At 71.0% G+C, this 57,671-nt stretch carries 46 protein-coding genes, 4 tRNA genes and 1 riboswitch (1 of these 51 cut by a window edge); of the genes, 19 read left to right on the forward strand and 31 right to left on the reverse strand.

Going from position 1 to position 57,671, the window contains the following annotated elements:
- Positions 1-116 precede the first annotated feature (116 nt).
- Positions 117-188, reverse strand: a tRNA-Val gene (locus tag ACZ63J_RS08975).
- 389 nt (positions 189-577) lie between these two features.
- Here ACZ63J_RS08975 and ACZ63J_RS08980 point away from each other — a divergent pair.
- The 4 genes from ACZ63J_RS08980 to ACZ63J_RS08995 all read left to right on the forward strand — a co-directional run bounded on the left by ACZ63J_RS08980 (position 578) and on the right by ACZ63J_RS08995 (position 1,359).
- A complete protein-coding gene (locus ACZ63J_RS08980; RefSeq protein ID WP_033293569.1) occupies positions 578-1,003 on the forward strand; it encodes an SsgA family sporulation/cell division regulator in 426 nt (141 codons plus the stop codon).
- 112 nt (positions 1,004-1,115) lie between these two features.
- Positions 1,116-1,188: transfer RNA gene (locus ACZ63J_RS08985), tRNA-Gly, on the forward strand.
- A gap of 24 nt (positions 1,189-1,212) precedes the next feature.
- Positions 1,213-1,283, forward strand: a tRNA-Cys gene (locus ACZ63J_RS08990).
- A gap of 1 nt (position 1,284) precedes the next feature.
- A tRNA-Val gene (locus tag ACZ63J_RS08995) sits at positions 1,285-1,359 on the forward strand.
- 56 nt (positions 1,360-1,415) lie between these two features.
- Here ACZ63J_RS08995 and ACZ63J_RS09000 read toward each other — a convergent pair.
- The 4 genes from ACZ63J_RS09000 to mhpA form a co-directional block, all read right to left on the reverse strand.
- Positions 1,416-1,538 (reverse strand): hypothetical protein, encoded by a 123-nt coding sequence (locus ACZ63J_RS09000; protein ID WP_465398719.1) that lies wholly within the window; start codon positions 1,536-1,538, stop codon positions 1,416-1,418.
- Positions 1,539-2,244: 706 nt separating this feature from the next.
- Entirely contained in the window at positions 2,245-3,279 is a 1,035-nt protein-coding gene (locus tag ACZ63J_RS09005) for a VOC family protein (RefSeq protein WP_465398720.1), read from the reverse strand.
- The gene (locus ACZ63J_RS09010) at positions 3,276-4,136 is read right to left on the reverse strand and encodes an alpha/beta fold hydrolase (RefSeq protein ID WP_465398721.1); all 861 of its coding nucleotides are present in this window, start codon (positions 4,134-4,136) and stop codon (positions 3,276-3,278) included. Before ACZ63J_RS09010 ends, ACZ63J_RS09005 begins: the two co-directional genes overlap by 4 nt.
- 5 nt (positions 4,137-4,141) lie before the next feature.
- Positions 4,142-5,725 carry a bifunctional 3-(3-hydroxy-phenyl)propionate/3-hydroxycinnamic acid hydroxylase MhpA gene (gene mhpA / locus ACZ63J_RS09015; RefSeq protein WP_465398722.1) on the reverse strand — a complete coding sequence of 528 codons (1,584 nt, stop codon included), beginning with the start codon at positions 5,723-5,725 and terminating at the stop codon, positions 4,142-4,144.
- A gap of 108 nt (positions 5,726-5,833) precedes the next feature.
- Between mhpA and ACZ63J_RS09020 the strand changes: the two genes are divergently transcribed.
- Positions 5,834-6,487 (forward strand): TetR/AcrR family transcriptional regulator, encoded by a 654-nt coding sequence (locus ACZ63J_RS09020; RefSeq protein WP_465398723.1) that lies wholly within the window; start codon positions 5,834-5,836, stop codon positions 6,485-6,487.
- Here ACZ63J_RS09020 and ACZ63J_RS09025 read toward each other — a convergent pair.
- The 3 genes from ACZ63J_RS09025 to ACZ63J_RS09035 are packed head-to-tail and all read right to left on the reverse strand — an operon-like array spanning position 6,477 to position 12,157.
- Complete coding sequence (locus ACZ63J_RS09025; RefSeq protein WP_465398724.1) at positions 6,477-7,448, reverse strand: amidohydrolase family protein; 972 nt, start codon at positions 7,446-7,448, stop codon at positions 6,477-6,479. The genes ACZ63J_RS09020 and ACZ63J_RS09025 overlap by 11 nt on opposite strands.
- Positions 7,449-7,478: 30 nt before the next feature.
- On the reverse strand, positions 7,479-9,446 hold the full coding sequence (locus tag ACZ63J_RS09030; protein ID WP_465398725.1) for a YhgE/Pip family protein: 1,968 nt from the start codon (positions 9,444-9,446) through the stop codon (positions 7,479-7,481).
- Positions 9,446-12,157, reverse strand: coding sequence for an MMPL family transporter (locus ACZ63J_RS09035; protein ID WP_465398726.1), 2,712 nt, complete (start codon positions 12,155-12,157; stop codon positions 9,446-9,448). The genes ACZ63J_RS09030 and ACZ63J_RS09035 overlap by 1 nt, the downstream gene beginning before the upstream one ends.
- 109 nt (positions 12,158-12,266) lie before the next feature.
- On the opposite strand from ACZ63J_RS09035, the gene ACZ63J_RS09040 reads away from it, so the two are divergent.
- Both ACZ63J_RS09040 and ACZ63J_RS09045 read left to right on the forward strand, forming a co-directional pair.
- Entirely contained in the window at positions 12,267-12,926 is a 660-nt protein-coding gene (locus ACZ63J_RS09040; RefSeq protein WP_465398727.1) for a TetR/AcrR family transcriptional regulator, read from the forward strand.
- A 212-nt stretch (positions 12,927-13,138) separates the two neighbouring features.
- Entirely contained in the window at positions 13,139-13,972 is an 834-nt protein-coding gene (locus tag ACZ63J_RS09045) for an SCO6745 family protein (RefSeq protein ID WP_465398728.1), read from the forward strand.
- 133 nt (positions 13,973-14,105) lie between these two features.
- Here ACZ63J_RS09045 and ACZ63J_RS09050 read toward each other — a convergent pair whose 3' ends face one another.
- The gene (locus ACZ63J_RS09050; protein ID WP_465398729.1) at positions 14,106-15,272 is read right to left on the reverse strand and encodes an alpha/beta hydrolase fold domain-containing protein; all 1,167 of its coding nucleotides are present in this window, start codon (positions 15,270-15,272) and stop codon (positions 14,106-14,108) included.
- 158 nt (positions 15,273-15,430) lie between these two features.
- On the opposite strand from ACZ63J_RS09050, the gene ACZ63J_RS09055 reads away from it, so the two are divergent.
- From ACZ63J_RS09055 to ACZ63J_RS09090, 8 genes are all read left to right on the forward strand, one after another.
- A complete protein-coding gene (locus ACZ63J_RS09055) occupies positions 15,431-16,318 on the forward strand; it encodes a dihydrofolate reductase family protein (protein ID WP_465398730.1) in 888 nt (295 codons plus the stop codon).
- 189 nt (positions 16,319-16,507) lie between these two features.
- The gene (locus tag ACZ63J_RS09060; RefSeq protein WP_465398731.1) at positions 16,508-16,933 is read left to right on the forward strand and encodes a MarR family winged helix-turn-helix transcriptional regulator; all 426 of its coding nucleotides are present in this window, start codon (positions 16,508-16,510) and stop codon (positions 16,931-16,933) included.
- A 96-nt stretch (positions 16,934-17,029) separates the two neighbouring features.
- Positions 17,030-17,914: an NmrA/HSCARG family protein gene (locus tag ACZ63J_RS09065; RefSeq protein ID WP_465398732.1), complete on the forward strand. Its 885-nt coding sequence runs from the start codon at positions 17,030-17,032 to the stop codon at positions 17,912-17,914.
- Complete coding sequence (locus ACZ63J_RS09070) at positions 17,915-18,310, forward strand: hypothetical protein (RefSeq protein WP_465398733.1); 396 nt, start codon at positions 17,915-17,917, stop codon at positions 18,308-18,310.
- A 39-nt stretch (positions 18,311-18,349) separates the two neighbouring features.
- Positions 18,350-19,171, forward strand: coding sequence for an aldo/keto reductase (locus tag ACZ63J_RS09075; protein ID WP_465398734.1), 822 nt, complete (start codon positions 18,350-18,352; stop codon positions 19,169-19,171).
- Positions 19,172-19,245: 74 nt separating this feature from the next.
- Positions 19,246-20,022, forward strand: coding sequence for a class I SAM-dependent DNA methyltransferase (locus ACZ63J_RS09080; RefSeq protein ID WP_465398735.1), 777 nt, complete (start codon positions 19,246-19,248; stop codon positions 20,020-20,022).
- A 312-nt stretch (positions 20,023-20,334) separates the two neighbouring features.
- Positions 20,335-21,090 carry a class I SAM-dependent methyltransferase gene (locus ACZ63J_RS09085; RefSeq protein WP_465398736.1) on the forward strand — a complete coding sequence of 252 codons (756 nt, stop codon included), beginning with the start codon at positions 20,335-20,337 and terminating at the stop codon, positions 21,088-21,090.
- Between the two features lie 245 nt (positions 21,091-21,335).
- Entirely contained in the window at positions 21,336-22,226 is an 891-nt protein-coding gene (locus ACZ63J_RS09090; RefSeq protein WP_465398737.1) for a YncE family protein, read from the forward strand.
- 4 nt (positions 22,227-22,230) lie between these two features.
- Here ACZ63J_RS09090 and ACZ63J_RS09095 read toward each other — a convergent pair whose 3' ends face one another.
- The 4 genes from ACZ63J_RS09095 to ACZ63J_RS09110 form a co-directional block, all read right to left on the reverse strand.
- On the reverse strand, positions 22,231-22,722 hold the full coding sequence (locus ACZ63J_RS09095) for an SRPBCC family protein (protein ID WP_465398738.1): 492 nt from the start codon (positions 22,720-22,722) through the stop codon (positions 22,231-22,233).
- Positions 22,719-23,369, reverse strand: a complete 651-nt coding sequence (locus ACZ63J_RS09100) for an SRPBCC family protein (protein ID WP_465398739.1) — start codon at positions 23,367-23,369, stop codon at positions 22,719-22,721. Before ACZ63J_RS09100 ends, ACZ63J_RS09095 begins: the two co-directional genes overlap by 4 nt.
- A gap of 1 nt (position 23,370) precedes the next feature.
- Complete coding sequence (locus tag ACZ63J_RS09105) at positions 23,371-23,724, reverse strand: ArsR/SmtB family transcription factor (protein WP_465398740.1); 354 nt, start codon at positions 23,722-23,724, stop codon at positions 23,371-23,373.
- 89 nt (positions 23,725-23,813) lie between these two features.
- Positions 23,814-24,605: a hypothetical protein gene (locus ACZ63J_RS09110; protein ID WP_465398741.1), complete on the reverse strand. Its 792-nt coding sequence runs from the start codon at positions 24,603-24,605 to the stop codon at positions 23,814-23,816.
- Between the two features lie 225 nt (positions 24,606-24,830).
- Between ACZ63J_RS09110 and ACZ63J_RS09115 the strand changes: the two genes are divergently transcribed.
- Entirely contained in the window at positions 24,831-26,342 is a 1,512-nt protein-coding gene (locus ACZ63J_RS09115) for an FAD-dependent oxidoreductase (RefSeq protein ID WP_465398742.1), read from the forward strand.
- A gap of 12 nt (positions 26,343-26,354) precedes the next feature.
- Here the strand turns inward: ACZ63J_RS09115 and ACZ63J_RS09120 are convergent, their stop codons facing one another.
- A complete protein-coding gene (locus ACZ63J_RS09120) occupies positions 26,355-27,476 on the reverse strand; it encodes an FAD-dependent oxidoreductase (RefSeq protein ID WP_465398743.1) in 1,122 nt (373 codons plus the stop codon).
- 96 nt (positions 27,477-27,572) lie between these two features.
- On the opposite strand from ACZ63J_RS09120, the gene ACZ63J_RS09125 reads away from it, so the two are divergent.
- A complete protein-coding gene (locus tag ACZ63J_RS09125) occupies positions 27,573-28,280 on the forward strand; it encodes a TetR/AcrR family transcriptional regulator (RefSeq protein ID WP_465398744.1) in 708 nt (235 codons plus the stop codon).
- 135 nt (positions 28,281-28,415) lie between these two features.
- Positions 28,416-29,024 (forward strand): helix-turn-helix transcriptional regulator, encoded by a 609-nt coding sequence (locus tag ACZ63J_RS09130; protein ID WP_465336987.1) that lies wholly within the window; start codon positions 28,416-28,418, stop codon positions 29,022-29,024.
- Between the two features lie 8 nt (positions 29,025-29,032).
- Here the strand turns inward: ACZ63J_RS09130 and ACZ63J_RS09135 are convergent, their stop codons facing one another.
- The 16 genes from ACZ63J_RS09135 to ACZ63J_RS09210 form a co-directional block, all read right to left on the reverse strand.
- The gene (locus tag ACZ63J_RS09135; RefSeq protein WP_465312548.1) at positions 29,033-29,473 is read right to left on the reverse strand and encodes a hypothetical protein; all 441 of its coding nucleotides are present in this window, start codon (positions 29,471-29,473) and stop codon (positions 29,033-29,035) included.
- Between the two features lie 40 nt (positions 29,474-29,513).
- A complete protein-coding gene (locus ACZ63J_RS09140) occupies positions 29,514-30,071 on the reverse strand; it encodes a hypothetical protein (protein WP_465398745.1) in 558 nt (185 codons plus the stop codon).
- Between the two features lie 22 nt (positions 30,072-30,093).
- The gene (locus ACZ63J_RS09145; RefSeq protein ID WP_465398747.1) at positions 30,094-36,669 is read right to left on the reverse strand and encodes an RHS repeat-associated core domain-containing protein; all 6,576 of its coding nucleotides are present in this window, start codon (positions 36,667-36,669) and stop codon (positions 30,094-30,096) included.
- 214 nt (positions 36,670-36,883) lie between these two features.
- The gene (locus ACZ63J_RS09150; protein WP_465398748.1) at positions 36,884-38,818 is read right to left on the reverse strand and encodes a molybdopterin biosynthesis protein; all 1,935 of its coding nucleotides are present in this window, start codon (positions 38,816-38,818) and stop codon (positions 36,884-36,886) included.
- Between the two features lie 112 nt (positions 38,819-38,930).
- Positions 38,931-40,151: a molybdopterin molybdotransferase MoeA gene (locus ACZ63J_RS09155; RefSeq protein WP_465398749.1), complete on the reverse strand. Its 1,221-nt coding sequence runs from the start codon at positions 40,149-40,151 to the stop codon at positions 38,931-38,933.
- Positions 40,148-41,836 (reverse strand): NAD(P)H-dependent oxidoreductase subunit E, encoded by a 1,689-nt coding sequence (locus ACZ63J_RS09160; protein ID WP_465398750.1) that lies wholly within the window; start codon positions 41,834-41,836, stop codon positions 40,148-40,150. The genes ACZ63J_RS09155 and ACZ63J_RS09160 overlap by 4 nt, the downstream gene beginning before the upstream one ends.
- Positions 41,833-44,736 carry a formate dehydrogenase subunit alpha gene (gene fdhF / locus ACZ63J_RS09165; RefSeq protein WP_465398751.1) on the reverse strand — a complete coding sequence of 968 codons (2,904 nt, stop codon included), beginning with the start codon at positions 44,734-44,736 and terminating at the stop codon, positions 41,833-41,835. Before fdhF ends, ACZ63J_RS09160 begins: the two co-directional genes overlap by 4 nt.
- A gap of 30 nt (positions 44,737-44,766) precedes the next feature.
- On the reverse strand, positions 44,767-46,572 hold the full coding sequence (locus ACZ63J_RS09170) for an aldehyde ferredoxin oxidoreductase family protein (protein ID WP_465398752.1): 1,806 nt from the start codon (positions 46,570-46,572) through the stop codon (positions 44,767-44,769).
- Between the two features lie 33 nt (positions 46,573-46,605).
- Positions 46,606-47,454, reverse strand: coding sequence for a molybdenum cofactor guanylyltransferase (gene mobA / locus ACZ63J_RS09175; protein ID WP_465398753.1), 849 nt, complete (start codon positions 47,452-47,454; stop codon positions 46,606-46,608).
- 168 nt (positions 47,455-47,622) lie between these two features.
- Positions 47,623-48,657 (reverse strand): peptidase, encoded by a 1,035-nt coding sequence (locus ACZ63J_RS09180; RefSeq protein ID WP_465398754.1) that lies wholly within the window; start codon positions 48,655-48,657, stop codon positions 47,623-47,625.
- Positions 48,654-49,511, reverse strand: coding sequence for an ECF transporter S component family protein (locus ACZ63J_RS09185; protein ID WP_465398755.1), 858 nt, complete (start codon positions 49,509-49,511; stop codon positions 48,654-48,656). The genes ACZ63J_RS09180 and ACZ63J_RS09185 overlap by 4 nt, the downstream gene beginning before the upstream one ends.
- Positions 49,508-51,100 (reverse strand): ABC transporter ATP-binding protein, encoded by a 1,593-nt coding sequence (locus ACZ63J_RS09190; RefSeq protein WP_465398756.1) that lies wholly within the window; start codon positions 51,098-51,100, stop codon positions 49,508-49,510. The genes ACZ63J_RS09185 and ACZ63J_RS09190 overlap by 4 nt, the downstream gene beginning before the upstream one ends.
- Complete coding sequence (locus tag ACZ63J_RS09195; protein WP_465398757.1) at positions 51,097-52,224, reverse strand: energy-coupling factor transporter transmembrane component T; 1,128 nt, start codon at positions 52,222-52,224, stop codon at positions 51,097-51,099. Before ACZ63J_RS09195 ends, ACZ63J_RS09190 begins: the two co-directional genes overlap by 4 nt.
- Positions 52,224-53,171: an ABC transporter substrate-binding protein gene (locus ACZ63J_RS09200; RefSeq protein ID WP_465398758.1), complete on the reverse strand. Its 948-nt coding sequence runs from the start codon at positions 53,169-53,171 to the stop codon at positions 52,224-52,226. The genes ACZ63J_RS09195 and ACZ63J_RS09200 overlap by 1 nt, the downstream gene beginning before the upstream one ends.
- A complete protein-coding gene (locus ACZ63J_RS09205; RefSeq protein ID WP_465398759.1) occupies positions 53,168-54,013 on the reverse strand; it encodes a hypothetical protein in 846 nt (281 codons plus the stop codon). Before ACZ63J_RS09205 ends, ACZ63J_RS09200 begins: the two co-directional genes overlap by 4 nt.
- A 4-nt stretch (positions 54,014-54,017) precedes the next feature.
- A complete protein-coding gene (locus ACZ63J_RS09210) occupies positions 54,018-56,474 on the reverse strand; it encodes a hypothetical protein (RefSeq protein WP_465398760.1) in 2,457 nt (818 codons plus the stop codon).
- 56 nt (positions 56,475-56,530) lie between these two features.
- Positions 56,531-56,675, reverse strand: a riboswitch (adenosylcobalamin (AdoCbl) riboswitch).
- Positions 56,676-56,844: 169 nt separating this feature from the next.
- Here ACZ63J_RS09210 and ACZ63J_RS09215 point away from each other — a divergent pair.
- On the forward strand, positions 56,845-57,159 hold the full coding sequence (locus ACZ63J_RS09215) for a hypothetical protein (protein ID WP_465398761.1): 315 nt from the start codon (positions 56,845-56,847) through the stop codon (positions 57,157-57,159).
- A gap of 165 nt (positions 57,160-57,324) precedes the next feature.
- On the opposite strand, the gene ACZ63J_RS09220 is transcribed toward ACZ63J_RS09215, so the two are convergent.
- Positions 57,325-57,671, reverse strand: the 3' end of a protein-coding gene (locus tag ACZ63J_RS09220; RefSeq protein WP_465398762.1) for a bifunctional YncE family protein/alkaline phosphatase family protein. It continues 2,410 nt past the right edge of the window; 347 of the gene's 2,757 nt are visible here — the last part of the coding sequence; its start codon lies off the right edge, out of view; its stop codon occupies positions 57,325-57,327.

Here is a 57,671-nt window from a genome sequence, read left to right on the forward strand (position 1 = left end):
TGCGGCTTTCCTGCCCCCCCACCGCTCTGGGGGTCCCCCCCCCCCCCCCCCCCCAGGACACAACGAGAAGAGCCCTGCTTGCGCATTCCGCAAGCAGGGCTCTTCCGCGATTCGGGTGGGCGATACTGGGATCGAACCAGTGACCTCTTCGGTGTGAACGAAGCGCTCTCCCCCTGAGCTAATCGCCCGCTCGGGTGTTCGGGTAACTGTAGCGCACTACTTCAGGACGCCTGCAAACGGGTGGTCCTCGCCGACCACACTCCGCTTACCGGCGAGTACGGAACGAACAACCCCGAGCTAGCCGGGGTTGTGGCGGCCGGGGGCCGCCCGACACCACGTTCGACATCCGTGCGACGGTGCTATCGCCCGGCGACTAAACCGCGCAGTATGGAGGCGTGGGTCCCGCGGGGCACGCCGGTCTGCTGCGCGCCGCGGGTGATCACGGGGTGACAGACGGGGGCCATGAGTCCGTACGGGTGATCTGTGGCGCATCCGCGACGGATCGGGCCTCCCGATGCGTCCCAGTGGTGACGCCCTCGGCCGGGCCGGGCCGGGAAGGGAGACGAAGGGTAGGACGATGCGCAACGATCACGTGACGCTCCGCTCGACGGCGGTCTTCGACCTGCTGGCGCCGCGGACTCCCGCGGTTCCGGTGAAGGTGGAGCTGCGCTACGACACACGCGACCCGTACGCGGTCGTCGCCGCCTTCCGCACCGGCCGCGCCGGCTGGGTCGAGTGGGTGTACGCGCGTGACCTCCTCGCAGACGGCCTCCTGGCCGACGCGGGTGACGGGGACGTCCGCATCCGCCCTTCGGTCGAGGACCCCGAGTCCGTGCTGATCGAGCTGAACTCGCCCTCCGGGCACGCCATGTTCGAGGCGTCGGCCCAGGAGCTCGCCGACTTCCTCGACCGCACGTACGACGTGGTCCTCCCGGGCAACGAGCACCTGTGGGTCGACGTCGACGACGCGCTCACCCACCTCATCCCGCACGATCTGGCCTGATGACGAGCCCGCAACGGCTGAGTGACACCCCGGTGTCGAAGCCGTTTTCGGGGTCCGATATGGTTTTCCCACACCACGGCGACGGGGGTTCCAACACCCGGAGCTGCGGAGTGCGGATGTAGCGCAGCTGGTAGCGCATCACCTTGCCAAGGTGAGGGTCGCGGGTTCGAATCCCGTCATCCGCTCGATAGGCTCTCGAGGCCTGGCACGGTGGAGTGGCCGAGAGGCGAGGCAACGGCCTGCAAAGCCGTGTACACGGGTTCGAATCCCGTCTCCACCTCGCGCGATTAGCTCAGCGGGAGAGCGCTTCCCTGACACGGAAGAGGTCACTGGTTCAATCCCAGTATCGCGCACCACCTGAAACTGCAGGTCAGAAGCCCTGTCCCTCCCCGGAGGGGCAGGGCTTCAGTCGTCAGATGGCCCTGGTCCGGTGGGACCGCAGGTGCGGGAACCACGACACCAGCTTCGCCCGCTCCCCCGGACAAAGCGTCGCCAGCGACCGTTCCTCCAGGACGTCCAGGATCTGGTTCGCCATCGCCGGCGTCACGTCGTGGACCAGGGCGATGCCCCTTCACCTTCTGGCCCAGCCGCGCCCGCCGTGCAATCTCCCGGATGCCGTCTTCGGTCAGCCACGTGGCGTGGGTGCGCCTGCCCTCGTGGAACGTGAAGATCGGCGGACGCCGCTCCCCGCGCCGGCGAGTCCCTGCAGGAGTTTCGTCCGCCCCTTCTTCGGCCGGGAGTTCCCGCGCCGTGTCGGCGGACGCTGACGGCCATCCGAGTGATGATCACCACCCTCCCGGCCTCCTTTGTAGACTTTCCCGCCAACTTCTTTCAGCGGCGTCCGGAGTCGTACCCCGTGCCGCTGCTGCCCGACGAGTTCACCCCATCGGCCGCCGGTGTAGACATCCACAGTGCGGAGTACCAGGACACCGACGACTCGGGCGTAGTCCTCGTGCGACTCCGAGAGCCACCGCTCGATCTCCACGTAACCGTTGAAGCCGCCGAGACACCGCATCGAGCCACTCTTCAGCGAAGTCCTCGAACTTCTGTTGCTCCGCCCGCCTCACGCGGCGTGGAAATCCTGGGCAACGTCCTCAACGGACAACCGCCGCCGCGGCCGCTTCACCGGCGCCACACGGTCTCGACGACATCGGCACGGGCGAGCCAATAGTGCGACGCATCGTTCGACCGGAACCAGGCCAGAGCCCTTCGGTGATCACCGGGCAAGCCGTGGGCTTCGTTTACCAGCCTTCCGATGGACCGCCGCTGAGGGCGGGAACGGTATTCTCGCGACGGGCCAACGACCGCGCGGCGTTCTTGAATTGGGCGAGTTTTCCGACGACGGTCTCCCCCACCGGCGTGTGCCCCCAGATGCTGATTCCCCGGTACGTGGTGGGTTCCCAGGTCGCTTCGGACTCGGGTCCGATGACGATCGGGTTCCAGCCGACCTCGAGTTCGAAGCCGGACGGGGTGACGCAGTAGTAGGAGAGCTCTCGGTCGTTGGTGTGCTGGCCGACCGACCACGCCATCCGGAAGCCGAGCCGCTTGACCCGGTGGAAGGAATCCAGCATGTCTTCGAGCGTGCCGGCCTGGATGTTGATGTGCTGGCACTTCGTGCGGATCGGGTCGATCTTCAGCCCGCGCAGGTTCGCGATGGCGATCGAGTGATGCCGCTCGTTGACCCGCAGGAACCGGATCTTCATCATCAGGCCGCTGACGTTCTCGTCGATGTAGTCGGTCAGCCGCGAGTCGAAGACCGTGTTGTAGTAGCCGCGCAGCGACTCCGGCTCGCGGGACGTGATCGCGACGTGGCCCATGCCTTTTTCTCCGGTCACCCAGCCGGAGTTCACCATGGCCAGTGGCTCCGGCGTCGTGAGCGGCGCGGTGAAGATCTCCTGGACGATGCCCTTCGGGCCCGGAAACCGCCACAGCCGCTCGACGCCGCGGCGGGCCGCCTCGTCGTCGGAGCCCTCGCGGACCGGCACACCGCGATCGACGACCCGGCGGATGATCCGGTCGAAGGTTTCGTGGTCGTCGATCTGCCAGCCCAGCGCCATCAGGTCTTCGGCCGGACCGCGTCCGATGAGGAACCGGCACTGCCGGTCGTCCAGCCGGAACCGCAGGGTGTCGCGGTCGAGTTCGTCGACGTGCAGGCCGATCGCGTCCTTGCCGAAACGGCGCCAGTCGGTCAGCCGCAGCGACTCCACGACGACGTAACCGAGATGCACCGAACCGAAGACCGATTCGTCGCCGTTCGGTCGGAGGAATCCGTTCATGAAGTCGCTCCGAGAAAGCGCCGGGCGAGTTCGTTGAACAGGTCGGCGCGTTCCCATTGCACCCAATGGCCGGTGTTCGCGACGAGGTAGAGGTCGCAGTCCGGCATCGCGTCGACGAGCAGCTGCCCACCACCGGGCCGGTTGACCTGGTCCGCTGCACCCCAGACCACCAGCGTCGGGTGCGTGACCTTCGCGAGCCGCGAGTCGCGGGTCAGGTCCATCCGCCACAGCGTGCGCACGGCCCGCGGCCCGGACGGCCTGCGCAGCGGCGGACTCGCCACCACCTCGGGGTCGATGCTGGCCTGGTAGCGCAGCTCGATCAGCTCGTCCGGCACGGATGCGCCGTCGTGCACCAGGTAGTCGCGGATGAAGCGCTCGAGCTTGTCCCGGCTCGGACCGGCGCCACCGTAGTACGCGAGCAGTGCGTTCAACCCCTTCGTGGGCAGCGCCCGGGTGGTGCCGATGCCCCCGGGACCCATCAGGATCAGCCGGTCCACCTTCTCCGGCCGGTCCATCGCCAGGCGCAGCGCGGCCGCGCCGCCGTAGGAGTTTCCGACCAGGTGCGCGTGATCCACTCCCACGGCGTCGAGCAGCCCGCCGACCGCCCTCGCCAGGGAGCCGAACGGGTCGCGCTGGTCGATGTGCTTGCCCGAACGTCCGTAGCCGGGCAGATCCGGGACGAGGACGCGATGGGTTTCCGCGAGGACGTCGATGTTGCGGGCGTAGTTGGACATCCCGGTCGCGCCGGGCCCGCCGCCGTGCAGCAGGACCACCGGCGGGCCGTCACCGGCTTCGGTGAAGAAGATGTTTTGGCCGCGGACGCGGACCGACCTTTCGCGCAGCGTTGCGGAACTCATGACGGTTACCTCCGGACGGGCTGGCGGTCAGCGGATGTCGACGTGGCGCAAAGTCCCGTCGGCGGTGAAGACAGCGGTTCCCCCAGGGCGGCCGCCGCGTAGACGACGCAGTCGGGTCGAAGGACGAGCGCGGACGCACGGTGCCGGCGCAGCCAATCGGCAAGTACGTCTCCGTCGTCGACGACGGCTCCGTCCCGGGCGCGTGAGCCCGGGGACAGGATCTCGATCACGGTCGCCCCGGCGCGCGTCCAGGCCGAGGTGTCCGGCGCGGGCCCGTGGTGCACCACGACCCAGCCCGCGCCCAGCACGTCGTCGAGCCGCGCCCGGGCTCCGGCCCCATCCCTGACCCAGGGTTGCGGGATCTTGCGACCCCGCGCCCGGGTCCGGCCATCGGCGAGAAACCCTTGTGCATAGTGCACGTCCGGGATCCACGCCGACTTCTGCAGGCCGCCGCTGAGCGGTCCGATCGACTTCACCCCGCGGAACACCGCGTTGCGGATCGTCGTCAGCAGCGGTCGCCGCTCGGTGATGATGCGCCCGACCGCCACGGCCCGCCGGGTCATCCCTCGGACGTGCGGCTGGCGTTCGGTTTCGTAGGAGTCCAGAACCGACTCGGGCAACCGGCCCGACACCACGCCCGCGAGCTTCCAGCACAGGTTGCCCGCGTCCCGGACGCCGGCCGCCATTCCCTGGCCGATCCAGGGCGGCATCACGTGCGCGGCGTCACCGGCGAGGAAGATCCGACCGGCCCGCCATCGTGAGGCGAAGCGGACATGGTGGCGGTAGACGACTGCGCGGAGGATCTTGACCTGGCGTTCGGTGATGCCCTGCCTGCCGAGCAGCCGCCAGACCGCGGCGTCGGTGACCAGTTCCTGCTCGTCTTCCCCCGGCAGGACCGGGAATTCCCAGCGGTGGTGGCCCAGCGGGGTCGGGCAGTCCACCGCGGGACGGCTCGGGTCGCAGTGGAACCGCAGGCGGTCATGGGCCGGCCACTCGGACCGGACCTCCGTGTCGATCACGACCCAGCGATCCTCGTAGGTACGGCCGTCGAAGCCGATGCCCAGCTGCCCGCGCACCGGGCTCGAACCGCCGTCGGCCGCGATGACGTAGGAGGCGCGGACCCGGGTGAGGGTGTCCTCGCCCAGGCGGGCGAGCAGCAGCTCGACGCCGCCGGCGTCCTGCTGGACCCGCAGGCATTCGTGTTCCAGCAGGACCTCGACGTTCGGGTAGCGCGTGACGCCGTCGCGCAGGGTCTGCTCGAGTGCGGGCTGGTAGATGAACAGCTGCGGCGGGTGGCCGTGGCCACGCGGCTGCGGGGAGGCACTGATGAAGGATTCGCCGTCGGCGTCGACGAAATCGACCGCCTTGTCGGCGAGCATGTCGGCTTTGAGCTGCTCGGCCAAGCCGGCCTGCTGCCAGATCCGCAGGACCTCTTCGTCGGTCGAGATGGCTCGCGCCCGGCTGTAGATCGAGGCGTCGCGCTCGATGACGACCACCGACAGCCCGCTCGCTCCGAGCAGGTTCGCGGCGGTGACCCCGGTCGGGCCGTAGCCGATCACGGCGACGTCGTAGCACTGACGATCCGTCACGTCGACAGCCTCCTTGCTGTAGCGATCACTACGGTAACTCCTGTAATGGTCGCTACAGTAAGCTGGCGTGCAGACGCCGTCAAGACTCGACCGAAACCGGAGATGACCATGACCGACGACCGCGGCACACGCCGCCGGCGGGCGAACGGCGAAGAGTCCCGCCGCAAGATCCTCGACGCCACCGTCGAAGTCGCAGGCGAACGTGGCTACGAGGGAACGAGCATCGCGCTGGTCAGCAAGAAATGCGGACTGCCGGCGAGCTCGATCTACTGGCACTTCAAGGACAAGGACGAGCTGATCGCCGCGGTCATCGAGCGCAGCTTCGGCAGCTGGCTCTCCGCCTTGTCCCTCCCGGGCGAAGAGCACGGCCAGCCCGTCGAGCGGGTCACCGAAATGGCCCGCCAGGTCGCCAAATCACTGGTGGAGACGCCCGAGTTCCTCCGGCTGGGTCTCATGCTCACCCTCGAGCGGCGCCCGGAAGAACCCAGTGCCCGCACCATGTTCCTCCAGGTGCGCGACACCGCCGCCCAGCGGATCACGGCCGTGATCGGTGACTTCCTCCCCGATCTCGACGACGGCTCGGTCCGGTTGCTGACCACCTACGCCATGGCCGGCGCCGACGGGCTGTTCATCGCCAAGGAAATCGGCGGCGACAGCGTGGACCTGCTGCGCCTGTTCGAACTGCACGCCCACGTCCTGTTCGCCGCGGCGGCGCACCTGTCCGCCGGCGCGCCACCGCCCCCAGGCCTGCTCAGCTCTTGAGCCGGGGAAAGAGGCTCTCGGCGTTGCCACGATCGATCGCGGCGCGCAGGTTGCCGTCGAGCGGGTACTGCTCGTAGGTCTTGTTCATGAACCCCACCGCGACCGCCGGGGCGAAGGGGAAGTCGCTGCCGTAGGTGATGTGGTCCGGGTCGGCCACCTCCAGCAGGCTCGGCAGGGCCGAGGGCGACGCCGAAAGCGCGATGTCGTAGTAGAACTGGCGCAGCACGGCGAGCTGCTTGGGCACCTGGCGCTTCTGGTCGAGCAGCGTCCACGCCTGCTGCGCCTTGTTCTTGGTGTTCATCATCGTGAGCAGGATGCGGTAGGAGATGTAGGGCACGAACCCACCGGCGTGGGCGAGGATGAACTTGATCCCCGGGTACTTCGCCATCGAGCCGGACAGGATCAGGCTGATCGCCGTGCGGGTGGTGTCGAGCAGGAAGTCCGCGGTGAACGTCGGGATGCCTGGGACCTCCGGCCCGGGCAGCTCGCCCGGGTGCACGAACACGGCCGCCTGACGCTCGTGCAGGAACTTCAGCAGCGGTTCGAAGCCGGGGTCGCCGAGGTAGCGGCCGTCGTTGTTGGCCAGCAGCACGATCCCGTCGGCGTGCAGGGTGTCGAGCGCATACTCGGCTTCGGCGAGCGCACCTTCGACGTCGGGCAGGGTCAGGGTCGCGAAGAAGCCGAACCTGTCCGGCCGGTCGGCGACCGCCGAGGCCGCGTACTCGTTGACCTCGCGGGCCCAGCGACGGGCCTCCGGGACGTCGCCGAAGTAGACGCCCGGCGTGGACAACGACAGGATGCCGGTCTGGACGCCGTGGCCGTCCATGAACTTCAGCGCCGCCGAGGCCGACCAGTCCGGCAGGTCGACGCCACCGGGCCGGATTCCCTTGTCGTGCATCCAGTCCGCGTAGCGGGGCGGTACGAGGTGCTGGTGGGTGTCGATGCGCCGGGCACGGCTCATGAGCGAACTTCCTTTCCTGCGAATGAAAAACTATGCCGTCAGCAGCGGCTGGGTGCCGCGGAGGCGGATGCTCTTGGCGGACAGGTACCGCCGGCGGTCGGTCACGAGAATCGACACGAGGGTGCCGACGACCAGCCAGGCGGCGAGCTGCGCAACGCCCGTGGTGAGCCCGGTGCCGTCGGTGGCGGTGGCTCGCAGGGCGAGGATCGCGCCGTGGGTGGGCAGGTAGCCGGCGATCGTGTACAGCGGGCCCGGCAGCGTCGAGACGACGCCGGTGGCGCCGGCCAGGACGAGGACGGCCAGCGACGCCAGCCGCCCGGCGCGACCGAAGATCGCCGTCGCTGCCTGGTTGAGGGCGACGAACGTCGAGGCGGCCAACAGGGCGATCAGCAGGAACCCGATCGTGCCGGCGAAGCCGAGCTTCAGGACAGGGACGGCGATCGCAGTGATGGCCAGTGCGGCGAGCGCGGCAGCGGTCGCGCCCGGAATCGCCGCGCGCAGGATGATCCGCCAGGTCGGCTCGCGCGCGACGAGCACCGCGTCGGGGACGGCTCTGGTGACGATGTAGGTGGCCAGCGCCAGCGCCCACAGGGCCAGCGCGGCGAACAGCGTGACCGTGAGTGTGCCGATCGGGGTGGTGTCGGTGGTCGCGGTGCTGGGTTCGGCGGCGACCGTCTTGAGGTGCGCGCGTTCGGCGTCGGTGTAGCTCGGCACCTGGTCGCGGCCCTTGTCCAGCTGGGTGGCGAGTTGCTGGGCGCCATCGTCGACCTTTGTGGCGCCGTCCTTCAGCTGCCCGGCTCCGGACGCGAGTTTCTGCGCGCCGACGTTCGCTTGCCGGACGCCGGTGTCGAGCTGACGTGCGCCGTTGGCGGCGGACGCGATGCCGCCCGCGAGTTCAGCGGACTTGCCGGCCAGCTGGGCGTTGCCGTCGGCGACCTTCCGCGCCCCGGTCGCGAGAGCCTGGATGGAGTCTCGGGCCTTGACGGCGTTGGCGCGGACGGCGGCCTTCGCGTTGTCGATCTTCTGCGCGTCGGCGGTGAACCGGCCTGCGGTCTGGCGCAGGTCGGCGCAGAACGAGGCCGAGCCTCCGCGGTGGGCGCATTCGTCGGCGAGCTGCTGGAACTGCTTCGCTGCGGCGTTCGCGGAGGGCAGGGCGTCGATGGCGGCGATGATGCGGTTCGCGAGCGGCACGACCGTGCCGGCGAGCTGTTCGTTGCCGTCGGCGACCTGGTGGGCGCCGTCGGCCAGCTGCCGGGTCAGAGCGGGCAGCTGCGCGGTGTCGCGCTGGGCCTGGGTGAGCCCGGCGGACAGCTTGCCGGAGCCGGTGGCCAGTTGAGCGGTTCCGTCGGCGAGCTGGTCCGCGCCCGTGCTCAGCTGTCCGGCGGCGTCGGCCAGCTGGTGGGTACCGTCGGCCAGCTGCGCCGCGCCGTCGGCGGCTTGCCCGACCTGCTTGTGGATCGTCGTGAAGCCGACGTAGACGTTGTCCAAATAGGTCTGGACGACCTGCTGGTTCAATGTCCGTTGCGTGGCCTGCGCGATCTGGTCGGTCAGCCCGGAATCGCTGACACCGGCGGCGCCGGAGGCCTGGATTCGAAGCTGCGCTTGCCGGGCGTCGAGCGGTTTCCCGGTGGCGGACGACGTGGCGCGGGCGGAGAAGTCTTTCGGGATCGTCACGGTGGCTGCGTAGCTGCCGTCGGCGAGCCCCGCGGCGGCGTCGTCGGCGTCGGTGAGCACCCAGGTGTAGGCGGAGTCCTCGCTGTGGGTGAGGTCGCCGGCGAGCTGCCGGCCGAGCGGGATGGTCTGGCCGCTGACCTGGACCGGTTCGTCGTTGTTGACGACGGCGGCCTTGGCGGTGCCGTGGTTGGCCTCCGGCGTCCAGAACGCCCAGGTGAGCAGGCCCATGATGATGAGCGGCACGGCGATCAGGCCGGTCCAGGTGCGCCAGGTCAGCGGGCCGGTGGCCAGGGCGCGGGCGGAGTTCGCGAACGGCTTGAGCATCAGCGGACCTCGGCGGGCTGGGCGGTGGTGAGGGCGTGCAGCTGGGTGGTTCCGGCCGGCAGCAGGTCTCCGATGCGCTCGGGGTCCTGGCAGGTCAGCACGAATGTGGCGGGCCCGGCCGAACGGGTACGGCGGCCGGCCAGGAGAGCGCGCAGCCGGTCACGATCACCGGTGCGGAGCACGAGGTCGACGTCGTCGACGGCGATCATCCGGGCGTCGGCGTCGAGCGCGTCGGCGATCTGCCGGACAGGATCGGCGGTGTCGCGACACGGGATCACGGCGACGTCGCGGCGCAGGGTGTGGGTGTGCTGCGGCAGGACGCGTCCGAGCACCTTCAGGTCGCCGGTGAACTTCGTGACCCGCCCGGCCAAGGTGTAGAGCAAGGCCGACTTCCCGCGGGCGCCGGCGCCGTGCAGCACGAGGACGTTCGCACCCGGCAGATGCAGGTCGACGTCGGCGTAGACCAGGCGGCCCCGGTCGTCCTCCATGCGCAGCCCGCGGGCGCTGATCGCTTCGGTGCTGTCCGGGGCGGGCCAGTCGGCGAGCCGCAGCTCGTGCACCAGCGCGTCGCCCTCGGCGTCGAACACCGGCAGCGCCCGGTCGAGCTTCGGCGGCAGGCCCCAGGCCCGGCGGCCCAGCAACGCCAGCACGGCGGGTACCAGTGTCATCCGCACCACGAAGGCGTCGATGAACACCCCGATGGCCAGGCTGAACGCGATGGGCTTGATGGTGGCGCTGCCTTCGGGCACGAACGCGGCGAACACCGCGAACATGATCACGGCGGCGGCGACCACGACCCGCGACGCCGAGACGAACCCGGATTCGATCGCGTGGTGCGGATCTCCGTGGTGCACGTAGTCTTCGCGGATCCGTGAGACGAGGAAGACCTCGTAGTCCATCGCGAGTCCGAAGAGGACGCCCATCAGGATGATCGGCAGGAAGCTGATCACGCTCCCGGTGTGGGTCACGTTGAGCGCGTCCGCGAGGTGTCCTTGCACGAAAACGAACGACGTCGCGCCGAAGGCCGCGGCGACCGAAAGCAGATAGCCGGCAGTTGCCTTGATCGGCACCCAGATCGAGCGGAACACCATCGCCAGCAGGATCAGCGACAGGCCGACGACCAGGATCCCGAACGGCAGCAGTGCGCTGCCGAGCTGGGCGGAGACGTCGATGCCGACGGCGGTGATGCCGGTGACCGCGGTCTGCGTCCCGTAGGTGTCGAGGAAGTGCTGCTCCTGTCCGCGCAGCCGGGACACGAGGTCGTCGGTCTGGGCGGAGTCCGGCGCGGTGGCGGGGACGACCTGGATGATTCCGGTGTCGCCCTTGGGGTTCGGGGTGGCGAGCGGCACGGAGGCGACGCCGGGGAGGTGCCGGATCTCCTCGGCGATCTTGTTCACCAGGCCGACGGGGTCGGTGCTGGTGATGATGTCGGCCGTGACGATCAGCGGCCCGTTGTAGCCGGGCCCGAAGTGCTCGCTGACGACTTCATAGGTGTCGCGGGCCGGGCTGCCGTGTTCTTCGGTGCCGTTGTCGGGCAACGCCAGCCGCAAGCTCGTGGCGGGGATCGCGCAGACCGCGAGCCCGGCGACGACGACGAGGACGGTGACCAGCGGCGCTTTCGTGGCGGTCCGGACCCACCAGCGTGCGATCCGCGGCTTCTCCCGGCGACGCCGTTTCCGCCGGGGTTTCGGGGTACGCGGGCGCAAGCGCCTGCCGGCGAAGGACATCAGCGCCGGGACGAGCGTGATGGCGATCGCGACCGCCAGCGCGACGGCGACCGCGGCGGCGACGCCCATGGTGGTCAGGAACGGGATGCCCGCCACGGACAGGCCGAGCAGTGCGATGACGACCGTCAAGCCCGCGAAGATGACCGCCGAACCCGCGGTGGCGGTGGCGCGGGCGATCGACTCCTCGACGTCGAGGCCTTCGGCAAGCTGGTCGCGGTGGCGGGAAAGCAGGAACAGGGCATAGTCGATGCCGACGGCGAGGCCGATCATCACCGCCAGCATCGGCGCGGTCGACGAGATCGGCGTGACGACGGTCGCGAGGTAGATCAGCCCGACGGCGATGCCCACGCCCAGGACGGCGGTGACCAGCGGCATGACCGCGGCGATCAGGGACCGGAACATCAGCACCAGCACCAGCAGCGCGATCAGCAGGCCGATCCCTTCGGTCGGGCTGAGCTTCGGCACGCGGTTGGAGAACGCGTCGCCGCCGGTGTAGACCTTCGTCCCGGTCCGCGCACCCAGGTCGTCGGCGATCGCGGACAGCTGGGTTTTGGTGGCCGGGTCGACCTGGGCCAGCTGCACCTTCAACGGCACGGCGACCAGCGCGGCCCGGCCGTCGCCCGACACCGCGCCGTTCACGCTCTTGTCGAACGGGTTCACGACCGTGGCGACCTGGTCGAGCTTCCCGATCCGCGTGACGGCCTCGGCCACCTCGGTCCGGGTTTGCGGCGTGTCGACCTTCGCGCCTTCTGACGCGACGAGCACGAGCTGCGCCGACGTGCCGCTGACCTCCGGGAAGACCCTGCCGAGGTGGTCGAGCGCGTCCTGCGACTCCGAGCCGGGAATGGCGAACGTGTCGTCGGTCCCCTGGTTGACCAGCAGTGCCGCCCCGCCGGCAACCCCGAGCACGACCACCCACAGCACCAGGACAAGCACGCGGGCGCGGGCGGCGGCGCGGCCGAGCCGGTAGAGGAAGGACGACACGAGAGCTCCCAACTCGTCGGATACATGGTGTATCGTAATGCAGGATGTATCCGATGCAACGTGCATCGGGTCACTCCTCCGGGTGAGCGGGGCAAGTAGGGTGGGCGACATGGTGGCCGGCGGCACGGACCTCGCACGTCCGAAGGGCATGACCCGGCGGCGCGCGGAGACCCGGCGGCGGGTCATGGCCGCGGCGTACGAGGTGTTCACCGAACTGGGCATCCGCGATGCGCCGGTCGAGCTGATCTGCGAGCGCGCGGGCTTCACCCGCGGCGCCTTCTACTCCAACTTCGCCAGCAAGGAAGAGCTCTTCCTCGCGATCTACGAGCTCCAGATGGAAGAACGCACCCAGCGGCTGCGCACTGCGGTCGACGAAGCGGTCGACGCGGCGCCGCCGGACGCCGTCGACGAGGTCCTGCGGGAAGCGGGCCTGCTGTTCATGGAGTCGCTGACCGCGGACGAAACCTGGTACCTGCTGAACGTCGAGTTCCGGGCGCAGGCGATGCGCCAGCCCGAGCTGCGCGCGCCGACGGCCGCCGCCGAGACCCGCTTCCACGACGCGCTCGCCGAGATCCTGCAGGACATGCTCAGCCGCCTGAACTTGCGGTTGACCGTCGATCCGCGCAGCGCCGTCGTCACGATCGTTGCGCTGTACGAGACGATGCTCGAACGCGCGATCCTCGACGAGCTCCCCGACCGGGCCGACAGCCGCTACCTGACCGACGTCCTACCCCGGCTGTTCGCCTCCCTGGTCACTCGCAGCGCCTGATCGAACGGCCAGCCGGCATCGCGGTACGGCTTCGTCGAGATCGGCGGGCACGGAGGAAGACGCATGCGTGGTTCCGTCGGGGCGCAGGTTCATGCGGCGATGCGGCCGTCCTGAAATTGGGCGGAAGCCGGGTGTCGAATCGGGAGTGAGCCGTTCGTGGAGGAGGTGAGCGGCCGCCACGAGGGGCGCCGCCGGAACCCACAGGAGACGAGATGTCGCACCCGGAGCCCGTCGCCCGCCGCATGTACGACCTGGTCGAGCCCATCGGCCTGGTGCCCTACTTCGCCGACGAGGCGGACGAGGCCCTGCTGGCGCTGGGACTGCGCAACCCGTGGGACGCCTACTTCGCCGGACGGGCCGCGCCGTTCGGCCGGACGGCGCCGGCCGACGTGGTCCACGCGATCTTCTACAACTTCGCCCCGGGAGAGGTGGCCCGCCATCTCCCCCGGGTGTGGGACCTGACGACCCCCGAGGCGGCGCTGGCCGCCCGCGAACGGGGCTGCGTCACGGGCATGCGGCGGATCCTCGGCGACCTCGCGGACGACCCCGCCGTCGCCCGCGCCGGCGACCTCCTGCTGAAGGCGGCGACCAGCGCACCGACGGAGGGACGCGCCCTCTACGCCGCCCTGCGCGCGCTCCCGGCGCCGCACGAGCCGGTCGCGCGGCTGTGGCACGCTGCCACGCTGCTGCGCGAGCACCGCGGTGACGGCCACACCGTCGCCTTGCTGACCGAGGGCATCGGCGGCACGGAAGCCCACGTGCTACACGCCCTGTCCGCCGACATGCCCGCGAAGGACTTCGGCCGCGTCTGGCACCTCCCCGCCGCGCGGCTGGACGCGGTCATCGACGGCATGCGCGCCCGCGACCTCGTCGGACCCGACGGCTGGCTCACCGCCGCCGGCCGGGCCACGAAAGAACGGGTCGAAGCACTGACCGACCGGCTCGCGGAGGCGCCGTACCACGCACTGAGCCCCGGCGATCTCGACCGCCTCGTCACCGACCTCGAACCGATCTCGGCTGCCTTCCGGGCGGAATTCCCGATGTAGCGGTGGGAGCCCTTTCGCGGCGGGCGACAGCTTGCAGGACCGCACCCAGCAGGTCGACAGCGCAGACCCGAACGTCCTCACATGCCGATGTGCGGACGTTGTCGCTCGTCCGTCGTGGTGTAGTTCCCGGCGCTCAGCCGGCTTCGGCTGTGGTGTCGGTGGCCGGTGCGCGCACGAACTCGGCAACTTGCCCAAGCGCTGTGGCGGCCTCCGGCAGGAATGACCAGAACAGGTGGAACACGTGCGTGCCCACCGGGTAAAGGTCGAGCCGGGCGTCCACGCCATGCTCGGTGGCATGGTCGACGAACCGACGGGTCTCGTGCAGCATCATGTCGCTGGTGCCGGACTGCACGAGCAGTGGCGGCAGGCCGGAGAGATCGGCCTCGAAGACGTTCAACAGCGGATCGGTGTGCGGGTGTTCGCCGACATAGAGCGAAAGCCATTGCGCCACCGGCGTCCCGTCCGGCGGGTCCACGACGTTGACCGACGGGCACAGCAGCACCGCCCGTCCCGGTTGCGGCACCCCTTCCTGGGCGAGCTTCACCATGAGCGACACGGCCAGGCCGCCGCCGGCCGAGTCGCCGCTGATGACCAGTTCGCTCGGATCGGCGCCCTGGTCGAGCAGCCAGCGGTAGGCGAGGAAGGCGTCGTCCAGCGCGGCCGGGAAGGGATGCTCCGGCGCGAGCCGGTAGTCCGGCAGCACCACGGTGGCGCCGGTCGCCGCGGCCAGCGCGCCGGCCAGCGGCCGGTAACCGAACGCGGAGCCGGAGATGAACCCGCCTCCATGCAGGTGCAGCAGGCTCGGCGAGCCGCCCGCGTCCGGTGACACGACCAGCGCGGGCACGCCGCCGGCCTGCACCGGCCGGACGCGAGTGCCCTCCGGCACCGGGAACTGGGCGTTGAGCGCCTCGTACGCCTCCCGCATCTGCGGTAGGCCGGGTTTGCCGTCCTCGGCGACCCCGTCCCACAGCCGCGCGACCCGGGCGGCGATCTCGTCGCCGGCCGAGCGGGTCAGGGCGACCGCGTCCTCCAGGTCAGTCAGCAGTGGCACGGCGGTGCCAAGCAGCGCCTCGCCGGCCAGCGTCAGCTCCACGCGGTGGGTCGAGCGCAGCAGAAGGGGACAGCCGATCAGCCGCTCCAACGCCTGGATCTGCCGGCTGAGCGCCGGCTGCGACACATACAGGCGGGCCGCCGCCCGGCCGAAGTTGAGCTCGGTGGCGACGGCGACGAACGCGCGCAGGTGCTTGAGTTCGATCGCGTCGGTGGCGGGCAGCGGCCTCGTCGACCGCAGATCAGGCATGCCGCCGAGTATCTGTCTTCGGCGGCGTCTGTGTCATACGGACCACGCAAGACGGTGATGCAAGATCGGCCTTTCCCTCGCCCGCAGGCGGCATGGCAGGCTTGGTCGTGGCTGAAGGAACTGGTCAGAGGCGCGCGGAGCTGCATCTGCGGGGTGGCGTGACACGAGTGCACTGGCCCGCACGGCTCATCCCCGCACCGCCGCTGCTGGTGTGGTTCACCGACGGCGGTCCCGCCGCCGAACCGGCCGCGACCGGGGTAGTCGTGATCGCGGCCGGGCCGCGAGACTTCCCGGCCGCGAGGGAGGTCTTGGAATGGTCGGCCGCACACGCCGCGGAGCTGGGCGCGAACCCGGCGCGGCTGCTCGTCGGAGGCGACGGCATCGGCGCCGCCCTCGCAGCAAGGGTCGCCCGGTATGCCCGGGAGCAGGGGTGGCCGCCCGTGCTCGAGATCGGACGCCGCCCGCCGGCCATCGAAACCGTGAAAGCAAAGGACAATCACATGCGCAAACTGGTGTCGAACTTGTTCGTCTCGCTCGACGGTGTCGTCGAGGCTCCCGACAAGTGGTCACTCCCGTACTGGAGTGACGAGATCGCCGCCTCCGTCGACGCCGGCATGGCCGCCGCAGACACCATGCTCCTCGGCCGCGTCACCTACGAGGGCTTCGCGGCCGCCTGGCCCGAGCGCACCGTCGAGGACGACGAAGGCGCCGACTTCATGAACAGCGCCCGCAAGTACGTCCTCTCCACGACACTGTCCGAGGTCACGTGGAACAACTCGACGCTGCTGCCCGACGACCCCGCATCGGCCATCCGGGAGCTCAAGGCGGAATCCGGCGGTGACATCATGACCAGCGGCAGCGGGACCACCGTCCGGTGGTTGCTGTCCGAAGGCCTGGTCGACGAGTTGAAGCTGCTGCTGTACCCGGTCGTGGTCGGCACCGGCAAGCGCCTGTTCCCCGCGCAAGGCCCGAACTTCCCCCTCGCCTTGAAGAGCTCCACGGCCTTCGGCAACGGCGTCGTCCAGCTGACCTATGGACGGATCTGAACGGACCGAACGTCCGGTCATGCCGATGAGCGGTTGCCTCCCGGTCAACACAGCAATCACAGTCCGCCGGGCTCGACGCGGGCCCGCTCGTGAACGCTGACGCCGGGCTTCACCGGCAGGTCAGCGGTCGGGCGGGCCGGCCCGCGGCCGGTAGGCTGGACGTTCGGCATCGGAAGACAGGAGGCGGGCGTGGACTACGGCGACAAGCTTTTCTGGCTCTCGGTCCTGATCCAGCGCAGGTACGCGCAGATCTGCGCCGAATACGACCTGACCCCCTCGCAAGCCACGCTGCTGTGCGCGATCAAAGACGAGCCGAAGCGGATGGCCTACCTCGCCACCTCGCTCGGCATGACCAAGAACGCGCTGAGCCAGCTCGTCGACCGCACCGAGCGGCGCGAACTGGTCAGCCGGGCGAGCTCGGAGCAGGACCGGCGGGTCATCATGCTCGGTGTGACGCCCACGGGGAAGGTGCTCGCCGAAGCCATCTACGCCGAGACGACCAAGCGCCTGCCCGACATCGCGGAGAACCTCGACGCCGACGGCCAGCGCGACTTCGAACGCGTCGCCACCGCCATCGTGGATGCGGCGGGCGTCCCGGGGTCCGCCTCGCCCTGACCCACCGCGCAGCGATCCTGCACACCTTGCCATCAGTTCATGCCATGAACTAATATTGTTCATGGCATGAACCAATGAGAGGCAGGCGACATCGACATGCAGGAAAACGGCACGATCGCGGTCTTCGGTGGGACAGGGCAGCAGGGCGGGGCGGTCGTCGACGCGCTACTCGCCCGAGCAGCGCGGGTGCGGGCCCTCGTCCGCTCCCCCGAGTCCGAGCGGGCGCGGGCGCTGGCCACCCGGGGCGTCGAACTGTCGGCCATCCGGATCGACGACCCGGCGTCAACGGCCGCCGCGCTGGAGTCGGTTGCCGCCTTCTACTTCATGACCCCGGAGGCGAACAGCCTCGAGGAGATCGAGGAGGAAATCCGAGTGGGCACCGCCCTCGTCGATGCGGCGGCCGCGGCACGCGTGCCGCACGTCGTGTTCAACTCGGTTTTCGGGGCGGATCGCGAAACGGGCGTGCCGCACCACGACTCGAAGCACCGGATCGAGGAATACCTGAAGCTTTCCGGCCTGCGGGCCACGATGGTTCGCCCGACCGCCTTCATGGAGAACTTCGCGACCGTGATGGCGCCGAGCCTGGAGGACGGAACGATCGTGCTGAGGCTGCCACTGCCGGACGGCATCGCCCTGAAGATGATCTCGATCAGAGACATCGGCCAGGTCGCCGCCTCGATCCTGCTCGGCACAGCGGACGTGCCGGGCGGAGCAGTCGAGGTCGTCGGCGACGAGCTGACGGGTAGCCGGATCGCCGCCGCGTTCGGCGCACACGCCGGGCTCCCGGCGCGCTACGAGGCCCTGCCACTGAGCGTCCTCGGCAACAACCTCGACAAGGCGATGTTCCGCCAGTTCGCCAATGCGTCCGAATACCCGTCGGACCTCGCAGCCGTGCGGGCGATCGAGCCCGCCACCTGGGACCTGGCCGAGTGGATCCGCTCCACCGGCTGGACAGCGCCCGCGGACCGGGTCCGTTCCTGAGTGCTGCGCGCGGGCCACGTCGCCGAGCCGACCGGGGCCTGGGGCGTTGTGGCGTTGTGGCGCGGACCCGCTCCGGGTATCACCGCGTTGAACCACCACATCACCCAACCCGGGCTCCGGCACACGACGATCGCGCTGCCGGCGGATCTCGAAATCCACGCGGCCGAAGCTGCCCACGCCCTGCGGCGGGTCACCGGCGACCCGACCGCGCTGCTGGCCGCCTTGACCGAACTGGCTCAGCCATTGTCCCGGGGTGAGTGCCGGCCCGTCCGCATCGCCGCACTGCGTCTTCACCGAGGACGAACAGATCAGGACCGCCGCATCCGTGCTGCTCGGCTGATCAACGTTCACCCGCCCACGCCTGACCCGCCTGCGGAAGCCTGCCCTCCGGCTTGACTTGGAGCGCGCTCCAGGCCCTAGCGTCGCCGGAACTTCGTGCTGCGGTCCTGCGAGGCCTCGCTGCTGCGGCTGGGCGTTGACGTGATCGACCTGTACTACGCCCACCGCCCGCCCCAGGACGTGGAGATCGAGGAGACCGTCGGGGCGATGGCCGAGCTGGTCGAGGCGGGCAAGGTCCGCCATCTGGGCTTGTCCGAAGTCGACGGTGAACTGCTGCGCCGGGCGCACGCGGTGCACCCGATCACCGCGGTGCAGAGCGAGTACTCGTTGTGGACCCGCGACGTCGAGGCGGTCACCCCGGCGATGGCCGAGCTCGGCGTCGGGTTGGTGCCGTACTCACCGCTGGGGCGGGGGTTCCTGACCGGCACCCTGGACCGTTCCACGCTGGGCGAGAAGGACTTCCGGCGCACCAACCCTCGTTTCGCCGGCGAGGCGGGCGAGGCCAACGAGAAGATCGCGCAGACCGTGCGCAACGTGGCCGACCGGCTGGGTGCCACCCCGGCCCAGGTGGCACTGGCCTGGGTGTACGCCCAGGCCGAGCGGCTCGGGGTGGCGGTGGCAAGCATTCCGGGCACCCGCAGCCCGGCCCGGCTGGAGCAGAACGCGGCCGCACTCGAGCTCACCCTGGACGCCGAGGCACTGGCCGCGCTGGACCCGCTGAGCGACCAGGTGACGGGCGAGCGCTACACCCCCCGCGCACACCGCCGAAGTCGCTCGGGGCTGACCGGTGCGTACGACGTCGTCGACATCTTGGCCGCCGGTGACTTAGCGGGTCATGACCGCCTGGGAACAGGCCGGCGGTGCCCCGTCTTGCTCTACCGCCAGGACCGCGTCCCGGTTGCCGGCCGACCACGATGATCCGGGTGCGTGGCCTTACCGGGTGTCGAAATTGGGGTGTAGCGCGCACAGTCGCGGGCGTAGCGTCAGCGACCATGATCGGTTCGGCGAACACGGGAGACGACCCGGCGGACGGCTGGTTCCCCGAGAGCGTGGCTGCGGGCTACGACTCGCCGGGTGGTGCGAACGTGCCCGAGGTGGTGACGTCCGCAGTGGATGTCCTCGAGGACTTGGCCGATGGCCCGGTGCTCGAGTTCGCAGTCGGGACCGGGCGGATTGCCGCGCCGCTGGCCGCTCGCGGGGTGCCGGTGAGCGGCATCGAGCTGAGCCGGGCGATGGCGGCGCGGATCGCGGGCAAGCCGGGCGGCGACGCTGTCGAGGTCACGATCGGCGATATGACGACGACGCGAGTGGCCGGTCAGTTCTCGCTGGTCTATCTGGTGTTCAACACCATCAACAACGTGACCACACAGGACGGTCAGGTCGACGTCTTCCGCAATGCGGCAGCGCATCTGCGGCCGGGCGGGTTGTTCCTCGTCGAGGTGGGCCTGCCAGACCTGCGTCGCCTGCCACCCGGGCAGGACACCGTCCCGTTCACCGTGGCGCCCCGCACCGACGGCGGCGGCTATGTCGGGTTCGACCAGTACGACATCGTCACACAACAGCTCACGTCGAACCATGTCACCGTGTCACCGGACGGGGCGGGGCGGTTCCGCCGTATTCCCTTCCGGTATGCCTGGCCGGCCGAGATGGACCTCATGGCGCGCATCGCCGGGATGAGCCTCAAGCACCGCTGGGCGGACTGGGACCGCTCAGAGTTCACTGCTGAAAGCACCAAACACGTGTCGATCTGGGAGGCAGGCCGGATGTGACGGTGTGTCATATCCGGCCTGACCCGCCCCAAGGGCCCGCAGGCGGTTCTTGTTCGCGCAGAGCACCACAATCCCCGGCGGCGGCGCCACGAACCGAGTCCCCGCAGGTGTTTTCGTCCGGCCCTTCATCGGCCGGGAGTCTCCCACCTCGTCGGCGGCCGTCCGAGTGGTGATCACTCCTTTGTAGACCTTTTCTCCTGGCCGTAGGCCATCTACGGACACCCGCCGCCGCGAAAACCATTGGTGCGCGGCTCGTTCCACTGATGGACTGATGTCCTACCGCGAGTTTGCCGCGTGACGGAGGTAGTAGTCGTGACGGACTATGACGTGCTTGCCGAGGTGTACGAATGGCTCATCTCGGAGGCAAAGTTGCCTCCGGCCGAGTTCGCTGCGTCGTTCGACGACGTCCTCGATCTCCTGCCGTCGAACGCTCACGTCCTCGACTGTTCGTGCGGAACCGGACAGCTGGCGGTCGGCCTCGCCGGTCGTGGCCTGCAGGTCGTCGCAACCGACGCCAGCGAGGCGATGGTTCGTCGGACCGCACAGTTGTCCGAGGAGTTCGGGGCCTCCGTCCGGGCCGTGCGGGCGAACTGGGAAGAGTTGCCCGACCACTTCCAGGACAACACGTTCGACATGGTGTTCTGCGTCGGCAACTCGCTCCACCATGCCGCGGGCGCGACCGGCCGAGGTGCTGCTCTGGAGTCGATGTCACGGCTTCTGCGCCCCGGCGGGCGCTTGGTGCTCACATCCCGCACTTGGGAACTCGTGAGGGCCCGGGGTTCCCGGCTGGACATCGGTGACCGGCTCGTCCGCCGGAACGGTCGCGATGCCGTCGTGGTTTACCGCTGGGAGATCGCGCCGCATTGGGAGGACGAGCACCACATCGAGATCGCGATCGCGCAAGTTGATGCGACCGGGTCGGTTCTTGTCCGCTCGGAACTGCTGTCCTGCTGGCCCTACCGGTACGAGGAATTCGAAGCCGAGCTGCAGCGGGTCGGACTCCAGAGGGAACTGAGCACATTCGATCTCGAGGCCGAGAACTACATGGTGGTCGCGAGAAAGGTGTGAACACCGGACTCGAGTCGTCAACGCGTGGTCGTGACACGGTCATCGATCTGCCGGGTACTCCGATGAGTCCAGCTAGACTGCGCCATGTGGAGCCTGTGGGGAGCACCCGGATGAGTCGGCGTCGTCTGCTGCAACTGGCCGCCCTGGGCACACTGGCGACCAGTGCTTGCTCGGCAGGTGGCGACCCGGCTCCACCGCCTGGTCCCCGCCTCCCGAAGCCGGTGGCACAAATCCCACTCCCCTCCATGCCGGGCAACTTCCTCGTCGCGGCTCCGATGGTCGACCGCGTCTGCGTCGCTCTGGCTACGGGTGTCGCCGTCATCGACACGAACCGGGACGTCGTTGTCGGGTCCGTCTCGGGCGGCGGTCGGCTGGAGGCCCGGAGCCTGGCGGTCAGCCCGGACGGACGGGTGGGTTACCTGAGCTACTTCACCGGTTCCGAGTTCCGGATGCTGGTGTTCGACCCGCGGTCGGCCCGGGCGCTGACCACCGTGCCGATCGACGGCGGCGACACCATCACCATGTCCCCGGACGGACGCCTCGCTTACCTGATCGGTCCCGGAAACGGCGGAAGCTCGGGCGCTGTCCACGTGGTCGACACCACGAGCCACACGGTCGTCACCACCATCTCGACCGGTGCCCCGCGGCCATCCCTGAGAGGCCTGGCGGTCAGCCCGGACGGACGAGCCTTATACACGCTCGAAGGCGGCCAGCCGGCCCAGATAGCGGGCAGCGCCCCGGCTCCTGTCGCGCTTTCGGTGATCGACACCGGAACCAGGGGCGTGACGAAGAGGGTCGAGTTGACCGGCGACCGGCGACACGTCGTCCTGTCACCCGACGGCGCACGCGCCTACCTCCCCGACCTCCTCACCAACGTGGTCACGGTCGTGGACACTTCAACGCTCACCGCGGTCGGGTCCATCGACGTCGGCAACCGGATCGAGTTCCTCGGCGCGTCGCCCGACGGCCGGTACCTCTACGTCACGGGCGGTCCGTTGAGGGTCGCCGACCTCACCACGAACGCCGTGGTGGGGAGCGTTCCCGCCGCGTTGACAGTCAGCGAGGTCGCCTTCAGCAGAAGCGGCAAGGCCTACGTCGTGGGCGATCGCGCGCTCCAGGTGCTCTCCACCGAGTGACAGGTCAGTTCGTCCCTTGGCGGACGTCCGTCCCCTGTTCGGCGAACGCCTTGAAGTCCTGCATGTGCTGCCGCGACTGCTTCCGGAAGGCGCCGGGCACCAGACGCCCCATCAGCCGCATCGGCAACCCGTCGAACCGGAACTCGCTTTCGCTCTCCCACAGCGTCGTGCCCGGACCGGCGTCGATGATCCGGTCGCGCTGGGCCTGCCACATCCCCTCGCCGACGATCTCGCGGTCGTAGTGCACCACGACCGAACGGGGAACCGCGTGCAGGTCTGCAGGTTCCAGGCGCGTGATGGTCTCGGTGGCCTCCATCCTCCGCTTCCCCGTTTGAAATACGACTCGCGACGTGGTGCCGACCTGGCCGTGCACGCCGTTCACCGGCTCGTGCAGGACCAGGCCGCGCAGCCACTTCGGCAGGTGCGCCGGGTCGGCGATCAGCTGGACCACCTTCTCGCGGGGCAGGGCGATCTCGATCGAGGTGGTGTACTTCATCGCGCGTTCCCTTCGGGCGCGTAGAACGCGGTGGTGGCGGCTACCGCGGCCGTCACGTGATCCGGATCGCCGCCGGCGGCCAGGTGCGCTTCGCCCCATGCCGCGGCGCTGCGCCGAGCGAACTCGCGTCCCTCGGGCAAGGTCCGGAACTCCTCGTCGTCCAGGGTCTCGCCGTCGGCCAGGAACCGGGCCAGGGTGAGGAGATGCAGGTCCCAGCCCACACCGCCGGCACCGGGGCCGTAGGTGGGGAACAGGGGCTCCCCGACGGCTGCCGCGTGGACCAGTTCGAGCTCGGTGTCCCCGGCCGGGCCCGGGGACAGGCGTACCTCGACCTCGCTCGTACCCGGCCACTCGTCGGCGTCCGGTCCGAAGAGCCAGGACACCCGCAGCCGCCGCGGCGGGTCGCACCGGAGGATTTCGCCGTGCTCACCGCCGTCCAGCACGAACGACCCGCCGAGCCGCAGGTCCCCGGTGACCGGCTTCAACCAGCGGCCCAGTCTCTCGGGGTCGGTGATGGCGTCCCACACGTCGTCGACCGGCGCGTCGTAGCGACGCCGCAGCTCGATGGTGTACGCGTCGCCGGCGGGCAGGGTCGATGTGCCCATCGCCCGGCGGGCAGCGGCCAGTTCGTCGAGCACGTCCTTCATGTCATGGTCCTTTCTCGCCGGCACCCGGGGTCCGGGATGCGCGTCTGCCGCGGGCCAGCTCGGTTCCCAGGGCATCGAGCCGCTGATCCCAGAACCCGCGAAACCGGTCCAACCACACGTCAACCTCCCTCAGCGGCGAGGGATCGACGGCGTAGAACCGGCGAGCCCCCTCAGCCCGGACCGACGCGAATCCGCTCTCACGCAGAACGCGCAGATGCTGCGAGACAGCCGGCTGCGACAGCGTGAACTCGGCCCGGATCACCTCCGTGATCGCGCCCGAGGTCTGCTCACCGTCGGCGAGCAGCTCGAGAATGCGCCGGCGCACCGGGTCACCGAGGATGTCGAACGCCTGCACGACCCGGATCGTGCCACATCTGCCTTATATAAGCCAGGGCTGGTACTCGGGCCGCCATCGACATCCGATCTGATCCCGGCCGTGCGGGACTACGCCGGGTTCTCCGCGACGGCGAGATAGTCCGTGTAGATCTGTGGTGAGCCGGAAAACGAGGCCAGCTGCTTCCACTCCTCGTACATCTGCTTGGTGTCACGATGGGCGGACGCGAACTCCGCGGCCTCGCCGGTGGCGATGTCGGGCTCGGGGTAGAACACGTCCAGCGCCTCCAGGCTCGCGATCTCCATCATCATCACGTACTGGTCGAGGCGGTTGCCCCGCTCGCCCTTGAGCACGTGGAACCGCCAGTCCGGGTAGTCGTCGATGCGGTGGTGGTTCTCGGCGATGAAGCGGTCGAACATCTCCGCGGTCACGCCGGCGCGCAACGCCAGGTTGTGGATCCCGACGACCCGGGCGACGGGCTCCTCCCCCGGGCGGTCGCGGTAGCGGGGGCCGGGCGTGACCGTGCTCCGCGGGTTGTCGGCCAGCAGCCGGTAGTCGGTGAACAACGTCGGCAGCTCGGCGAACGTGCCCAGCCGCCGCCACCGCGCCAGCACCGCCTCGGCCTCCGGGTGCCGCTCCCAGAACAGCCGGGCCTGCTCGGTCTGCTCACCGCGGGCCGTAACGTAGCGGTCGCGCTGCTCGGCGCTCTCGATCTCGTACAACATCAGGTACTGCCCGGTCCGCTCCCCCCGCAACCCGCGCAGCAGAGTCCACCGCCACCCCGGGTACAAGGGCAGGTGAACGCCTTCGGCACGCACGAAGGTCTCGAACTCTTCCGGCGTGACACCGGCCTCGGTGTCGATGGCGATGTACTGGAAGGTGAACACCGACGAGCGTCCCATTGCGCGTCCAATCCTCGAGTCGGAAGGGATCGCGCGTCCGACGAGCACGACTCCCCGCACCACATCCTGCCCGCTCCGGCGCAACGGGGCCCGCGAGCCCTCCGTGAAGATCAACGAGCGCTGTGCGCGCTTGACACCCCCGTGCCAGCGCCGTGTGCGCGCCCTGAGCGCGGCCCGCCGCAGCCTGAACCGGTCGCCGAGATCCGGCTGCGGAAGGGGATTCTCATGCATGACGTGGTGATCGTGGGCGCCGGGCCCGTCGGGCTGTTCCTGGCCTGCGAACTGGGCCTCGCGGGCTGCTCGGTCCTGGTTCTCGAGCGGGAGCCGGAGCCCGGCGCGCCGTGGCGGACGGCCCCGCTCGGGCGGCGCGGCCTGTTCGCCGCTTCCGTCGCGGCGTTCCACCGGCGCGGGCTGCTGGAGCCGCTGCTGACCGAGGCCGGCCCCGCGTTCGGCGCCGCCGAAGACGACGATCCGGCTCGGCCGCGGTTCGCGGGGCACTTCGCCGGGATCGTGCTCGACGCGGCCGACGTCGACGTCGCCGCCCTGCCGTTCCGGCTGCCCGGCTCGGTGCCGGACGCCGTCATGACCAGCCTCGACACGGTCGAGGCGGTGCTGTCCGAGCGGGCGGCCAAGCTCGGGGTCGAGATCCGCCGCGGGGTCGCCGTGGACGGTCTCACCCAGGACGACGGGCACGTCGTCGTGCGCGCCGGCGCACGGGAGTACCCGGCGCGCTGGGCCGTCGGCTGCGACGGTGGGCGCAGCGCGGTGCGCAGGCTCGCGTGCTTCGAGTTCACCGGCACCGAGCCGCAGTTCACCGGGTACGTCGCCCTCGCCACCATCCCCGACGTCGAAAAGCTGAACCCGGGGTTCACCCCGACGCCGCGCGGCATGTACATCCGCATGGCGGCGGAGGGGCACATCGGCGTGATGGACTTCGACGGCGGCGCGTTCGACCGCTCGCGGGAGGTCACCCGCGAACACCTCCAGGAAGTGCTGCGGCGCGTCTCCGGCACCGACGTGACGCTGACGGAGGTCCACCTCGCCTCGAGCTACACCGACCGCGCGATGCAGGCGACGACCTACCGGCGGGGCCGCGTCCTGCTCGCCGGCGACGCCGCGCACATCGTTTCGCCCCTCGGCGGGCAGGGGCTCAACACCGGCATCGGCGACGCCGCCAACCTGGGCTGGAAGCTCGCGGCGACCCTGCACGGCCAGGCCCCGGACGGGCTGCTCGACACCTACACCCGCGAGCGCCACCCGGTCGGCGCCTGGGCGCTCGACTGGACGCGGGCCCAGGTGGCGTCGATGCGGCCGGATCCGCACGCCCAGGCCGTCCAGAGCGTGCTGCGCGACCTGCTCCGGACCCGGAACGGGACGACCTACGTGTTCGAGAAGCTTTCCGGCATGTCGGCCCGCCACGACCTCGGCGACGACCGGCCGCTGGTCGGCCGCGTCGCGCCGGACTTCCGGCTGGACGACGGCACGAGCCTCGCCGACCTGATGCGGGACGGCCGCGGCGCCGTGCTCGACTTCAGCCCCGATCAGGACCTGCGTGCTTCCGCGGCGGGGTGGGAAAGCGAGCTGCGGTACGCCGCGGGCACCGCGGAAAACGACCTCGGCCTCGGCGCGGTCCTGGTCCGCCCCGACGGGGTCGTCGTCTGGACCGGAGAGCACGTGCCCGATCGCGGCTCCTTCGAACGCGCCGCCCGGCGCTGGTTCGGCGACACGAGCGTCTGATGTGGCCCCTTCCTAGCGACTTGCTTCAGGGACGAAGGCGGGCAGCTTCTCGAGACTGCTGCGCACGGCTTCGGCGCCGTACTCGAACATCTGCCGCTCGTAGCCGTCGACCGCGTCGAGCAGGTCCTGGCGGCCTTCGCCGGCCTCGATGAGGCAGCGGCGCAGCAGGTCGGCGTCGCGCAGTGCGGTGTTCGCGCCGTTGCCGCCGGTCGGGGACGTCGCGTGGATCGCGTCGCCGAGCAGGGTGACCGGTCCGGGCGCCCAGCGCGCTCCGGGCCGGACCACCCGGATGGACAGCAGCGTGCTGTTGTCCGGGTCGGCCTGTTCGATCAGTGCCCGCAGCTCCGGGTGCCAACCGTCCACATGGGACAGCACGGCGTCCTGCGCGGTCAGGTCGGCCGACGAGCCGTCCGGCGGCAGGATCATGGCCCAGCGCACGTAGTCGCCGATGTCGGGCAGCGTGACTTCGGGGGCCAGGTGCTCGGCGGCCAGCTTCGGCGGAGTCCGGAAGCGCATCGCGCCGAGCAGCAGGCTGACGCCGTCACCGGTGATCTTCGAACCGTAGGCCTTGGCCAGGGTGGCGAACTCGCCGGTCAGCGGGGTGCGGCCGATGACGAACCGGACGCCGGTGTCGGCCGGGGTGGTCTGCGGCGAAAGCACGCCGCGGACCGCGGAGTTGACGCCGTCGGCCCCGACGAGCAGGTCGGCGGTGGCCGGGCCGCGGCGGGCGAACCGGGCTCGGACGGTGCCGTCGGCGAGGGTGTCGTAGCCGGTCAACGCGGCGTCGGTGTGCACGGTGAGGCCGGTGGTCAGCAGGTGACGCAGCACCTGCCGGTCGACCACGAGGCCGGTCCGGCCCGCGCCGAGTCTGCCGATCTCGTTCAGCTGCGGGTCCAGGATCAGCTGCTCCGCGGTGGCCTCCATGACGATCTCGTCCAGCAGCGCGTGCCAGCGCGCCGGCAGGCAGTCGCGCACCGCTTGGAAACCGGCGGGGTTCAGCACGAGCCGGTAGCCCTGGAACCGCGCCGCGATCTCCGGGTCACGCTCGAACACGTCGGCGTCGATCCCGGCGCCACGCAGACCCTGCGCGAGAGCCAGTCCTCCCAGGCCGGCCCCGACAACGGACACTCGCATCCGGCTACCTCCAGACGATCGGAACGAACTTAGTTCGCTATGACGATCTAAGTTCTATCCGACGAACTAAGATCGTGTCAAGCTATAGTGACGGCCATGCCCGCCGAGCCCCGCCAGCGCCGGAAGCCGATCACCGTCGACCGGATCACCGACGCAGCCCTGGAAGTCGTGGCCACCGAGGGGTACGACGCGCTGACCATCCGCCGGGTCGCCGCCGTGCTCGGCACGGGTCCGTCGTCGCTGTACGCGCACATCGTCACCAAGGGTGACATCGACGACCTGCTGATCGGCAGGCTCTACGCCGAGGTGGTGCTCCCCCGACCGGACCCCGCTTCCTGGCGCGAGCAGCTGGTCGGCGTGTACACGCAGATCCGCGACCTGTACCTGCGGTACCCCGGGGTCTCGCGCGCGGCGCTGGCGATGGTGCCGACGCACCCGGAAACGCTGCGGGTCGGCGAAGGGATCCTGGCGATCCTGCTCGCCGCCGGCATCGAGCCGAGGACGGCCGGCTGGGCCCGCGACGCGCTGTCCCTCTACGTCAGCGCGTACGCCCTGGAGCGGTCACTGGTCGAGCACCGACGGCGGCACCAGGACCAGGAATGGGTGCTCGGCCCCGAGGAGCTGCTGGACCACTTCTCCGCACTGCCCGCCGAGAGGTTCCCGCACACGCGACGCCATGCAGCGGAGCTGATCTCCGGTACCGGGGACGACCGCTTCCGGTTCGCCCTCGGCCGGCTCATGGACAACCTGCGGCCGGAAGTCGGTGCGCCGTCCGGGAAGCCGCGACAGCGTTCGTCCACATAGGCCCGGACGCCGACAGGCTTCCACTTGATCCACCTTCACCCTCAAGGGTGAATACGGCGCGGGGTATCGGCACGTAGAGTTCCGTCACCGTGATCAAGTAAACAGACCTTAAAGCGCGAACCCCTGCGAGCCGCCATGAAGCACGCCGTACTCATCGGCCCGGACAGCATCGATCGCGCGGCGATCGCGGCGCTCCTCGCCTGCACGTACGACTTCGACCCGCAGCGGGTGTTCGGCTTCGGGCAGCTCGCACTCGCCCGCGCCGCGCTCGACGCCGCCGACGGCCTGGTGTTCGTCCTCCACCCGAGGGAGGCCGACCGGCACCGCCCGCCGCCCTCGCCCCGGCCGGAATCGCACGGCAAGCGGCTGATCTTCCTCGTGTCGTCGTTGTCCAGCCAGGACGCGCAGGAGATCCTCACCCTGAAACCGCGCGGAGTGGTCTTCCTGCACGAGGGGGTCGACCGGCTGCACGACGTCATCACCACGGTCGGCAACGGACAGCGCGCCGTCAGCAGCAGCCTGACGCTGTCGGCCTGGGCGGTCAAGGAAAGCCCGCTGACTCCCCGGGAGCAGGAGGTCCTGACCGCGGCCGCCGCGGGCAGCCCGCCCAAGGAGATCGCCACCTCGCTCGGGCTGGCGCCCGGCACCATCCGCAACCACTTGACCGCGATCCAGACCAAGCTGCGCACCCGCTCGCTCGTCGACAGCATCCGCGTCGCGACCGACGCGGGCTGGCTCGGCTGACGCCCCGCTCAGCGGCGGCCGGCGGCCAAGATGACGAGGAACTGACCGCCGCCCGGCTCGACCGCGGCCGTCACCGGCAGGCCGGGCAGCAGCCGGGAGAACCGGTCCACCAGCCAGTCCGCTGCTTCCCGGGCGTCCTTTTCGGTCGGGCACCGGGCGACCATCTCGCGGCCGCCCTTGCGCTCCAGCCGGCCGGCGACCGTGCTCAGCGGCGCGGGTTCGACCACGTGCAGGCGGTCCGGCCAGGCGATGACCACCTTCACCGCGCCCTTGCGGGTGTTGCACCCGCGGTGCGCGAGCCGTTCGGCGATCTTGGCCTTGCGGTCCGCGGTGCGGCTGTCGACGCTGGGCCCGCGCGGATCGTTGACCGACATGTCCGGGTCGACGGGTTCGTCGCAGACCCAGCATCGCCAGCCGTCGCGTTCGGCCACGTCGTCGAGGAGACTCACCCGAGCAAGCTAGCAGGAGACCGAGCGGTGGCCGAGACAGCTACCGGACGAGCGCGGTCAAGGCTTGGCGGAGGTCCGCCGGATGGCGGATCCAGAGGTCCACCGCGGTGCCCACGGAGGAGGTGAGCGTCAGGCAGCCCTGGTCTCCCGGGCCCCAAAGCGGGATGACCTCCGCTGTCCACGACCGGTCGAACGTCAGCGGGCCGACGCCACGGTCGCCGTCTGCTTTCCTCGGCTCCCAGCACAGTTCGCCGTCTCGGAGGGACAACCGGCCGAGCAGCTCACCCACCTCGTCGGCGCGGCGGGCGTGACGGCCGGGCGCCTTGGCGCCGAGGAGCTGGGCGACCTGCACCGGCAGCTGAGCCGACCACGACGGCGGCTGCCCCGCGGCCCGTCGCCGGCGCTCCGCACGGGTGTCCCGCCACGCGATCAGCGAGAACACCACGTACACCAGCGCGAGGAGGCCTAGCAGGGTAGCCGCCGCCGGGACCCAGCCGGTCTTGAGGCCCAGCAGGGCCGTCAACGCCGTGAGGTAACCGGCGCCGAGCACCGTGCGGGTGCGCCGCCTGCGTTCCCGGTCCCGGCCGTACCCGGTCATGCCCACGTCCGATCGGTTCGTGTCAGCAGACGATCGCCCGCCCCCCATAAGGAGAATACGTGCGCGGCGCGGGTGCGGCGGTGCCGCCACCACCGCCACCGCCGCCGGCGGACTCGTTCAGTCCCCAGACCGTGCCCGCGATGCCCGAGGTGAGCGAGTTCAGGTTGGCGAACATGCCCCACGAACCGGGCGCGAAGCCCCAATCCGCCCAGGTGCCGATCGCACCGAGCCCGGTCGACAGGATCCCCAGGCCGCATCCGATGCTGACCGGGTGCTGCCAGCACGTGACGCCGGTGCTCACGGCGCCGAGCGCGGTGGCGGTGACATCGGCGACCACGCCCACCGTCACCGCTCCCCCGATCAGGACGTCGCCGACGCCGAACGTCGCCAGGCCGAGGCCGACCGCGTCGACCGCGAGCCCCGCGTAACCGGCGTAGGTGCCGATGGTGCTCCAGGTGTCCGCGGACCAGCTGAACGGGTTCCACCAGCTCAGTCCGGTGATGTCGGTCAGGTTGAGCGGGTTGTCGGAGGTGTAGGCGTACGGCGCGTGCGTCTGGTCGACCTTCGGGTCCACCGTCAGGAAGAGCGCCGTCGCCGGGTCGTAGTAGCGGGCCCGCAGGTACACCAGACCGGACTCCGCGTCGGCGAACTGCCCGGTGAACTGCAGCGGGGTGGCCGCCGCGCCGCCGTGGGCCGCCACGCCGTAAGGGGTGTAGGAGTAGGTGCCGGTCACCGCGCCCGAGGCGTCGAGCAGAGCCCGGGTCGACCCGACCTGGTCGTGCACGAACCACGCGGAACCGCTCGCGCCGAGCTGTTCGATCGGCGCGCCGCCGGGGCCGTACAGGTAGGCGTTCGTGCTGTCGGCGAGCAGGCCCGGGGTCTGCCCCGCGTCCCAGACGAACGTCGTCGTGGCGCCGCCGACGGTCTTCGCGACCCGGAGGCCGTCCCCGTCGTACCGGTAGGTCGCGCCGCCGGTCGCCGTCAGCCGTTCCGCCTGGTCGTAGGTGAACGTCGTCGAGCCCGCCGTCTTCCGGCCGCCCACGCCATCCGACGTGTACGTCGTCGCGCCGCCGGGAACCGTGCCGCAGGTGGGGTTCGCGACCGTGCCGGACGGCAGGGCCCAGCACAGCTGCCCGGCCGCGTCGAAGGCTTGGGTGGTGCCGCCCACCTTGGTCGGGTTGTCCGCCGCGTCCACGCCGTAGGTCGTCGCGCCTTCGGCGGCCAGCTGGTTCTTCGCGTTGTAGCCGTAGGTCTGCGACGCCGTCCCCGTCTGGCTGGACGCGAGCTGCCCCACCGGATCCCGTCCGAAGCTCATCGAGAACACCGTCGTGGCGCCGGTGACGGCCGACGTGGTGGCGAGCCTGGCCGCGTCGTCGTAGCCGTTGGTGACGGTGGTTCCGTTCGGGTAGGCCGTGGTCTTGACCCCGCCGTCGTTGTCGTACCCGAAGGTGGTCTTGTTCGTGTTCCAGTCCGTCACGGTCTTGAGCCGCTCGGCGTCGTCGAAGGTCCGGACCACTGCCGTGGCGCGGCCCGGGTACGTGATCGACGTCTGGTTGCCGTTGTCGTCGTAGCCGTACCCGGCCGTCGCTCCCGACCCCTGGGTCTGGGCGACGACCTCGCCGAAGGTGTCGTACGTCCAGGTCGAGCTCCCGGTGCCGTCGCTCATGGAGATCTTCCGGCCCGACGGGTCGTAGCCGAAGGTGACGCCCGGGGTGACTCCGTCCGAATAGGACACCGACGTCGTCCGGCCGGTCGCGTCGTAGCCGAAGGTGGTGACCCGGCCGGCCGGGTCGGTCGTGGTGAGCACGCGGCCCGCCGGATCCAGGTGCGACGTCGTGGCACGGTGATCCGGGTCGGTGCGTGAGCTCCGCCGGCCCTGTCCGTCGTAGCCGTAGGTGGTCTCGGCGTTCAGGCCGTCGAGGGTGTCGGCTACGGTTCCGTCGGTGTTGTAGTCGGTCACCTGGGTGCTGGTGTCGGCGTTCGTGGTCCTGATCGGCCGGCCGGCCGCGTCGTAGGTCCACGCCGTCGTGTGGTTGTTCGCGTCGGTGACCGACTTCTTGTTCGAGTCGGCGTCGTAGGCGGTGGTGCTTCGGCGTCCGAGCGGGTCGGTGGTCGATGTGACGTTGCCGTGGGCGTCGTGGCCGTAGGTCGTGCAGCCCTTGGCCGGCGGTGTGCAGCCGGGGACGACACCCGCGGCCGTGCCGTTGCCGTCCACCTGGGACGTCAGGAAACCGGTCCCGGTGTCGTAGCCGTACTGGGTCTTGTCCCCGGCCCCGTCGGTCTCCGACACCTTGTCGCCGAAGGCGTCGAACGCCGTCGTCGTGGTCTTGCCGTTCGGGTCGGTCACCCGGGTCCGGTCTCCGGGGTGGGCCGCGTCGTCGTAGAAGTACGTCGCCGTCCGCGCCGGCGCCGTGCCGAAGTTCCCGGTGGTGGACTCGACGACGTTGTTCGCCTTCGTCCGGGTGGTGGCGGTGAGGTCGTGGACTCCCGAGACACCCGACGGGACGTGGCCGGCCTGGTCGTACTGGTTCACCGTCGCGACGCCGCCGGGATCGATGGTCTCGAGGAGGTTCCCGGCGTCGTCGTACACGTAGTCGGTCGTGAAGCCGAGCGCGTCGGACTCCGACGTGCGGTTCCCGTGGTCGTCATAGGTGTAGGTGGTCAGGTCGCCGTCGGCGTCGGTCCGGGTGCTCACCCCGAGGGTCACCGGGTCGTAGGTGTACGCGGTGGTCCCGGCGTCCGGGGTGCCGTAGCCCTTCGTCTCCGAAACCAGCAGCCCGTTCTGGTACGAGTCGAGCGTTTTGTGCCCGGCCGGGTCGGTCACCAGGGTCTGGCCGGCGGCCAGGCCGCCGTCCGGGCCGTAGGTGAACGTCGTGGTGTGGTTGTCGGGGTCGGTCTGGGTCTTCACGCGTTCGTCGCTGTCGTACGTCATCGCGGTGACCGCGGTCGCGGGGCCGGCGAAGTTCGCCGGTGAGCGCATCGACGTCATCAGGTGGTTGCCGTCGTAGGCGTACCGGGCGTGGTCGTCGTCCAAGGTGGACGGTGTCCGGGTGGTGCCGGCGCCGTAGACGTCGGTGAGGTTTCCGGCGCCGTCGTAGCCGTAGGTGACTTTGCGGCCGGCGGAGTCGGTCAGCGCCGTGATGTGGTTCCCGGTCCAGGTCAGCGTGTAGCCGCGGTGCGCGGGGTCGGTGATGGTGGCCAGGTGGCCGGCCCCGTCGTAGGCGAGGGCCGTCTGGTAAGGCGGGGAAGCCTTGCTCCCGGCCAGGTCCGTCACGGCCGTCAGGCGCCCGCTCGCGACGTCGAAGGTGAAGACCTGGCTGCCGCGACGCGTGTAGACGTACGTGGTGCCGGACTTGACCAGTGTCGCGTCGTACCGCGGCGCCGACACCGTGTAGGCGCCGCCGGCGGCGACGAACGTGACCGCGGACCCGTCCTCTTGTTTCACCGTGACGTTCCCGGTGACGCCGTCGGTCGCGGAGGTGAGGTTGTAGGAGTCGGTCCAGCCCCAGCCGAACGGCCCGTCGGCGGCGAGTGCCTTGTTGGGCCCGTTGGGATCGGCGACGCTCTCGGCGTAGCTGCGCTTGAACTCCAGCGGCAGGCGGCCGGGTGTGCTGAGGTCGGTGAAGTCCTCGCCGAACGCACCGGTCGCCGTGTCGACCGGGTCGCCCGCGGTCCGCCGGCCACACCCGCACTGCACCCACGACGGGTTGGACCCCTTCGGCTCGTCCTGTACCCCGGGCGGGCCGCCGATGGGCTGGCCCGGTGTGCCGCCCTGCGGGACGAAGGCGACCGCGTCGAACGCCACGTCGAAGTCGGAGAAGCCGAACCCGCCCTGGTCCTGGGAGCTGCCGTTGTTGTTGAGGGTGACGTTGCCGCCGTTCTGCATGGCGAACGTGCCGATGGTCACCCACTGCTCGGAGTTCCAGGCCTGGTTGACCCGGATCTTCCACGGCGCGACACCACCGCCGGGGTTGATGGTGTAGACGACGTTCGTGGCTTCCGCGCCGAGGCCGGGAAGGTGCAGTTTCACCTTGTAGTACTGCAGTGACGGCAGGTTCGGCGTCCACACGCCGGTGTTGATCAGTGCCGGGTTCGCACCGTTCTCGGTGTGGGTGAACAGGACGCGGCCGCCGAGACCGGTGCCGAGCTGGTGGGTGTCGATCGCGCCGATCGGGTCACCCGCGGAGTTGGTGCCGTAGGTGTAGGTGAACGTGCCGTTGCTCGACCAGTTCGCGCTCCCGCAGCCTTGCAGGTTCAGCCGGTTCGGCTCGTCGTCGACGATGATCGAGCCGCTCGGCACCTTCGCCGTGTCCTGGTTGCAGGTGGGCGGGTTTTGCGTCGGGTTCGCGGGTTCACTTCCGCCCGAGACCGCATACGGGCTGGTCGCGCACGTCGTCGCGCAGCTGGGGATCCACGTCACCGGGTTGTGCCACCAGCACTGGAAGTCGTCGAGCATGCAGTGGCTGGCGCCGGGGGTCGTCGGGTTGGTGGCGTTCGGGTCGCACTGGTTGGCGGACAGCGAACACATCGCGGTGAACGGCGCGGGCTGCACCCAGTGCTGACCACCGTTGTAGGTCGGCTTCGCGTACGCCGCGCTGCCGTAGCGGATCAGCGGGCTCGCGGTCCAGCCGAGCACGCGTTCCTGGTACGGCCAGCTCGCCGGGTGCGCCGCGTCGGCGTAAGTGTCCTGCAGGTACGGGTCGCGGTTGGGCGGGTAGTCCAGGTTGGCCGGGTTGTTGGTCCAGCCCAGGCCCCACGTGCCGTGCGGACCGGTGCAGGACGGGCCGGGGGTGCAGCCGGTCGTGTTGCCGTTGGCCGCGTTCGGCTGGATGCCCGAGTTGTACGCCCACGCCGCGAAGTACCAGTTCTCCAGGTACCGCGGGTCGGCGTTGTTCGCGGTGATCCCGGCGGTGTAGAGCTGGTTCCAGGTGGTCTCGAGGATCTGCAGGCCGGCGGCGATGTTCTCCTGGTAGTCGACCGCGACCTTCCACTGGCCGTGCTCGGACAGCGAGTGGTCGCCGAGGTGCATGCCGTCGGTGACCTGGCTGATCCCGTAGCCGCAGTCGGACGCGGCGTAGTTGATCGAGACGATGTCGCCGCCCGCGCCGTAGTAGCTGGCGATCAGCGGGTCGCCCGCGGTGCCGGCCGGGGCGTGCCAGGAGGCCTGCGACCAGTTCGACTCCTGGGCCATGATGCCCTCGAAGATCGACCGGGGCACCGTGTTCGTGCCACCGGCCGGGTGCGACAGCGGGATCAGCGGGAAGTCGCTGTTCGGTGCGTAGGCGACCAGGCCCAGGTTGCCGAACCCGGCCGGGCGCGTGTACGCGCTGCCGGTCAGCAGGCCCTGCTCGGCCAGCTGGACGGCCCAGTTGACCTGCGCCGGGTTCGGCTGCATGACCTGGCGGTTGGCGTTCAGCGGCGGCACCGCGCACTTCGGCGTCTGCGCCTGCGCGGAGTTCGCGGTCGCCGGAGCCGCGTCGGCCTTCGGGCTCAACCGGTTGGCGTGCGGGGCCTGGGCGGGCTTCGGCGCGGCCGAATACGTGGGCACGGCGGTGGCGGCGGACTTGACGGCAGCCGGGAGGGCGGGGGCGAGCACCTTTCCGGTCTTCGTCGCCAGCAACGCGTGAGTGGGCTTCTGCCCGTCGGCGTCCGGGCCGAGCAGCGCGTCGCCGTCCAAAGAGGACGCTTCAGCGCCGTGCGCGAGCCCGCCGTCGCCGACGCTGCGCACGCCCGCCGCGGCCAGCGCTCCAGGCGCCGCCGGGGTCGCGCCGGACAGCACGGCGTGCCCGGCCCGGCCCTGGAACAGCTGCACCCGGCTCAGGTCGCCGGAGCCGAGCGGGGTGACGGCCCCGGCGTGCTCGTGTGCGGCGGTCGCGGTGTGCGTGCCGGGCTGGGTGTGCAGGAAGCTGACCCCACCGTCGGCGGCCGGGCGCACGTCGTAGACGTCGCCGGGTGCGGTGGCCACGACGACCGGATTCCCCTTGGCCGGCACGGAAACCACCCTGCTGCCCGCGACGCCGACGACGCCGGTGGCGGTCGGCACGGCGGAGGTGAGCTGCCCCGGCGTGGTCACGTCCGCGTCGATCCGGCCGGTGGTCAGGTTCGCCGTGAGCAGCCGGGTCTGCCCGTCGAGGGCGACGGTGAACACCGCCGCGTCGCCGGTGCCGCAGCCGGGCGAGTAGTACTTGAGGCCGACACCGCCGGCCAGCGGGCGCACGGCGCCGCTGCCGAGGTCGACGGAGTAGGCGAACGCGCCGTGGTCTCGCGCGGCCTGGGTGTTCACGGCCGAGCCGGGCAGGATCGCGACCGCGGCGTACTTCCCGTCGCCGGACACACACTGGTAGCCGGTCCACGAACCGTCGTCGAACCCGGCCGGGTGGAGGAGGGCGACCTCCTGCCACGCGAACCCGGCGGCCTCCCGGCCCAGTTCGAGGTGGTAGCCCTGCGCGTCGCCGTAGCCGTCGACCGTGACGTCGGCGGATTTCGCCGCGTCCGGACCGAAGTCCGCCGGTTTCGGCGGTACCGCGGACCGCGGCGGCGCCGGCGGTTTCGGCGTCGCTCCGACCACGGATGTGGTCGCGCCGAGCAACACGAGCACGCTGAGCAAAACCGTCAGAATTCGGAAACCGGAGACTCTTCGCGCACAACCGATCCCACCGGACACGGCAGATCCTCCCCCTGAGCGAGCGACGGCCGAATCATCGGTCGTCGGGGGGAAATGTAACCGCTCTCTCCACGGTGACCATCGGCCGTTGGAGTGATCTTAAGAACGGCGGACGGAGTATCAGGCATTACTATTTCTTTTATATTTCTTACCTAAAGCCGAGGGGACGGATCCTGCGGCCGGTCTCCGCGCAGGAGTAGCCGCCGAGTTTCTCCACCTCTGTCAAGAAATCCGCGTTCTCAAGCAGCGTCCACAGTGGCCGGAGCTGGGCGCTGTCGAGGTCGCGGGTACGGAGCACGAGGTCGTACGGCTCCTGCGCGACCGGGACGAAGTCCAGCCCGAACGCGCGGGCAGCGGCCAGGATGCCCAGGCCGGTGTCCGCGCGCCCCGCTGCGATCGCCGCGGCGACAGCCAGGTGCGTGTGTTCCTCGCGGGCGTACCCGGGCACCTCGGCCGGGTCGATGCCGCGCTGGGCCAGCTCGTGGTCGAGCAGGACGCGGGTGCCCGCGCCTCGCTGGCGGTTCACGTAGCGCAGCCCCGGCCGGGTGAGGTCGCCGATGCCGGTGAGCCCGAGGGGGTTGCCTGCGGTGACGAGCAGGCCCTGGTCGCGGTGGACGAGCCGGACCACCGCGATGTCGGCGTCCGGACCGAACAACTTGTCCACATAGGACAGCGTGTACTCGCCCGTCGCCGGGTCGAGGAGGTGGGAGCCGGCGATGTGACACAGGCCGTCGCGCAGCGCGACGAGACCGCCGAGCGATCCGACGTTCGACGACGCCAGCGTGATCAGCGGGTCCGTCGCACGCAGTGCGGACGCCGCGAGGTCGAGGACCAGGTCGTGCGAGCCGATCGCGACGATCGTGCGGCCGATGTCGGCGAGCCCGCGCAGCAGCTCGACGCGGACCTCCTCGCCGGCGTGGTGACCTTCGAGCCCGGCCGGGACGACGAGCAGCCCGTCGGCGCGGACCAGCGAGGTCAGCACTCCCGCGCCGCGCGGCAAAGGCGTGGCGACGACCTGGTCGTGCACGCGGCCGAGCCGGACCCGGACCCAGTCGTCCGTGCCGAGCGCGGACGGCAGCTTGCGCGCGAGCCGCGCGGTCGCCGACGGCCGTTCACGAGGAGCCGCGCCTTCGAGCTCGGCCAGCAGCGGCGCGGCGAAGATGTCGAAGGTCAGCGCGGCCGACACGGGATAGCCCGGCACGCCGACGATCGGAGTAGCGCCGACGGTGCCCAGCACCACCGGATGTCCCGGCCGGACGGCGACGCCGTGGACGGCGAGCGAGCCCGTCTCGGCGACGACCCGCGCGGTGTAGTCGTCGCGGCCGGCGCTGGAGCCGGCGATGAGCAGGACGAGGTCCGCGTCGGTGGCCGCGGTGCGCACCATAGCGGCGATCGCGGCCGGGTCGTCGGGGACGATCTCGGTGACGCGGGCCTCGCACCCGGCTTCACGGGCCTGCGCGGCGAGCATGAGCGAATTTGTGTCGAGGATGTCCCCCGGCGCCAGCTCGGCACCGATCGGCCGGATCTCGTCGCCCGTCGGCACGATCGCCACCACCGGCGCCCGGCGGACCGCAAGCGTGGTGGCGCCGGCCGCGGCGCACGCGGCGACGTCGACCGGCCGCAGCCGGTGCCCCTGGGGCAGCAGCAGCTCGGCGGCGCTGATGTCCTCGCCGATCGAGCGGACGTGCTGATACGGCGGCACCCCCGCGCGCAGCTCGGCCGCGCCGCCGGCGGTGTGGTGCACGTGCTCGCGCATGACGACCGCGTCGTAGCCGGGCGGGAGCGGGTCACCGGTGTCGACGACCTCGAAGCAGCCGGGAGCCAGCAGGACCGGCGTGGTCTCGGCCGCCCCGACCGTGTCGGCCGCCCGGACCGCGATGCCGTCCATGCCGGCGGAGTCGAACGCCGGTGACGACCGCGTCGCCCAAACCGGCTCGGCCGTCACCCGCCCGACCGCTCCGCCGACCGGCACCTGCACCGCCTCGACCCGCGCGGGACACCCGGCCACAGCCCGCGCCTCCCGCCACGCGGCGCGGGCCTGCTCGGCAGGGACGTCGGAGACGAACGGGCTCTCGGCCGTCATCGGTACAACACCACCTCGACCCGCGCCGGACACCCGGCCACAGCCCGGGCCTCCCGCCACGCGGCGCGGGCCCGCTCTGCGGGGACGTCGGAGACGAACGGGCTCTCGGCTGTCATCGGTACAACACCACTTCGACGTCCGCGCCGGCGTCCAGGCCGGTCGCGGGCTCCGGGATCACGACGTAACCGTCGGCCCTAACCAGGACCGACAGCAGGGCCGACGGGCCGAACAGCGGCTCGGCGACGCCGTCGCGCACCGTGACCTGCACGATGTCCAGCCGTCCCGTGGCGGACGCCAGGTTGCGCGACAGCCGGGCCCGGGTCGTGGGCAGCGGAGGCGGCGACTCGCACCCAGCCAGCCGCCACAGCAGCGGGACGCCGAGCTGGCCGAACACCACCAGCGCGGACAGCGGGTTGCCGGGCAAGCCGACGAGCGGGATGCCGCCGCAGTCGGCGAGCAGGGTGGGTTTGCCGGGTTTGATGGCGAGTCCGTGGCACCAGACGTCGCCGATCGCGGCGACCGCACCGGCCGTCTCGTCGCGGGCCCCGACCGACGAACCGGCCGACACGACGACGAGGTCGGCGCCGGGCAGGACTTCCGTCAGCCGGTTCTTCAGCGCGCCGGGTTCGTCGCTCACGATGCCCGCGAAGACCGGCTCGCCCCCGGCGTCGGCGACCAGGCCGGCGAGCGCGGACGCGGTGGCGTCGCGGACCTGACCCGCCCGCAGCTTCGCGGTGTCGGGAGGCACGACCTCGTCGCCGGTGGAGATGATCGCGACGCGCGGCCGGGCGTGCACCGCGACGGTGGTGACCCCGGCGGCGGCGAGCAGGCCGAGGTCCGGGGCTCGCAGCGGCCGTCCGGCCGGAACGAGGGCGGCGCCGGCCGCGACGTCCTCGTCGGCGCGCACCATGCCGCCGCCGGGCGCGACCGGGCGGGTGATCTCGACGGTGCCGGGCATCGTCTCCGCGGTGTACTCGACCATCACGACCGCGTCCGCGCCGTCGGGCAGCACCCCGCCCGTGGGCATCGCGACGCAGCCACCGGCCCGGACGGCGACCGTGGGGGCCGCGCCCATCGTCACCGCGCCGAGCAGGTCGAGGTAGCTCGGCAATCCCTCGGACGCGCCGTAGGTGTCGGCGGCTCGCACGGCGTATCCGTCCACTGTGGATCGAGCGAACCCCGGCAACGGTGCAGGGGCAACCACTTCACCGGCGGGCACCCGGTGCAACGCGGCATCCAGGGGGACGTCCTCGATCGGTGTGCGGTGCGCCGGGCGGAACCCGGCAAGGGCCTCGGCGACGGTACGCGCGGTGAAGAACTCCCGTCCGCTCACTGGCGCGGCTGCTCGCGGGCCGCGGCGCCGCCCTTGTCCAGGCCCAGCACCGACACCACCGGCCCCAGCGCGACCTGCCCGAGCCCGCAGATGGACGTCTTGCGCATCGCCTCCTCCAGCTGCAGGATCCGCGCCCGCTGCGCTTCGTCCAATGTGGACGTGCCGGAGTCGAGCACACCGCTGAGCAACGTGTGTGCCTTGGTGGAACCGACCCGGCACGGCACGCACTTGCCGCAGGACTCGTTGCGGAAGAACCGCAGGACGTTCGTCGACGCGGCCAGCAGGTCGGTGCCCTCCGCCAGCACCACCAGCGCGCCCGAGCCGAGCATCGTGCCCGCTTCGGCCAGCGTGCCGAAGTCCAGGGCGAGGTCGAGCTGGTCCGGGCCGATGAAGTTGGACGACGCCCCGCCCGGCTGCACCGCCTCGACCGCCGCGCCGCCGAGGACTCCCCCGGCCTGGTCGATCAGCTCCCGGACGGTGGTCCCCATCGGCACGCAGTAGACCCCGGGGTGCTCGACGTGGCCCGAGACGGCGAAGAACTTCCAGCCGACCGAGTCGCCCTTGCCCTGCTCGCCCCACCAGTCGGCGCCGCGCTGCAGGATCACGGGGACGTCGGCGAACGTCTCGACCGAGTTGATCAGCGTCGGACGCCCGTGCAAGCCGTAGCCGCCGGGGAAGGGCGGCTTGTTGCGCGGCTCCCCGCGGTGGCCCTCCATGCACTCCAGAAGCGCGGTCTCTTCCCCGAGGATGTACCCGCCGGGCGAGACGAACACGTCCAGCTCCAGGCGGCGGCCGCTCCCGCAGGCGTCGGGCCCGATGACGCCGGCCTCCCGCAGCGCGTCGATCTCCGCGCGCAGCACGCGCTCTTCCGGGCCGTATTCGTGCCGGATGAACACCCAGCCCAGCTCGGCGCCGATCACCGCCATGCCCAGCAGCAGCCCCTCCAGCACCAGGTGCGGCTGGTCGGCGAGGATCTGCCGGTCCTTGAACGTGCCGGGCTCGGACTCGTCGGCGTTGCAGATCGCGTACTTGAGGTCGCCTTCGGCGCCGGCGACCAGGCCCCACTTGCGCCCGGTCGGGAACCCGGCGCCGCCCATGCCGCGCAGCCCGGACGCCTCCAGCGTCGCGACGACGTCGTCCGCGGCCAGGTCACCGGCCAGCAGCGCGCGCAGGCTCGCGTACCGCTCCGCTCCCACCGGGTACGGGTCGTTCGGCCACGGCTCGGTGCGGCTCTCCGCCTCCGCCTCCCCCGCACCGGTGTCCCGGGCGGCGGTCACGAGCGCGTCGACGTCGCCGACCGGCGCCGGACGCTCGTTGACGGCGGCTGCGGGGGCGACGTCGCAGCGGCCCAGGCAGGAGACCTCGACCAGCTCGACGTCGGTGTCCTCGCCGTAGCGCTCGCGCAGCTCGGCGATGCGGTCGTCGGCCGAACGCAACCAGCACGAGAGGTCGTGGCAGACGTGCAGCGACACCTTCGCCGGCGGCGTGGTGCGGAAGTGCGGGTAGAACGAGATGAGGCCTTCGATCTCGTACCGAGGCCGCCGCGTTTCGCGCGCCAGCTGCTCCAGTTCCTCCCGCGGCAGCCAGCCGAGGCGGGCCTGGATGGCGTTCAGCTCCGGGATCAGCGACGGTCCGGGGAACTTCCCGGCCCGCGCTTCGACGCCAGGGACACGGCTCAGGGTCATTCCGTGACTCCCAGCGCTTCCACCTGGATCGCGCAGAACTTGAACTCCGGGATCTTGCCGTACGGGTCGATCGCGTCGATCGTCAGCAGGTTCGCCGCCGCCTCCCGGAAGTGGAACGGGATGAAGCAGTTGCCCTGCTGCTCGCGGTGGGAGATGCGCACCTGCAGCTCGATCTCGCCGCGACGCGACCGGACGCGGACCCGTTCGCCGTGCGCGAGCCCGCGGTCGGCGGCGTCCTTGGGGTGCATGTACACCTCGGCGATCGGCGAGATCGTGTCCAGCGCGAACGACCGGCGGGTCATCGAGCCGGTGTGCCAGTGCTCCAGTAGGCGGCCGGTGTTGAGCACCAGCGGGTACTCGGCGTCCGGGAGTTCCTTCGCCGGGAGCCACTGCGCCGGGACGAGGTGCGCGAGGCCGTCGTCGGTGTTGAACCGCTCGTCGAACAGCACCACCGTGCCGTCCGAGTGCTCGGGATCGGCGTTGGGGTAAAGCTTTCCGGACAGGCCGAGGTTGTCGTGGCGCAGGTTCGCGTACGACGGCATGAGCGCGACCATCTCGTCGAAGACCTCGCTCGGGTCCGTGTAGGACCAGTCGAGGCCGATGCGCTGCGCGATGTCCTGGATGATTTCCCAGTCCACCCGCGCCTGGCCGGGCGGGTCCATCACCTTGCGGCCGAGCTGGACCCGGCGGTCGGTGTTGGTGTAGCTGCCGTTCTTCTCCAGGTACGACGACGCCGGCAGGATGACGTCGGCGAACTCGGCGGTCTCGGTGAGGAAGATGTCCTGCACCACCAGGAAGTCCAACGCCGACAACGCTTTGCGGACCTTGTTGATGTTCGGGTCGGACAGGAACGGGTTCTCCCCGAGCATGTACATCCCCCGGACCCCGTCGGGCTTGAGGACCGAGCCGATGATCTCGGTGACCGTCAGGCCGCGGTTCGGATCCAGGGTGGTACCCCAAGCCTCTTCGAACCGCTCGCGGGCCTTTTCCACGCCTTGGTAGTCCGGGTAGAACATCGGGATCAGCCCGGCGTCGGACGCGCCCTGGACGTTGTTCTGCCCGCGCAAGGGGTGCAGGCCGGTGCCGGGGCGGCCGACGTTGCCGGTGATCGAGCACAGCGCGATCAGGCAGCGCGCGTTGTCGGTACCGGTGGTGTGCTGGGAGATGCCCATCCCCCAGTAGATGACCGCCGAACCCGCTTCGCCCCAGACGCGGGCGACTTCGCGGATGAGGTCGGCGTCCACGCCGGTGATCTGGGCCGCGCGCTCGGGCGGGTAGTCCGCGACGGTGCGGGCCAGCTCGTCGTAGTTGGAGACGCGGGCGGCGATGAACTCGCGGTCGATCTTGCCGAGACGGATCACCTCGTGCATGAGCGCGTTGTAGAACGCGACGTCCGTGCCGGGTTTGACCTGGCAGTGGTAGTCGGCGTGTTCGGACACGGTGCTGGCGCGCGGGTCGACGTAGACGATCTTCGTGCCGCGGCGGCGAGCCTGCTTGAAGAACGAACTCGCGACCGGGTGGTTCGCCGTCGGGTTCGAGCCGGTGATGATCACGACGTCGGCGTTGACGACGTCGCTGTAGGTGGTCGACACGGCGCCGGAGCCGACGCCCTCGAACAGCGCCGCGACGGAGGAGGCGTGGCACAGCCGGGTGCAGTGGTCGACGTTGTTGGTGCCGAAGCCGGCGCGGATCAGCTTCTGGAAGAGGTAGGCCTCTTCGTTGGAGCACTTCGCCGAGCCGAACCCGGCGATCGCGCCCGGCCCGCCGGCCGCGTGGATCTCCTTCAGGCGGCGGGCGACGAGGTCCATGGCCTCTTCCCAGGTCGCCTCGCGGAAGTGCGGCAGGACCTCGTCGTAGTCGACGAGGCCGCCGGGCTTGCGCCGGCCGTCGCGGCCGCGCTTGCCGCCGCTGCGGTTCCCGCCGCCTCCTCCGCGTCCGCGGTCGTTGTCGTTGTCACCGCGCACGTCCGCCGACAGCGGCCCCTTCGGGTACGACGAGTCGACGCGGATGAGCGGCACGGTGAGCCGCTGCGGCGAAGCGGCGTAATCCCAGCCGTAGCGGCCTTTCACGCACAGTCTGCTCTTCGAGCCGGGCTGGTCGCGGCCTTCGGCGTAGGCGATCGCGTCCCGTTCGCGGTCCACGTAGTAGGTCAGCGCGCAGCCGACACCGCAGTACGGGCAGACGCTGTCGACCGCGTCGAGCTCCTCGCGCGGCCGGATCGGGATGTTGTTGATCGCCTTGTTGGTCAGGGCGCCGGTCGGGCAGGCCTGGACGCATTCGCCGCACGTGACGCACGAGCTGGCGCCCATCGGGTCGTTGAGGTCGAAGGCGATCGTGGTCGAGTAGCCCTTGCCAGAGCGGCCGATGACGTCGTTGCCCTGGATGTCGTCGCAGGCCCGGACGCAGCGGTCGCAGAGGATGCAGGCGTCGTGGTTCACCTCGATGACCGGGTTCGACGCGTCGTGGCCGCGCCCGGACCCGCACGGCAGGTCGGTGGTCTCGCGGGCGACGTCGAACCGGTCGGCGAGGTCCAGCAGCAGGTTGTCGCCGGTGGTGGTCTGTTTCGGGTCTTCGGCCCGGGGCGGCTGGTCGGAGAGCAGCAGCTCGGTGAGGGTCGCGCGGTTGCGCTCCAGCTCCGGCGTCGCGGTCTTGACCTCCATGCCGTCTTCGCACGGGCGCACGCAGGCCGCGGCGAACACGCGGCCGCCGGTGTCGACCACGCACATCCGGCAGACGCCGACCGGGTCGTAGCGCTCGTCGTGGCACAGCACCGGGATGTCGACGCCTGCCTGTTTCGCCGCGTTGTAGATGGTCGTGCCCTCGGGCACGGTCACCGACCGGCCGTCGATCGAGGCCGTGACGGTCCGGACGGACGTGCGGGACTCTTCGACAGCTGTCATCGTCGACCTCCGTCAGCAACGGTATACCGTCTACAATACATCGATCAGCAGATCCGCCAGGTCTTTCTGGACCACCCTCCCGGACGGATCGAGGCCGCGGGCGGCGTAGTAGCCCGAGACCATCGTGTTCAGCCGCTCGGCCGTCAGCGTCGCCTGACGTCCCGAAGACAGCTCCAACGGCGTCTCGAGCATCCGCGGCGGCAGGGTGTCGTCGGCGGCCGTCGCGCCTTCGCGCAGGTTGAACGCGCGCTTGGCCCGCACGATCCGGCGGGCGGCGGTGTGCAGTTCCTCGGCGTCGATGTCCCAGCCCGTGACGGAGGCCAGGAGCGCGGCCCAGTCGGTGAACGGGTCGGTGAAGACACCGCGCAGGAACTTGCACAGGATCATCGAGTCCATCACGGCGGCGCGGTCCTCGGTGCCGATGGCGGCGGCCACGTGCGCGGCCCCGCCGTCCAGCCGGTCCAGCTCGCCGGACAGATCGGCTTCGTAGGCGCCGGAGCGGTTGTGGTCGGCGCCGCGGGCGTTGACCGCGAGGCCGAGCGCCATCGACTGCAGGGTGCGCGGCTCGTATCCGGGCAGCTCCAGGCCCTTGACCTGCGGCGCGAAGTCGATCGATCCCTGCCCGACGACCGCGGCCGCGCGGCGTGAGCCTTGCGCGAGCAGCTCTCCGAGACCTGGCGTGCGGGCCCCGATGGCGTCCAGGGCGCGCAGGAGCGCCGCGCCGTCGCCGAACCGCAGCCACGGGGCGTCGATGAGGCCGCGCTCGGCGCACTCCATCGCCCAGGCGATGGTGCCGCCGGCGGAGATGGTGTCCAACCCGAGTTCGTCGCACTTGGCGCTGGCCGCGAACACGTCGTCGGGCTCCGAAACCCCGCACAGCGGGCCGAGCGCGAAGACGTTCTCGTACTCGATCCGCTGGCTGCCGCCGCCCTTGCGGGAGTAGATGTGCTCGCAGCCGATGGTGCAGGACGCGCAGCTGTTGCGCGCCACCGTCCGCATCTCGTGCAGCTCCTCCGCGGCGAGCCGGGGCGCGGCTTCGAACGTCGCGGCGGTGAAGTTGCGCGTCGGCAAGGTGTTGACCGCGTTGAACGCCAACAGGTTGGCGAGAGTGCCGAGTTCGCGGTACTTCGCTGTGGCCGGACCGAAGCTGCGCTTACGCAGATCACGAGCGGCAGCGAGCACCGCGGCCTGGTCGGCGACGGCCACCTTGGTCGCCGCGCGCACGAGCACGGCCTTGACGTTCTTGGCGCCGAGCACCGCGCCGAGCCCGCCGCGTCCGGCGTGGCGGCCGTCGTGGCTGACCGTCGCGTACCGCACGCCACGCTCCCCCGCGGGTCCGATCGCCGCGGTGCGCCAGCCCCGACCGTACTGGGCTCGCGCCGTCTTCTCGGCTTGGTCGGCCGACAGACCGGCGAGCTCCGGCGCGGGTTCGAGCCGCGCGCCGTCGCCGTCGATCAGCAGCACTGACAGCTCGTCCGCGCGCCCGCGCAGCACGAGCGCGTCGTGCCCGGTGAGCTTGCCGGCGATGGCGAACTGGCTGGACGCGAGCGCGTCGGTGAGCAGGCCGGTCAACGGCGACTTCGCGACGACGGCGAACTTCGCGCTCGTGGTCAGCGGGGTGCCCACGAGCGAGGAGAACACGAAGGCGAGGGGTGCTTCCGGCGCGAGCGGGTCGACGCCGGGCGGGGCGAGGCGGTGCATCAGCCAGGTGCCGAGCCCGACTCCGCCGAGGTAGGCGCGCAGGACGCGGTCGTCGAGCTCGAGGGGCGTCCAGGTCGCGGCCCGTCCGCTGATCTCGACGATCAGCGCCCGACCGAAGAAGCCACCTGGCGCCATGACCTCGACTGTAAGCGCTATGTCCAGGCTTGGTCAGCCGCCGGCGTCGGCCGACAGGAACGCCACGGCGTCGCCGGCGACCAGCGGGAGCAGCGGGTCTCGGGTCACCTGGTCGCCGTTGAGCGCGGCCACGATGTGCCGGTCGAGGGTGAGTTCGGCCGCTTCGGCGGCTGCGCCGAGCGTCGCCGCGGGGACCTGGCGGGGGCGATGGCCGTCGCCGCGGGCCAGGGAGCCGAAGCATTCAATGGTGACCTCGGCCGGTGGCCTGGCCCGGGCCGCCGCGTAGTCCTCGGGGGTGTTGACGTTCACGACGGATTCGAGGGTCGGGTCGTCGCGTTTGAGGGCGCTGTCGTCGAGGAGCTGGTCCTCTTCGAGCTTCGCCACGTTGCAGTGCTTGGCCAGCATGCCGGGACGCAGATCGCCTTCGGTCACCAGTTTCGCGATCAGCCCGGCCAGCTCGGTGCGGTAGCCCGCGGCGAGGGGCTGCCGGAACCCGCGAGCGACCGGCAGGAGCATGTCGGCGCCGGTGTCGGCCAGCCCGCGCAGCACGCGGCGGACGAACGCCGGGTGCAGGAACGGCATGTCCACCGAGCACGCGAACGCGACCGGCGCCTCTTGCGCAACGGCCGCGAATCCGGCCGCGAGGCCCTGCATCGGCCCGAGGCCCTCCACCGGATCGGTCACGACGCGCACGCCGCGCGGAAGGGCGGGCAGCTCCTGCCCGGGCGCGGCGACGACGACCACGGGGCCGTCGAGCGTCCGGGTCAGCAGGGCGGTGGTGCGGTAGAGCAGCGTCGAGCCGTGCCATTCGAGGTCGGCCTTGGCTTGTCCCATGCGGGTGGAGCGCCCACCCGCGAGAACAACACCGGCCGCGGTCTGCATGCCGACGATGCTATCCGCGCGCCGGCTCAAGTGCTCGGGCGTGGCTCGTCGTCTCGAAATCGGTCTTCAGCTCGCCCGCCGGCACGCGCTCCGCCGGCGATCTGACCGGCAGTGACGTCGGTCCGCGGGTTGCCGGAACGCTCTGCGTCCAGGCAACCCGCACTGACGTCACGGGCAGGTGAGGACCGGCTCCGCGGCCGACGAGCCGGCCGAGGTGAGCTGCGCAAGGCCGCGGCCGCCGAGACCGAGGACCGCCTGTGTCGTGGCGCGCACGACGGTGTCGGCGTTGTACCCGGTGGCGTCGTAGGCGACCGCACCGCGGTTCGCCGGGACACCCGCGCAGCCGACCTGCAGACCGGCGATGAACGTCTTGGCCTTCTGGGCCGCCGCGAGCCGCAGGCCGGCGCGGAACGCCTGGCCGGCCAGGCCGGTCGTGTTGGCGTTCGGCGCGACCGCGAGGTCACCGGAACCCACCGAAATCCCGCCGCCCGCCTGCTGCTTGCTCGCCAGCCAAGCCAAGCCCTGCTGGGACTTGGCGATCCGGCCGGTCGCCTGCAGTGCCTGGGCGACCATCGCCGTCGAGTCCGTGTCGCTCACGCACGGCGTCGCGCCGAAGTCGAGCGGGAAGCCGCCGTCGGCGCACTGTGTGCCGGCCAGGAAGTCCGCCGCTGACGTGGGCGCGTGGCCTGGGGTCCGGTCGAGCGCGATGATCGCCAGGGACTGGGAGAACGCGTTGCTGAAGTCGCCGAACTGCGACCTGTCGGAGAACCGCCCGGACGGGGTGAGCAGCGCTCGCAGGCGCGTCGGCAGGTCGGTGCCTCCGAACGACGCCGGGTTCAGGCCCCGCACCTCGGCGGCCAGTGCGGCCTTGGCGGTGGCGCCCGCGTAGGACTCGGTGACGCCGTCGCCGATGTAGCCGGCGAGGTTCGTGGCCACGTAGGTGGTCGCGCGGCCGGCGGCCGTGTTCGCCACGCCGGCCGACGCGAAGGCGAGAATGCCGTCGATCGTCAGGCCGGTGTCCGGATAAGCCACGCCGCCGAAGACGGTGACGAGGTGGTCGCCGTCGACCAGCTGTCTGGCGAGCCAGCCGGCGGCGACGTCGGCGCTCTGCTTGACCGGAGTGGTCGCGGACGCCGGTGCCGGGACGACGAGCGCGGCGGCGGTGACCGTGGCCAGCACGGCCGTGAGGTGGCGCAGTTTCACAGTTTCTGCCTTTCCGTCGGAATCTCGGCGAAGCTCGGTGCGACGCCGTAGGACGCTTTGCGCGACGCCCGGCGCAGCGTGGCGAGCACCGCCGGGCCGAGCACGAGGATCGCCGCGGTGTTGGTGATCGCGCGGCCGGCGTCCCAGCCCGCGGTCGAGGTCAGCAGGGTGAAGACGGCGAAACGATGGAGGTTCTCCCCCACCGGATCCCCGGGCACGTAGGAGATGTGGCCGTGGTAGTACGGGACTTCGGCGCCGGTGATGAACGGCCAGAACCACAGGTTCATCAGGAACCCGAACAGGTACGCCACGACGATCCCGTAGCCGACGAGCATCGCGATCTCGGCCTTGCCGGTCACCCGACGCGGCAGCAGGCCCGCGCCCATGCCGATCCACGCCGAGCACAGCATCTGGAACGGCAGCCACGGCCCGACCCCGGCGGTCAGCAACGCCGAAGCGAACAACGACGTGCAGCCGAGCACGAACCCGAACCCGGCGCCGAAGACGCGGCCGGCCAGCACCAGCACGAAGAACACGGTCTCGATCCCGGCGGTGCCCGCGCCGAGCGGTCGCAGGGCCGCATTGACCGCCGACAGCACCCCGAGCATCGCGAGGGCTTTGGCGTCCATGCCGCCTTCGGACAGCTCGGCGAGCACGATGACGATCAGGATCGGCAGGATGCCGAAGAAGATGAACGGCGCGTCCGGCCCGTGCTGCATGCTCTGCGGCTCGACGCGGACCAGCAGCGGCCAGACGAACATCATCAGCCCGGCCAGCGACGCCAGCCCGAGCACCACGGCCGACCGCGGACCCACGCGCACCGCCTGGTCGGCGCGTCCCCAGTGGCGGATCACGAGACCGCCGCTTCCACCTCGGCGACGGTCAGCCAGCCGTCGCCGAGGATCTTGGCCACCTGCGTCGCGAACGCCGGGGAGCCGCCGAGCACCTCGGCGGTGCCGCCGTCGGTGACGATCTCGCCCTCGGCCATGACCACGACCCGGTCGGCGACCGTCGCGACGAACTCGACGTCATGCGTGGCCACGACCACCGCGCGCCCCTCGGCGGCCAGTCCGGCGATCATCGCCGCCAAGGCCGCCTTGGCCGGGTAGTCGAGGCCGCGGGTCGGCTCGTCGAGCAGCATGATCGACGGTGACGCGGACAGCTGCACCGCCAGCACCAGCGACAGCCGCTGCCCCTCCGAGAGGTCACGCGGATGCCGCGCCGGGTCGATGCCGGGCGCCAGCCGGTCGAGCAGCCCCCGGCAGGCGCCCGGCTCGGCTCCCGATTCGGCGTCGGCCGCGGCGCACTCGGCGGCCACGGACTCGAGGTAGAGCAGGTCGCTCGCGGTCTGCGGGACGAGCCCGACAACCTTGCGCGCCTTCGCGCTCGGCAGCTCCCCCGGGTCGGCGCCGCCCGCGCGGACCTTGCCGCCCTGGCGCGGGCCGGAGCCCTGCAGGGCCCACAGCAGCGACGACTTCCCGGAGCCGTTGCGGCCCATCATCGCGACGACCCGGCCGGGATAGAGGGCGAGGTCGAGCCCGCGCACCGCGACCACCGGCCCGTACCGCACGACGACCCCCGACGCCGTCAACACCGGTTCCGCCGGTTCGGGAGGCCTCGGGTCAGGGCGCACGCCGAGGCGGGCACGCAACGGCCGGGCGACCCGCCGGGCGTCGCGCACCGACATCGGCAGCGGCTCCCACCCGGCGAGGCGGCCGAGCCGGACGATCGGCGGCGCGATCGGCGTGGTGCGCAGGATCTCCGGCGGGGTTCCGTCGACGACGCTGCCGTCGCCGGGAACGTAGAGCATCCGGTCGGCGAACGGGATCACCCGTTCCATCCGGTGTTCGGCCAGCACGACCGTGGTGCCGAGGTCCTGCACGAGCCGGGCCAGCGTCGCGAGGACCTCCTCCGCCGCGATCGGGTCGAGCGCCGAGGTCGGCTCGTCGAGCACGAGGACCTTCGGGTGCATGGTCAGCACCGATCCGACGGCGACGCGCTGCTGTTGCCCGCCCGAGAGTGTCCTCAGTGGACGGCGGCGCAGCTCGGCGATGCCCAGCAGGTCCAGGGTTTCCTCGACGCGGCGGCGCATCACCTGCGGCGCCAGGCCGAGCTGTTCCATCCCGTACGCCAGTTCGTCCTCGACGACGTCGGTCACGAACCCCGCCAAAGGATCCTGCCCGACCACGCCGACGAGGTGCGCGAACTCCCGTGGCGGCCGCTCCCGCGTGGTGACACCCTCGACCGACACCGTGCCTTCGAGGTGGCCGCCGGTGAAGTGCGGCACCAGGCCGTTGAACGTCCCGAGCAGCGTCGACTTCCCCGACCCGGTCCGGCCCGCCACGAGCACCAGCTCTCCCTCCCCGATCGACAGCGTGACGTCGGCGAGGACCGGTTCCGGTTGCCCGTGGTACCAGAAGGAAACGCGGTCCAGCTCGATCATGCGGGAACTTTCTCGGGTTCGGGCACCGCTTCGGCTTCGAACGGCAGTGCGGGCGGCGGGGTGAAGAAGGCAGGCAGCACCCCGACGAGCACACCCGCGAGCGGCAGCCAGGACAACAGGGGCCAGGACAAGGCGCTCAGCGACGGGTTGAGGTTCGTCGGGTCCACACTGGACGTCGCGAACAGGACCGCGGCCACGCCGATCCCGCTCAGCGCGGTGACGAACTCGGCCGGGTGCCAGCGATCGGGCCGGTAGCGGCTGCGCCGGACGCGGGTCCCGGCGGTCCGGAACCCGATCAGGCCGAGAACCAGTCCCACCACGAGGAACGGCGTCGCGAGGAACCGGGGGGTCGAGCCGTCGAGGGTCGCGTAGACGCCGACGCAGACGCCGATCAGCCCGGTGATCATCAACGTCCCGGTGAGCAGGCGGGCGCGGGCCTTCACGACTCCGGCCCGGCCGTAGCCGCGGGAGTCCATTGAGGACGCGAGCTGCAACGACCGGTCCAGCGCGTCTTCCAGTACCGGGATGATCACCGCGTGCAGGGCGCGGAACCGCCGTCCCCGGGCGCCACCGCGCAGCTTCCGGGCGCGGTGGACGCGTTGGACGCTCTCGGCCAGCTGCGGGAACACCGACAGCGCGACGATCACCGCGGTCCCGATCTCGTACAGCGCCGGCGGCATGGCCTTGAGCAGCCGTTTCGGGTTCGCCAGCGCGTTCGCCGCGCCGAGACAGAGCACCATGGTCGCCAGCCGCAGGCCGTCGTAGAGCCCGCCGAGCACCGACTCGGCGGAGACGTCGCCGAGCAGCCGGATGCCCGCCGCCCACGCGGGCAGCGGGATTTCCGGCAGGTGCAGGATGATCGTCGCGCCCTCGGCGCCGCCGAAGACGATCCGGAAGAACACCCGGACCCCGACGATGACCGCGGCGAGGTAGGCGTACATCCGGAACGCCATCGCCCACGGCGCGTCCGCCCGCCGCGCGATGACGACATAGCAGAGCACCGCGCAGATCGTCAGCAGCAGCCACGGGTTCGTCGTCCGGCCGGCCGCGACGGCCAGCCCGAGCGCCCACACCCACCACGCCCCCGGGTGCAGGTCGCGGGGCAGGAAGTACGTCCCGGCCATCACCCTTCCCGCGCCCGCTTGCGACGGCGCGCGGTGAACCACGCGGCGGCGACCAGCAGCACGACCGCTCCCCCGGCCACCCAGGGTGCGTAGTCACTCGCCCCGGCCTGGTCCCTGATCGCCTGGTCGACGTCGGGAGCCTGCTCCCCGCCGGTGAACACGACGTTCTTCGCCGGATCCGGAGCCCCCTGCGCGCCACCACCGGGCCGCGGCTTGGGCGGCGGCAACGCACGGCTGCTCGCCGGATCCGCGTCCGGTGCACCCGATGTCGCCTGCGGTCCCGCGGACGGTGCTCCCTGCCCGGCAGCCGTGCCCCCGGTCTTGCCGTTGGCGGCACCGCCCGGCTGCTGCTTTTCGTTGACGTCGTTCGAGCTCGGTGCGGGCTCGGCGGCGGTAGTGCAGCCCTCGCCGCCGGTGCCGGGCCGGACCGGGGCGATCCTCGGGACCGGGTTGCTGTCGGCCGTGGCGTTGAGCGAGAACGACCAGCCTTCGAACCCGCTCGGGGTGAAGTCGCGGTTCTTCACGCCCCACTGGCTGTACTCCCAGGCGCAGTTGTTCCCGGCGTGCCAGTACGACCAGTAGCCCGCGGCCGGCGGGGTGTCCACACAGGTCTCTTGGTAGTGCTCGTTGCCCTTGACCGGGATCTCTTCGACCGCGGACGGCCGGTTCTCGATCCGGCAGATGAACGCCTCACCCCAGCGCTGGACGCCGGCGATCTGGAACCCGGCGTTCTTCAGTGCGTCCAGGCCGGTGCCGCGGCCGGTCTGCGGGTCGCAGCGCACGATCGTCGTGCCGCCGAGCTGCTGGAAGTCGATCACGACGGTGACACCGGCGCCGCCCGCGCAGAAGCCGGGTTTGCCCTTGCTCTGGTCGATCGCGTGCGCGGGGCCCGCGGTGAGCGCGGCCGTCAGCACCGCGACGGCCGCGCCCGCGAGAATCCGCCTCATTGCACCGTCAAGGTCGCGGTCGAGTACACGGTGCCGCCGGTGCCGGTCGCCTTGATCGTGTACGTGTAGGTGCCCTTGGCCGTCGGCGTGATCGTCTTCGACCCACCGGGCACGGCCAGCGAACCCGACCAGGCGCCGCCGCCGGTGGCCGGGGCGACCGACTGCGCGGTGAGCGTCGTGGAGTTGGTCGACGTCCAGGTCAGGGCGGTGCTCTGGCCGAGGGTGATCTTGCGGTCCAGGTCGTCGATCGACAGGCCGACCGTCGGGTTGGTGGCGTTGACCGCCGGGTTGCGCGGGCTCACCCGCGGCACCGGGTTCGTGCTGGCACTGCGGTTCAGGGAGAACGACCAGCCTTCGAAGCCGCCGGGGACGACGTTGCGGTTGAGGGCGCCGTAGCTGCTGTAGGTCCAGGTGGTGTCCGCGCCGGTGGCGTTCCAGTACGACCAGTACGCGCCCGCGGGCGGGGTGCGCACGCAGGCTTCCTTGTAGGTCGGGTTGCCCGAGACCGGGATCGGCTCGGTCGCCGACGGCCGTCCCTCCAGCCGGCACACGAATCCCAGGCCCCACTGCGCGACGCCGGCGACGGCGATTCCGGCGTCCTGCAGGGCCTGGATGCCGGTGCGGTCGGTGCCCGGGGTGGCGTTCGGCGAGCAGCGGGTCATCGTCGCCCCGCCCAGCTCCTGGAAGTCGATGACGACGGTGACGCCGGTGAGGGCGTCGTTGCCGGTGCAGATGCCGTTGTAGCCCTTCGTCGGATCGACGGCCGACGCGGGCGTCGCCGCGGTGATGACGAGTCCGGCCATGACGGCGAGCCCGGCCAGTAGTGCGGGAAGGCGTCTCATGGTGTTACCCCCTGGTGCGTGATGTGCGGTTGACGAGGTGGCGCAGGCCCATGGCCAGCGCGAAGACGAGGACGAGCGCGGCGCCGGAAAAGCGGGTCACCAGCCAGAACGTGCTCGTGGCCGCTTGCGCGATGGCGGGACCGTGCCCGGCGGCGAGCGGCCGGTCGGTCAGCGGCAGCCGCGCGGCGGTGACGAGCGGCGAGCCCTCGGCATCGAGCCAGGTCCGGCCGGCGATCCCGGGCGCCGCCGCGATGCTCGCGCTCGGGTCGCCCGGCCCGCCCGGCGCCTTCGGGAGCCCGCCGTCGGCCGGCACCAGGGCGCCGAGCGCCTGCGCGGCCTTGCTCGCGTCGAGCCCGGCCGCCTGGCGGCCCCCCGCGACGACGGCGGTGAGCGTGGCGTCCGGCTGCCCGTCGGCGCCGGTGACCGTGCCGTCCGCGCCGGTGCGCGCGGTCAAGGCCGCGGCGGCGGATTCGAGCGCACGCCGGTGTCCGGGTGTCCAGGCGGGCAGTGCGCCGGTGCGGGGCCTGGCGTTCAACGCCTGGATCGCGACGGCGGTCGCGGCCAGGTCCCCGGTGGCGCACGGCTTCCCGGTGAACGCGGCCGGGAAGAGCCCGTCCGCGCATTGCTGGGTGATCAGAACGCCGATGGCCGCGGTCGGATCCGCCGCCGCGGTGGTCGCCAAGGTCGCCCACGCGTGCCGCTGCAGGGAGCGTGTCCCGTCGGCGAACTCGCCGGTGTCGGTGAACTCGCCGGACGGGGTGCGCACCGCGTCGAGGTCGTGCGTCAGCTGCGCGGTGACCGGCCCGCCGGGCTCGAGGAACCGCGCGATGATCTGCAGCTTTGCCAAGGGTTCGGCGTAGGAAGCCGCGCCGGGCTCGTAGGGCGCGCCGTGGGCGTAGGCCTTGATCGACTCCGGGTTCAGCAGGAACCGCGAGGCGCGGGCCACGGCGTCCGGCTGCTGCCCCAGGGTGCGCAGGGCGAGCACCAGATCGGCGGTGAGGTCGTAGTCGACGAACGTCTTGCCGTCCTGGGTGACCTCGACGTGATCGCCGTCCACCAGCCGCCCGGCGAGGTAACCACCGAGCCGGTCGGCCGGCGTGGGTCCGGCGCCCTGCGCCGGTGCGTCGGCGGGCGCGATCACGGTGCCGGGTGGTGAACCGGGCCGGGCCGCGGGGGTGCCGGCCTTCTTGCTGACCGGCGGGGTCACGGCAGGACTGCCCGTCACCGGCGGCTTTTCGGCGGGCGGGAGGCAACCGGGGTCGGGCTGCTTCGCGACGGGGGCGTGTCCCAGGGTGAGGTCGTGGAACCCGACCCGGGACAGGCCGAGCGCGGCCTGGGCGCTCGCGCGGATCCAGGTGTCCAGGCCGCCGATCCCGGTGGTGCGGGCGGTCCGGTATTCGGCTGGGGTGTAGGCGATGGCGCCGAGCTGGCCGGCCAGCCGGTTTCCCGAGTCGGCCGCGGTCACCTGCGCGGACTCGAGGAAAGCCGTCCCCGACGTCATCGCGGCGTCCACGCATCCCGCGTCGGTGAGCGCCTGCACGATCAGGCCGGTGCTGTTGGTGTTGGGCGCTTCGGTGCCGACGCCGCCGCCCCAGCCGCCGCCCGCGGTCTGGTGCGCCTTCAACCACCGCACGGTCTTCGTGATGGGCGCGTCGAGGTTCGCCGCGCCGGCGTCGCGGGCGGCGAGCATCGCCGAAAGGGCGAGCCCGGTGGTGTCGCCGTCCGGCGGCGCCTGGTCGAACGGCTTGCCCTCGTCGCAGGTCGAGATCCGGTGGCCGTCCGGGGTCACCTGGTCGCCGGTCTCGGTGGTGGGGATCAGGCCGAAGAAGATCCGGAAGTAGCCCTCCGAGCACTGCTGCTTCAGCATCGTGTCGAGGGCGAGCCGGTCGGTCAGGCCGGCGCCGGCCAGCCCGATCACGGCCAGGGCCTGGCCGAACATGTTGGCGTTGTTGCTGACGAAGTCCTTGAAGTCGGGGTTCTTCGAGTAGTCGCTGACTCGGCCCCTGTCGACGCCCGAGCGCGCGATCGTCCCGAGGGTTTCGGCGACCATGTCGTGGCCGCCGAAGGATCGCGGGTCCCGCCCGGCGACTTCCGCGGCGACCAGCACTTTCGCGGCCGCGCCGCCGGTGATGATCGCGTCGTAGCCCTGGCCCGGGACGAGGCCGTCCCAGGTGTAGTAGTCGGTGGCGTGGTGGTCGAGGTACTCGACGATCGGCGCGGCGAGGGCGCCGTCCCCGGAGGCGTACATCGCGAACAGGGTGTCGATCATCAGGCCGTGGTCGGGCAGGTCGCCGCCGAGCGGGTTCTGCAAGGTCCCGTCGGGCGAAAGCTGCGCGGCGAGCCACCGCGACGTGGGCTTCGAAGCGAGGTCACCGGCGAACGCCGGGGTCAGCGAGCCCACGGCGAACACGACGATGGCGGACGCCAAGGCCACGACGGGCCTGAACCGCTTGCCGGCCACCTGATCTCCCTCTCCCGGACGCCGGCGCGCACACGAGAGAGACCGGCCCCAAGACCGGGCGTCACTCACTGTTTACGCGACAGCGGTTCGACAACACCTGCTCGAGGAGGTAACCCGACTCGTCACCTACGGTGACCTACGGTTGCGCGACAGCGCCGGACTTCGACCGGCTTCCCCTGCCACGAGCAGAAATCATGAAGTTGGACTGGTCAAAACGAATGGACAGTAACACCCGGTCAGCCGGACGGGAACGGCAAATCTCACGTCGGCTTGACTTCTGGGGTGTCGTCAGGGGTCGCTGATCCGTTTCGGTGATCCGGCCCACAGGACACCGCCCAACGCGAGATCATCGCCATTCGGAGGTGGGTGCGTGCGCCGGTGGCTGTGGATGTCGCTCGCGGTGTCGGGCGTGGTTGTCATGGCAGCGGCGGGCCTGGTGTGGTGGTCGGCTGAGCGCGCGCTGGGTGCGGTGCCGGAAGTCGTGACCTCGTCCCGTGGCGGACTGTCCTGGTGCGCGTACGAGCATGTAGGGCAGCTCAGCTGTGATCCGCCGCAGCTGACCGTTGGCACGGTGGTCGCAGTCGTGGCGCTGGGCGTGCTGGGCGTGGCGCTGCTCGCGGTTGGAGCGACGGCTCTACTGCGACGACGAGAGCGATCGCCGCGCGGCCAGACGGACCACAGCTGAACGAGCCGACGTTCGACGCCGGTTGCGAAACTGCCTTCGCCAAGTTCGGCGATGTCGCGCTGGTTGCCGACGCAGCTCCTGGTGGCGGCCGCTCACCGCGTTGCTCACCCGGCGCCGACGGGACCTGCCGCGGCTCGCGCCGGGCAGGTCCCGTGCCTGTTCGCCTCAGCCGTCGGACTCCGCGGACGGCAGGTAGGCGCCCGGCACCCGGTCGGGGGCGACCACCTGGTTCTCCCCCGGGTAGGGCTGCTGCCAGCCGTGCGTCTGGTACCACGTGAAGTGGTTCATCTGCGCGGGGGTGGCGTAGTCGGCGACCGCGTTCGGGCCGGTCAGCCGCTGGTGGGTCGTCCACTCCTGCCACTGCGCCGCCACCTGCCGCTTGTCCGCCGGCACCGCCGACGACGGCACCGGCGCGGCCGCCGGGTCCGGTGGTGCGGGGGTGTCCGCGCCGCAGGACGGCTGGGTCGCCAGGCCGTCCGTCAGCGAGGTGCGGTTCGGCAACGCGACGAACG

The sequence above is a fragment of the Amycolatopsis sp. NPDC104863 genome (assembly GCF_055582965.1).

What these genes read in the sequence shown, in the direction of transcription:
- ACZ63J_RS08980 (WP_033293569.1), top strand. Translation starts at nt 578, where the DNA reads ATGCGCAACGATCACGTGACGCTCCGCTCGACGGCGGTCTTCGACCTG.
- fdhF (WP_465398751.1), bottom strand. Translation starts at nt 44,736, where the DNA reads ATGACAGCTGTCGAAGAGTCCCGCACGTCCGTCCGGACCGTCACGGCC.
- ACZ63J_RS09120 (WP_465398743.1), bottom strand. Translation starts at nt 27,476, where the DNA reads ATGCGAGTGTCCGTTGTCGGGGCCGGCCTGGGAGGACTGGCTCTCGCG.
- ACZ63J_RS09140 (WP_465398745.1), bottom strand. Translation starts at nt 30,071, where the DNA reads ATGACCGGGTACGGCCGGGACCGGGAACGCAGGCGGCGCACCCGCACG.
- ACZ63J_RS09130 (WP_465336987.1), top strand. Translation starts at nt 28,416, where the DNA reads ATGAAGCACGCCGTACTCATCGGCCCGGACAGCATCGATCGCGCGGCG.
- ACZ63J_RS09150 (WP_465398748.1), bottom strand. Translation starts at nt 38,818, where the DNA reads ATGACGGCCGAGAGCCCGTTCGTCTCCGACGTCCCTGCCGAGCAGGCC.
- ACZ63J_RS09010 (WP_465398721.1), bottom strand. Translation starts at nt 4,136, where the DNA reads ATGAGTTCCGCAACGCTGCGCGAAAGGTCGGTCCGCGTCCGCGGCCAA.
- ACZ63J_RS09020 (WP_465398723.1), top strand. Translation starts at nt 5,834, where the DNA reads ATGACCGACGACCGCGGCACACGCCGCCGGCGGGCGAACGGCGAAGAG.
- ACZ63J_RS09125 (WP_465398744.1), top strand. Translation starts at nt 27,573, where the DNA reads ATGCCCGCCGAGCCCCGCCAGCGCCGGAAGCCGATCACCGTCGACCGG.
- ACZ63J_RS09190 (WP_465398756.1), bottom strand. Translation starts at nt 51,100, where the DNA reads ATGATCGAGCTGGACCGCGTTTCCTTCTGGTACCACGGGCAACCGGAA.
- mobA (WP_465398753.1), bottom strand. Translation starts at nt 47,454, where the DNA reads ATGCAGACCGCGGCCGGTGTTGTTCTCGCGGGTGGGCGCTCCACCCGC.
- ACZ63J_RS09050 (WP_465398729.1), bottom strand. Translation starts at nt 15,272, where the DNA reads ATGCCTGATCTGCGGTCGACGAGGCCGCTGCCCGCCACCGACGCGATC.
- ACZ63J_RS09200 (WP_465398758.1), bottom strand. Translation starts at nt 53,171, where the DNA reads ATGAGGCGGATTCTCGCGGGCGCGGCCGTCGCGGTGCTGACGGCCGCG.
- ACZ63J_RS09205 (WP_465398759.1), bottom strand. Translation starts at nt 54,013, where the DNA reads ATGAGACGCCTTCCCGCACTACTGGCCGGGCTCGCCGTCATGGCCGGA.
- ACZ63J_RS09115 (WP_465398742.1), top strand. Translation starts at nt 24,831, where the DNA reads ATGCATGACGTGGTGATCGTGGGCGCCGGGCCCGTCGGGCTGTTCCTG.
- ACZ63J_RS09000 (WP_465398719.1), bottom strand. Translation starts at nt 1,538, where the DNA reads ATGGCGAACCAGATCCTGGACGTCCTGGAGGAACGGTCGCTGGCGACG.
- ACZ63J_RS09025 (WP_465398724.1), bottom strand. Translation starts at nt 7,448, where the DNA reads ATGAGCCGTGCCCGGCGCATCGACACCCACCAGCACCTCGTACCGCCC.
- ACZ63J_RS09040 (WP_465398727.1), top strand. Translation starts at nt 12,267, where the DNA reads ATGGTGGCCGGCGGCACGGACCTCGCACGTCCGAAGGGCATGACCCGG.
- ACZ63J_RS09080 (WP_465398735.1), top strand. Translation starts at nt 19,246, where the DNA reads ATGATCGGTTCGGCGAACACGGGAGACGACCCGGCGGACGGCTGGTTC.
- ACZ63J_RS09110 (WP_465398741.1), bottom strand. Translation starts at nt 24,605, where the DNA reads ATGGGACGCTCGTCGGTGTTCACCTTCCAGTACATCGCCATCGACACC.
- ACZ63J_RS09030 (WP_465398725.1), bottom strand. Translation starts at nt 9,446, where the DNA reads ATGCTCAAGCCGTTCGCGAACTCCGCCCGCGCCCTGGCCACCGGCCCG.
- ACZ63J_RS09170 (WP_465398752.1), bottom strand. Translation starts at nt 46,572, where the DNA reads ATGGCGCCAGGTGGCTTCTTCGGTCGGGCGCTGATCGTCGAGATCAGC.
- ACZ63J_RS09090 (WP_465398737.1), top strand. Translation starts at nt 21,336, where the DNA reads ATGCCGGGCAACTTCCTCGTCGCGGCTCCGATGGTCGACCGCGTCTGC.
- ACZ63J_RS09195 (WP_465398757.1), bottom strand. Translation starts at nt 52,224, where the DNA reads ATGGCCGGGACGTACTTCCTGCCCCGCGACCTGCACCCGGGGGCGTGG.
- ACZ63J_RS09095 (WP_465398738.1), bottom strand. Translation starts at nt 22,722, where the DNA reads ATGAAGTACACCACCTCGATCGAGATCGCCCTGCCCCGCGAGAAGGTG.
- ACZ63J_RS09160 (WP_465398750.1), bottom strand. Translation starts at nt 41,836, where the DNA reads ATGACCCTGAGCCGTGTCCCTGGCGTCGAAGCGCGGGCCGGGAAGTTC.
- ACZ63J_RS09045 (WP_465398728.1), top strand. Translation starts at nt 13,139, where the DNA reads ATGTCGCACCCGGAGCCCGTCGCCCGCCGCATGTACGACCTGGTCGAG.
- ACZ63J_RS09100 (WP_465398739.1), bottom strand. Translation starts at nt 23,369, where the DNA reads ATGAAGGACGTGCTCGACGAACTGGCCGCTGCCCGCCGGGCGATGGGC.
- ACZ63J_RS09005 (WP_465398720.1), bottom strand. Translation starts at nt 3,279, where the DNA reads ATGAACGGATTCCTCCGACCGAACGGCGACGAATCGGTCTTCGGTTCG.
- ACZ63J_RS09065 (WP_465398732.1), top strand. Translation starts at nt 17,030, where the DNA reads ATGCAGGAAAACGGCACGATCGCGGTCTTCGGTGGGACAGGGCAGCAG.